The following is a 57,671-nucleotide window of genomic DNA, read 5'->3' as shown; positions in this document are numbered from 1 at the left end:
GGCCTGCTGCTGGACCGGCTGAGCGCCCGCATCGACCCGCAGGGGCCGGAGGGGGCCGAGGCGGGGGACACCGGGCCGGGGGAGGCCGCGGACCTGGTGCTGCGGTACCTGCGCTCGCACCCGCCCGTCGACGGCGCGGACCGGTACCGGATCGCCGCCCTGAAGCTGAGGCTGGCCGCGGACGAGGACCGGCTGCCCGAGTTCTGCGACCGGTTCCTGGACGGCGCCGGGTCCGATCCCCGCGTCCGGTCGCACGCGGGGCGCATGGTCCTGGACCTGGCCGGCCAGGCGGCCCGTCGCCGCGGCTGGCCGGCCCCCTGGCCCGCCCTGCTCGCCCGCGTCGCGGGACTGGGCGACCCGGCCCTGCGCGTGGCCGCCCACCGGATGGCCCTGGACTGACCGGGCGCCGGCCGGAACGGACGGGGTGGCGGTTCCGGGCGGTGGCGGCGGAGAAGGGATGTCGGGGGCCCTGAGCACCGCCGACGGCCGGGCCAGATCCCCCGAACCGGCGCTACCCCGCGCCGCCCCGCCCCCGCCAGGGCGCCGCCCGCGCCTGTGGACGGGGCCTCCGGGCAGGCGGGGAGCCCCCGGTCAGTTCTCCAGCTCGTCCAGGGGGACGGTCTCGCGCAGGAAACCGCGCAGCCCGAGAAAGTTCTCCAGGTAGGCGCGGTGCTCGTCGCACGCGGTCCACACCTTGCGCCGGTCGGGGGTGTGCAGCTTGGGGTTGTTCCACACCAGGGCCCACACCGCCGTCCCGCGGCAGTCGCGCCGCGAGCAGATCACGGCCTCGGTCCGCTCGGTACCACCCATGGTCGCCCCCTGTGAGATTCGCGTCCCGCCCGGTCCGAGGGCGGCAACGGCAGGGTAGGGGACCCGGCCCGGAAAAGAGAAAAGGCGACGCCGGGTGGCTACGGGGGCAAACCACCCGGCGTCGCATGCGATGTTCCGACGGGGGCTCGAAACATCGTCCCGCGCTCCGACGGGGGACCGGAGCGCCAAGACCCAATGTACACCGACACCCCCGGGGGTACGTCAAGAGTCAGTTACGACGTTGTCTCGGGAGAGTCCCGACGCCCGAAGGACTTAAGTCCCAGGTCAGGTCTTATATCCCCTTTTCTGAGGGGGTCAGGGAACGTGACGGAGGAGACGTCCGTACCGTCCTGGTAACGGAAATCCCGACAAGGCCCAAAGTCCTTATCCGTACCGGGTCAAGCGGCGCCTCCGATCCCTTCTCCGGGGGCGCGGTCACGGAAGGGTGCGGTGTGGCGGCCGGGGAATATGGGGAGGCAGGTGAGCGGGGACGGCCCCGCGGGGCCGCGCGCAACCGATCACTCAGGGGGTCCACATGTCCGGCCACACCTACCGGGTCACCGAGATCGTCGGCACCTCGCCCGACAGCGTCGCCAACGCGATCAACAACGGCATCGAACGGGCGTCCACCACGCTGCGCGAACTGGACTGGTTCGAGGTCACCGAGATCCGCGGCCACATCGAGGACGGCCGCGTCGCGCACTTCCAGGTGGGCCTCAAGGTCGGCTTCCGGCTGGAGGAGCCGCAGGGGTAGCCCGGGCGGCGGCGCCGCGGCCGGGCGGGCTCCGCCCGGCCGCGCGCGTCCGCCGGCGGTCAGCCCTCCCCGGCGGGCTCCTCGCCGGCCTGCACGTCCACGTGCACGTGGTCCAGGTGCCGCAGGATCTCGTTGTCGGGGTCGGCCTCGTAGTCGCGCCACCCCAGCGACGGGAAGTAGGTGCTCCAGATGCGGTCGTCGAAGATGATCACGTCGATGTCGTGCTCGGGCGCGTGCGCGATCAGCCAGTGCGCCATGATCCAGCCCGCGCGCCGGTTGTCCTCGTTCACCGGGCGGTAGAAGATGTCCAGCGCCCGCCCCTCGTAGTGCGCCGACCCCTCGCCGTGGCCGGTGTCGTAGCCGCCGGGCACGAACCCGCCCAGGCTCGGCTCCGCGAAGTGCTCCTCCACCGACTCCTTGAGCCGCTCGGCCCGGGGGGTCAGCCCCGAGGGCTCCTCGTCCTCCGGGCGCAGGTCGGGGTTCTTGGTGGAGCGGCAGGTCAGGGAGGGGCCGGCGTCGTCCTCGGGTCCGTCCACCAGGACGTCCATCACCTCCTGCGGGATGTCGCCGGTGTCGGGCGCCTCGACGGGCGCGTCGTCGCCCTGGGCGATGACGGCCGCCGCCGTGGTGGCGCGGCGGGCCTGCTCGCGTTCGAGGGGGACGGTCTCCTCGCCGACCCACGCGGAGCACTCGGGGCCCCAGGGCGTGGAGATCGGCAGGGGGGCGTCGCGCTGGACGAGCCAGCGCGCGCCCAGGGCGGCGAGGACGCCGAGGACGATGAGGATGCCCACGGACAGGACGACCCCGTTCCAGCGGCGTCCAGGTCGTACGGGTCTGTGTGCCATGGCCCTTGTGCCCTTCGCTCGTGCCGGACGGTGGCCGTCCGGCGCGGGTTCCTGAGTGGTCAACTCCCCAGGGGTCGCTCAGATTTCCGGCACAATGGACATTTTCCCCACATCGGCGTGCATCCACTCCCGTGAACGCGGGGCCGGGGACGCGCTCAGCGCACCGACCAGAGCACGAACAGGCCGCCCACCAGCAGGGTCGCGGCCCAGATCCGGTCCATGGTGACGCCCTTCCACCCCAGCGCGCGGACCCCGAGGAAATCGTGCGCGATCAGCGCGGCGGCGGCGCAGGCGGCCAGCATCGCCGCCGTGTGCACGCCCGCGGCGAACAGCCCGGTGACCGTGGCGTCCCACAGGTCCCACACCTGCCCCGGCGCGACGTCCGGGGCGGACGTGCCCGGTGCGTCTGCGCCCGTTCCCGGGGCATCCGCGTCCCCGCCGGCGGCGGCGCCGTGGCCCGCGTGGCCGCCGCCGTGGCCCATGCCCTCGTGGGACGTTCGCCCCGCCAGCACCGGCATGAGCATCAGCCCCGCGCCGTGCGCCGACGCCATCACGAACGACCAGGCCGCCAGCTGCCAGGGCGGCAGCCGGATCTCCGTCCGGTGCGCGTGGCGCCGCCACAGCAGCATCACCAGCCCCACCACCACGATCACCCCGCCCCCGACCACGGGGAAGAGCACGGACGCGGTCAGCGAGCCGGTGACGGTGATCGCCACCGCGGCCGCCGCGACGCTCACCGCGTGGCCGGCGGCGATCGGGGGCAGCGCGCGCAGCACCGCTCCGCGACCGCCCTCCTGGAGGCCCCGCGCGGTCGCCAGCATCCACCCCATGCCCGGATGCAGGCCGTGGAAGGCGCCCAGCGCGACGAGGGTCAGAACCTGAGCGGAGGTCACGGCGCCAGGGTCACACGGGCCGGGGGAGCGGGCAACGGATCGGCGCGGGCTGACCGACACCGGTCACCCGCGGTGTCCGCGGTTTCACACCGGGTCCCGGCGGGCAGCGGCCTTTCCCGTGCGCCCCGCCCGGTGTCCGTAACGCCGGAGGGCGCCGACCGCAACCGCCGGTCGGCGCCCTCCGAGAACCTCACACGGTCAGGGGCACAGCGCGCTCAGGTCGCTGGCGTCCTCGCCCACCTGGCGGCCCGGGTCGGCCGGGGCCTCCTCGTCCAGGCCGGTGTACTCCTGCCACTCGGTGCGCTCCTCGCCCGTCTCCTCCGCGGCCTCCTCCTCGCCCGGCACGGCCGGGTCGGAGGGGCTCGGGTCGGTGGTGGGCAGCTCGTCGCCGTCCACCTCCACCGCGATCGCCTCGGCGACCAGGGCGCGGATCGCGTCCCAGTCCGGGCTGGCAGTGTTGACCTGCGGCGGCGACAGCTGGAGCGTGCTCATCTCGCCGGTGTCGGTCACCAGGTCCGCCAGCTCCACGAACGCGGGCACCTTGGACTGCGGGATGTCCGTGGTCAGCGTCCGCTGGGTGGCCCCGGCCAGCTCCCGGTAGCTGGTCAGGACGGTGGTGGGCGCGACCTGCTCGGCCACGTACTTGATGAGGCAGCCCTGGCGCCCCATCCGCCCGTAGTCGTCGCTGTTCACCCGGGAGCGCCCGTACCAGAGCGCCTCGTGGCCGTCGAGCACCCGCACCCCCGGCTCCAGCACGCCGCCGTGCACGCCGTAGGGGATGGGCTCCTCGATCGTCACCCGGATGCCGCCGATGGCGTCGATGAGGTCCCGGAAGCCCATCATGTCGACCATCGCGTAGTAGGAGATGTCCAGGCCCAGGTTGTGTCCGATGACCGACTTGAGGGTGTCGGCCGAGGGGTCGGGCACGTGCGGGTTGACCGCCAGCTCGTCGGGCTCCTCGGCGACGGTCTGGTAGACGTCGTTGAGCAGCAGGTCGAACCCGTAGGGCTCGGGGTAGCGCTCCGCCAGCGCGCTGCCCTCGGGGAACCGCACGTTCTCCAGGTTGCGGGGCAGGCCGACCAGCACGGCCGCGCCGGTGTGCGGGTCCATGCTGACCACGATCATCGTGTCGGTGCGCACGCCGTACCGGTTGTCGGCGGAGTCCGAGCCGATCATCAGCACGTTCACCCGGTCCGCCCCGTCCCAGGGGTCGGCGGCGTCGTGCGGCGGCAGGTCGTCGCGCTCGGGGCCGCCGAAGATGCTGTTCAGCGCACCGTAGGCCGTGTACCCGCCGTGCAGGGCCAGCGCCGAGGGCGCGGCCACCGTCAGGCAGAGCAGCACCACCACGGCGCCGCTGAGCAGCCGCGCGCCCGTCGTCGCCTGCCGCGGGCGGGTGATCACCCACGAGTGCACGATGACGGTCAGCCACAGCACCGCGACGACGAACACGACGCCCATCGCGGTCATCAGCCAGCTGCTGCGCAGGGCCATGCCCGCCATGGAGGTCAGGGTCCCCGCGTCGGAGCCGCCCAGCCTCACCGCCCACACCACCAGGGCCGCCAGTCCCACCAGGTACAGGCCGAGGATGGCCCCGCCCGCCCATCTGCGGCGCATCCGCAGGTGGGCGATGCCCGGAAGGGGGACCGCCGCGGCGGTCCACAACAGGGCCCCGGCCGTGCTCGGGCGCGCGGGCGCCCCGTCCTGTTGCTCGTCCTCCGCTGCCACCGACGCTTCCTCTCCAGGGGACGGCCTTCCGGCCCCGTAATGTCCATTGTTCCCCGTCGGAGCGCCGTTCGCGGTCATGGAGCACCGCGGTCGAGCAGGTCCGTACCTCCCGACGGGGGTGTCCGGGAGGGAACACGGTGGGCCACACGGGGGCCTGTGGCGAACCGGATCCCATCGTCAGGGCCGGCCGCCTCCGCCGCGGGGTGCGGAACGCCCCCGGGTGTGTCGCGCCGACACGTGAGATCAGTGTGGCGCTTTGCCGGAGTTGTGTGCACGGCTACTCCCCCATTAGGGATGTTCTATACAAGTCTGTTATGTGCTGTTCACGCATTCGATGGGGCATTGATGAGCCCTCTCGGCCGCTCAAAGGGGTGAATCAGCCGATTTCTTTCTCGATCGGTAGTGACGGCGGCGTCGCAGCTGCGATGATCTGGCCGCAGGAGGGGGCGCCGCCCGGGGGAGGGCGGCGACATGGGAACGAAAGGCACCATTGTGCTCGATGCGGTTGACGCGGCGCTGATGCGCGCGTTGCAGGGGGACGGCAGAGCGACGTTCCAGGCACTGGCCGACGGGGTCGGCCTCTCACGTACGGCGGTGCGCGCCCGGGTGCGCCAACTGGTCCAGTCGGGGGCGATCAGGATCGTCGGCGTCCTGCACGCCGGCGTGGTGGGCATGGAGGTCCTCGGCCACGTGTCGTTCCGTGTCACCGGCCCGGTGGGGCCGCTGCTGGACGCCCTGGGGGAGCGCGAGGCGGTGACCTTCGCCGCGCAGTCGGCGGGCAGGTTCCCGGCCGTCGCCCAGGTGCGGGTGGCCGACGACGCCGCCCTGACCAAGGAGCTGGCCGAGCTGCGCTCGCTGCCGGGGGTGGACGGCGCGGAGGTCTTCCGGGCCGGGTCGGTGTTCAAGGACGCCCACAGCAGCGTGCGCGAACTGCGCGACGTGGAGCTGGACGCCCTGGACTGGCGGCTGGTCCGCCGCCTGCTGCGCGACGGCCGCGCCTCGTACGCGGACCTCGCGCGCCAGGTGGGGCTGTCCCAGGCGGCGGCCCGGTCCCGGGTGGTGCGCCTGCTGGACTCGGGGGTCATCCACGTGACCGCGATCGTGGAGCCCACGGCTCTGGGCGCCAACGAGCAGCTGGGGTTCGGGCTGCGCTGCCGCGGGGACGCCGAGGCGCTGGGGACGGTGCTGGCCAACATGGCCCGGGTGTCGTTCCTGGCCAGCGGGTTCGGCCGCTACGACGTCGTCGGGACGCTCACCGCGCCCGACCGCTGCCGCCTGGTGGAGGGGCTGGAGGCCGTCCGCTCCACCCAGGGCGTGGCGCACGTGGAGACATGGGAGCACCTGTCGGTGCGCAAGGAGCGCAGGGAGGGGGACCGGGCGCTGGAGTGGATACCCGGCTAGGGACGGCGGCGGCCGTCGGCCGGGAGCCGGGCGCGCCCCGGACCGCCCGCGTCGCCCCGTCGGCGCCGACCCGAGTCCGGCCGAAATGTAACCACCGGTAGCATTTTTACGTGTTTCCCTCCCGTACGCCTTGCGTCACGCTTAAGTTACCGGTGAGTATGGAAGGGGCCGGTCCGAGCCGGCCTCACCGGGCGCGGGTGGAGTGGGAGGTCGACGTGGCGCTTGCGGACACACTGACTGCTGTGGGAACGGTGGCACTGGCCAGGTGCGGGGGCCGCCCCTTCGGAACGCACCTCTTCTCCGTCTGGCCCGGAGCGTCCTTCGCCGCGACCGCCTTCCCGGTGCGCTGCGCCCCCGGCGACAACCTCGCCCTCCACGTCGCGGTCGCCCAGGCGCCCCCCGGCTCGGCGCTGGTCGTCGACGTCTCCGGGGAGTCCGAGTACGGCTACGTCGACGAGATCCTCGCGGTGGCGGCCCGGGCCCGCGGGCTGGGTGGCATCGTGCTGGACGGGTGCGTGCGCGACGTCGCCGCCATCGCCCGCTGCGGGCTGCCGGTGTTCGGCACGGGGGTCGCGGTGCGCGAGGCGCGCCCCGAGGCGGGCGGCTCCGTCGGGGACCAGGTCACCATGACCGCCGTCGGCCCGGTGCCGCTCGCGGTGCGCCGCGGCGACTGGATCGCGGCCGACGACGACGGCGTCGTGTGCCTGCCCCGGGGCCAGGTGAGCGCCATCATCACCGAGACGATGGACAGCATCACCCGCGAGCAGGAGATCATCGACGCGGTGTGCGCGGGGGAGAGCACGCTGGACCTGCTCGGCCTGGACCCGTCCCGGGTCAGCGGCTGGGAGGGCGGCCCGGACGGCCGGACCCGGCGGGCCGGGGCGCGCCCCCGCAGCCTGGGCTCCCTCCGGGAGGCACCGGGCCGCGGCGGCGCGGGCGACCAGGGACGGTCGCGGCTGTCGCCCCGCCCCGCGGTCGGCGACTCCTACCGCGACTGAGGCGTACACGCACCGGGTGCCCCACCGGCCCCGGAAAAAACTTGTGCCCCATCGGACGCACGAACCCTGCGCCCCACCCGCCCCGGAAGGAACAGGGGCCCCGCCTGTGGCACCCGTCCCCGCGCACCCGTTCCGCGGTGCCGCGCCGGTGGGGTGCCCGGTGCGCGGTGGGGCCTGCGGGGGCAGGCGGCGCCCCGTGGCCGGGGTCTTCCCGGCCGGGTGCCGATCGGTGGTCCGCGGGCCCTCTGCGTCGCGTGCGGGGGGCGCCTGGTCTGGTGGACCCGTGCGGGTGGGGCCGCGGTCTCCTCCGGGGGCCTTCCCGGTCGTGCGGCGTCCCGTGGTCGGGTCGTGCGGTCGCGGCGCGCACGGTGCCCGGTCGGGCCTGCGTGGACGTCGGGCCCCCGGGCGCGGCGGACGGGGGCGCGTGCGACCCGCGGCGTGCCCCGCTCCAGGGCGCGCGGCGACCCCGGGAAGGGGACGCTCCCGGGCCGGGGCCGCCGCGCCCGGCACCGGGCCCGTCTCAGTCCTCGGTCAGCGAGAGCAGCTCGTCGATGTAGCAGGTGGCCTCGCGGACCGCCGCCACCTGGTCGGACTCCCGCAGCGCCTCGGTGAGCTTGGAGTGGTCGATGCCGTCGCCCGAGGGCCCGTGCTCGGCCTCCTCGCCCTCGTTCTGCTCGTAGGCCGTGTGCGCGATGCTCGCGTACACCACCTGCGCGATGTCGTCGTACAGGTCGATGAGCAGCGTGTTGTGGGTGGCGTTGACCACCGCGCGGTGGAACGCGAAGTCGGCCTCCACGAACGCGCTCATGTCCCGCTCGCGCCAGGTCGACTCGCGCAGGGCCATGGCCCGGTCGATCTCGGCCATGTCCTCCTCGGTGTGGCGCAGCGCCGCCAGGCGGGCCGCCTCCACCTCCAGGGCGCGGCGCACCTCCAGGTTCTCGCGCAGGCGCGAGCGCTCCAGGCGGCGGCGCAGGGCGCCGCCGAGCTCGCTGGAGGCGCGCACGAACGTGCCCGCCCCCTGGCGGATCTCCAGCAGGCCCGCGTGGGCGAGGGCGCGCACGGCCTCGCGCACCGTGTTGCGGCCCACCTCCAGCTGTTCGGAGAGCTCCGACTCGGTGGGGATGCGGTCGCCGACGCCCCACTCACCGGAGTCGATCTGGGCTCGTAACTGACTGATGACCTGGTCTACGAGACCGGTCCGGCGTGTCGAGGCGAGGGGCACGCTTTTACCTCCTAGGGGCGGGTCGCCGGATGACAGGGCCAGCGTACGGGTGCGGCTCGGTTAAAGCCGGAGCTTAGACCAGACCCGCGCGGGAATCGGTCCCGGACGTCAATGCGTTATCCTCATGCAGTACATCGGGTCATCCTATGAATATGTGAGCCGCCCTACATGAGTACCCGAGTCGTTCCCCGAAGCAGCGCCATGAACCCTTCCTCCCAGGACCGGAACGCCCCCGCCCGCCCCGGCGCCGGGGCCCTCCTCCTCATCGCCGCGGGCATCGCCCTGGCGGCGCTCAACCTGCGCACCGCCATCACGAGCGTGGGCCCCCTGCTCGGCGAGGTCACCTCCGGGCTGGGCATGACCGCCGTGGGCGCCGGAGTCCTCACCACCCTGCCCGTGCTCAGCTTCGCCCTCTTCGGCGGGCTCACCCCCGGCCTGGCCCGCCGGCTCGGGTCGCACCGGCTCCTGCTGCTGGCCCTGGCCGCGGTCACCGCCGGGCTGGCCGGACGCGCCCTGGTCGGCTCCCCGGCCGCGTTCCTGGGCCTGAGCGTGCTGGCGCTGTCCGGCGGCGCGGTCGGCAACGTCATCCTCCCCGCCCTGGTCAAGCAGCACTTCCCGCACCGGGTCGGGCTGATGACCACCGTGTACACCACGGCCCTGGCCCTGGGCACCACCATCGCCGCCGCGGCCACCGTGCCCCTGTACGAGTCGACCGGGCAGTGGCGGATCGCCCTGGGCGTCTACGCCCTGTTCGGCCTGGCCGCCGCCCTGCCGTGGCTGCTCACCCTGCGCCACCAGCCCGCCGCGGGCGACGGCTCCCTGGCGCTGGGCTTTCGCCGGGTGCTCTCCACCGGCGTCGGCCTCCAGGCGATGCTGTACTTCGGCACCCAGTCCTCGATCGCCTACATCATGTTCGGCTGGTACGCGCAGATGCTGCGCGACGAGGGGATGACCGCCCAGGGCGCCGGGCTCGCCCTGTCCTACCTGACCCTGCTGGGCATCCCCATGTCCCTGGTCATGCCCACCCTGCTGACCCGGGTGCGCGACCAGCGGCCGTTCGTGCTGCTGTTCGGGCTCGCCTACATCGCCGGCCTGGCCGGCCTGTGGTTCTCGCCGCTGGGCGGCGTGTGGGTGTGGACCACCCTGATCGGCGTCGGCATGGGCAGCTTCGTGTACGCCCTCACCTCGTTCGCGCTGCGCACCCGCACCGGCGAGGGGACGGCGGCGCTGTCGGCCACCAGCCAGAGCCTGGGCTACCTCATGGGCGGGGCGGGGCCCTTCCTGTTCGGTCTGCTCCACGAGCTTTCCGGCGGGTGGCACGCGCCGCTGCTGCTGGTCCTGGTGCTGGTCCTGGGCAACCTCGCGGCCGGCTGGCTGCTGGGGCGCCCCCGCTACCTGGAGGACGCCCTCGCCGCCCGCGACGCCCGCCGCGCGCCCGCCGACGGGTCCTGAGGCCGGGCCCCGGCCCCGTGACGCCGCGGGGTCACGTGCAGGTGCCGTCGAGCTCGCAGATGTCGGCGCGCGAGGTGGACACCTTCAGGTCGTCGTACCAGATGTAGCCGTCGTGGGCCGGCGCGAACCCCTCGGTGGAGCCGCCGAAGAAGGTGGACAGGGGCGCGCCGTCCACCAGGTCGTCGTTGCTCACCAGGCGCAGGCCGGTGACCAGCGCGGCGGGGCGCCCGTTGTAGAACGCCTCGATCTCCCCGTCGGGGTTGGCCGTGCCGCCGGTCACCGTGTTGACCCGCAGGCGCTGGGCGATGTGCACCCACGCGCCCCGGGGGTGGTGGATCACCTCGCCATCGGCGCGCAGGGGCACCCTGTCCCCGGCCTCGCCCTTCTTGTCCATGTGGTAGTAGTACAGCGCCGCCTCGCCGTCGCGGCCCCAGACCACCCGCGAGCTGTAGCCGTTGTGGCCGTCGCACGTCTGCTTGCCCGAGCACCCCGGGCCCCCGCTCAGCCCGAACCCCACCTTGCCGCCGAACGAGGTGGTCCCCCAGCTGAAGTCCTCGCTGAAGCGGGCCCAGAAGGACAGGTGGTACTCGCGCCCGGGGGCGAGCTGGAACCGCGCCAACGCACCGGACTCCCCCGCCCCGATCCTGCCCGCGGGGTAGTGGACGCGCAGCGACTTCTCACCTCCGTGGGCGATCGAGTCGTCGATGAGGGTGCGCTCCTCCAGGCCCGAGTCGCGGTTGGCCACCCATCCGTCCCGCGCCCAGTCCTCCAGGGTGTAGGCGCCGCCCGCGGCGGGGCGCTCGAAGGTGTTGTGCCGGTAGGAGGGCGGGGGCGCGTCCCCGCCGGCGGCCGGGGCCGGGACGGCGGCCGGTGCGGTGGCCAATGCGGTGGCCAATGCGGTGGTCAGGGCGGCGGCGAGCAGGACTCCGGCGGCCGTCATGGGCGCTCCGTTCCAGGGTGACGGGTCGGGTGCGGACGCCGCCGCGCAGGCCCCCGAGGGGAGCCGGCGCCCGGGCCGCGCGCCCATCATCCGCCGCGGACCGCGTCCGGACCGCCCGCGACACGGGCGGCGGGCCGCCCCGCCTCCGCGCGCGGGGCGCAATGCCCGAGACCCTCCGGAAAAGGGCGATGGCTCCACGTCCGGGGCATCCAGGGGAGAACGGTCCGCTGGTGCCCCGGTCCCGGGTGGAGGGGTACCGCCCGCCCGGAGCCCGTCCCCGCGTGCCACGGAGAGCCCGCCGGGCGGGTCCCGCGGCGGGGGCGCGCACCTCGTTTCAGGCCGCGGGGAGGGCGTCCGCTCCCGGACCGGGACGCGGTCGGGGACCCCGGCCGTGCGCGCGGCGCGGGACGGCCGGGGAGGTCCCCCCGCGTCCCCGCTCCGTACCGCCGACGCAGCCGGGGCCCGGGATGCTAGGAGGGCAGCCAGTCCAGGCGGCCGATCAGGTACACCGAGCCCACGAACGCCACGATGTCGATGACGGTGTGCGCCACCACCAGCGGCATCACCCGGCCGTAGCGGTGGTAGAACCAGCCGAACACCAGCCCCATGACCAGGTTGCCGAAGAACATGCCCACGCCCTGGTACAGGTGGTAGAAGGCGCGCAGCACCGAGCTGGCCACCACCGCCTTCCACGGCGTCCAGCCCAGCTGCCCCAGCCGGTGCAGCAGGTAGCCGACGACGATGACCTCTTCCAGGATCCCGTTCTTGGCGGCCTGGAGGACGAGCACGGGGACGTCCCACCAGTTGCCCTCCAGGGCGCTGGGGGCGATGGTGACGGTCATGCCCAGCTGCCACGACACCACGTAGACGGCCAGGCCGCCCGTGCCGATCAGGGCCGCCAGCACGGCCCCCGACCCCAGGTCGAACCCGGGGCGGCGCAGGTCGAACCCGATGGTGCGCACCGACTCGGCGGAGCGGTGCAGCAGGTACCCGGCCAGCAGCACCGGGGCCAGCCCCACCGCCACCCGGTACAGCTGCCAGGACAGGTCCAGCCACGGGCGCTGGTCGGCCTGGGGGCGCACCAGGCTGGCGGTGTGCTCGGCCAGGGCCTCGGGCGCGGTGAGCACGCCCAGGAACGAGATGAGCGCCGACACCGCCGAGGCGCCCAGGGACAGCACGAGCAGGCACGCGATCTCCCAGCGCAGGGTGGTCGCGCCGGGCAGGGCGAGACCGGGGCCGGCGGCCGGTGTCGCGGGCTCCGGGGCGGTCTCGGGCGCCGGGGCGTCCCCGGCGGCGGGGGTGTCCTCGGGCGGGTGCCGGTCGGCGTGCATCTCGTCTCTCACGCAACGCAATCTACGCGCCCCGCGCACCCCCGGCGTCCGCAGGTCGGGGCGTGTGCGGCCGGGGCGGAAGCGACGCCGATCCGCCGCGCGCGGGCCCGTCGGCGGCCACCGGTCCGGTGGCGCACGCCGACCGGTGCACCGCGTGCCCGGCCCCGGACGCGCCGCCCGGTCCGGAACCGGGTCGGCCGCCGCGCGGGCCCGCGCCGGTGCCGGCCGGTGCGGGGCGCACCGGTCGGCACCGGGCATGTGCCGCTGCGGTGTGCGCTCAGCGCGCGGGGGACCGCGGGTCAGTCGTCGTCATCGTCCCCGCCGTCACCGTCACCGTCATCGCCGTCGTCATCGCCCTCGTCGTCGCCGTTGCCGCCGTCCTCCTGGCCCTGCTCGGCGTCATCGTCGTCTCCGTCGCCGAAGTCGCAGGCCGTGGCGCCCAGCGTGACGGCGCCCGCCAGCGTCAGGGCGGCCAGCAGCGCGCGCAGCGACGCCCACCACGGGCGCCGCGGGGTGTCGGGAAGTGTCACGGGTCCCTCCGCATCTCCTCCGCCGGGCCGGGTCCGGCCCGTACGGCGTTCACCCTAGGCCCGACCGCCGGGCCGCGGGGCGAACGCGGCCGTGTCCGGCCACCCGCCGGGGAACGGCGGTGGCCGCCCCCCGTGGGGGGAGCGGCCGCGGGCAGGCCGCCGGCCGTGCGCGTGTGACACGGTCGCGCACGGCCGACGGCCGGGGGCGGCGGTCGGCCCGCCCCGCCCCAGCCACGAAAGCGGGGAGGGCCGACCGCCTGGGAAGAGAAGACCAGGGTCAGTGAGCCGCTGAGAACTGGTCTTCTTCTGTGGAGCCGGTGAGAGCCGTGGTGCTGGCCTCGGGTGCGATGGTCGTGCTGATCGTGTCGAAGTAGCCGGTGCCGACCTCGCGCTGGTGGCGGGTCGCGGTGTAGCCGTCGGCCTCCGACGCGAACTCGGCCTCCTGCAGCTCGACGTACGAGGTCATCCCGTTCTGGGCGTAGCCCTTGGCCAGGTTGAACATCGAGTGGTTGAGCGAGTGGAAGCCCGCCAGGGTGATGAACTGGAACTTGTAGCCCATGTGGCCCAGCTCGCGCTGGAACTTCGCGATGGTCGCGTCGTCCAGGTGCCGCTTCCAGTTGAAGGACGGCGAGCAGTTGTAGGCCAGCATCTGGTCCGGGTACTCCGCCTTGATGCGCTCGGCGAAGTCGCGGGCGACCTCCAGGTCCGGCGTCGCGGTCTCCATCCAGAGCAGGTCGGAGTGCGGGGCGTAGGCCAGGCCGCGGGCGACGCAGGCGTCGACGCCGTTGCGGAAGCGGTAGAAGCCCTCGGCGGTGCGCTCGCCGGTGACGAAGGGCAGGTCGCGCTCGTCGACGTCGCTGGTGATCAGCGTGGCTGCCTGCGCGTCGGTGCGGGCGATGACCAGCGAGGGGACGCCGGCCACGTCGGCGGCCAGGCGCGCCGCGTTCAGCGTCTTGACGTGCTGGCCGGTGGGGATGAGGACCTTGCCGCCCAGGTGGCCGCACTTCTTCTCGGAGGCCAGCTGGTCCTCCCAGTGCACGCCCGCGGCGCCGGAGGCGATCATGCCGCGCATCAGCTCGTAGGCGTTGAGGACGCCGCCGAACCCGGCCTCGGCGTCGGCGACGATCGGGGCCAGCCAGTGCGGGGCGCTGTCGTCGCCCTCGGCCCAGGTGATCTGGTCGGCGCGCATCAGGGCGTTGTTGATGCGGCGGACGACGGCCGGGACGGAGTTGGCCGGGTAGAGGCTCTGGTCCGGGTAGGTGTTGCCCGACAGGTTGGCGTCGGCCGCGACCTGCCACCCGGAGAGGTAGATGGCCTTGAGGCCCGCGCGGACCTGCTGGACGGCCTGGTTGCCGGTGAGGGCGCCCAGGCTGTTGACGTAGTCCTCGGTGTGCAGCAGCTTCCAGAGCCGCTCGGCGCCCAGGCGGGCCAGCGTGTGCTCCTCGGCGACCGAGCCGCGCAGCTTGACCACCTGGTCGGCGGAGTAGGTGCGCTCGATCCCGGCCCACCGGGGGTCGGTCTCCCACTCCCGCTGGAGTGCCGCGCTGGCTTCCTGTCGTCGAGCACTGGTGCCCATGTGAGTTCCCGCCTTACGTGTAGTCCCCAAGGTGTTCGCACCGGTCGAGGGGAGGCCCTGCCCGGGGCCAGGGGGTGAGCCCTGGGCGGTAAGTTCCCCGCCGGTAACCATGATTCTTGGCGAAGATCCCAGTCTTTTCCACACGAAATCGGGTGAAGATCATCGTTTCTTTCCGTACCATGAACGCATGGCGTACTTTGGTGCTGAAGAAATACCGTCTTTGACAGGTGACCTAGATCTCGTCACCTTTGGCCAGCGGCTCCGTCATCTGCGCCGGGCCCGCGGCATGACCCTCTCCGACCTGGGAGAACGCGTGGGCAGGGCCCCCTCTCAGCTCTCCCTGCTGGAGAACGGCAAACGCGAGCCCAAGCTCTCCCTCCTCACGTCCCTCGCCTCCGCCCTGGGCGTCTCCGTTGAGGAGCTCCTCTCCAAGCAGCCCCCCAGCCGGCGCGCGCAGCTGGAGATCGCGGTCGAGGAGGCGCAGCGCGACCCCGTCTACCAGACCCTCAACCTGCCGCACCTCAAGGTCGGCAAGCGGGTCCCCAACGACGTGCTCGAACACATCGTGGGCCTGTACGACGAGCTCAAGCGCCGCAGCGCCAAGCCCACCGCCACCCCCGAGGAGGCCCGCCGGGCCAACGCCGACCTGCGCCGCCAGATGCGCGAGCGCGGCAACTACTTCGAGCAGATCGAGAAGGCCGCCGCCGAGACCCTCGACGCCGTCAACTACGGCGCCGGCGCGCTCTCCCAGGGCCAGATCCTCGCCATCGCCACCCACCACGGCTTCAGCCTGCGCTACGTCCAGGACCTGCCCCGCTCGGTGCGCTCCCTCACCGACCACGTCAACCGGCGCATCTACCTCAAGCGCGAGACCACCCTGGGCATGCACAGCCCGCGCACGATCCTCCTCCAGACGCTGGGCCACGTCGTGCTGGGCCACCAGCGCCCCCGGGACTTCGGCGACTTCCTGCGCCAGCGGGTGGAGGCCAACTACTTCGCGGCGGCCGTCCTCATCCCCGAGTCCACCGCGGTCACCTACCTCCAGGAGGCCAAGCACGCCCGCGACCTGTCGGTCGAGGACCTGCGCGACGTCTACTCGGTGTCCTACGAGATGGCGGCCCACCGGTTCACCAACCTGGCCTACCGCCACCTGGACCTGGTCTGCCACTTCATCCGCAACGACGAGACCGGCATCATCTACAAGGCCTACGAGAACGACGGTCTGGTCTTCCCCACCGACGAGACCGGTGCCATCGAGGGACAGCGCATGTGCCGCCAGTGGTCGGGCCGCCAGGTGTTCGCCTCGCCGGACCGGTACTCGATCTACTACCAGTACACGGACAAGCCCAACGGCACCCACTGGTGCGTGGCGCACGTCGACCCCAGCCGGGAGCGCAACTTCGCCATCACCCTGGGCGTGCCCTACAAGGAGTCGCGCTGGTTCCGCGGGCGGGAGACCACCAACCGCACCAAGTCCAACTGCCCCGGCGGCGAGTGCTGCGTGCGCCCGCCCGCGGAGATGGCCGCCCGCTGGGAGGGCAACGTGTGGCCGTCGGCCCGCGCCCACTCCCACGTGCTGTCGGCGCTGCCCTCGGGGACCTTCCCCGGCGTGGACGAGCACGACGTCTACACGTTCCTGGAGAACTACGCGCACGACGACTGACCCGGGGTCGGGACGCGGAGGGGGCGCGCCCCTCCGCGTCCCGCCGGGTTGCCCTCCGCCGGACCGCGGCCGGTGCGCCGTCGTCCCGCCGGGGCCCCGCCCCCGGCTTCGCGTGTCCTTCCCGCGCCCTCCCCCTCCGGTCCCCCCGTGGCCGGGGTCGGCGATTGTGTCCGCCCTCTCGTGGTGTTACCGTTGGTAACACGATCTGATCTCCCCCTCCTCCCCCGGAGGGTCCGACAAAGGATGTAAGCGCATGAGTGAGGCCACCGCGCCCGCCTTCAGCCTGGAACCGAGCGAGGACATCCGCGAGGTCCGGGACTGGGTCCACGGGTTCGCCGCCGACGTCATCCGCCCCGCCGCCGCCGAGTGGGACGAGCGGGAGGAGACCCCCTGGCCGATCATCCAGGAGGCCGCCAAGATCGGCCTGTACTCGCTCGACTTCTTCGCCAACCAGTGGCTGGAGCCCAGCGGACTGGGCATCCCGGTCGCCTTCGAGGAGCTCTTCTGGGGCGACCCCGGCATCGCGCTGGCCATCACCGGCACCGGCCTGGCCGCCGTCTCCGTCGCCGCCAACGGAACCCAGGAGCAGGTCTTCGAGTGGACGCCGCAGATGTTCGGCACCGCCGACGACATCCGGCTCGCCGCGTTCTGCTCCTCCGAGCCCGACGCGGGCAGCGACGTGTCCGCCATCCGGACCCGCGCCGTGTACGACGCGGCCAAGGACGAGTGGGTGCTCAACGGCACCAAGACCTGGGCCACCAACGGCGGCATCGCCGACGTCCACGTCGTCGTCGCCTCCGTGGACCCCGAACTCGGCTCGCGCGGCCAGGCCACCTTCATCGTCCCCCCGCACACCCCGGGCCTCTCCCAGGGCCAGAAGTTCGCCAAGCACGGCATCCGCGCCTCCCACACCGCCGAGGTCGTCCTGGACGACGTGCGCGTCCCCGGCGCGTGCCTGCTGGGCGGCAAGGAGAAGCTCGACGAGCGCCTCGCCCGCGCCCGCGAGGGGCGGCGCTCCAAGGGGCAGGCCGCCATGAAGACCTTCGAGGCCTCCCGGCCCACCGTCGGCGCCATGGCCGTGGGCTGCGCCCGCGCCGCCTACGAGTACGCCCTGGAGTACTCCACCCAGAGGGAGCAGTTCGGCAGGCCCATCGGCGAGAACCAGGGTGTGGCCTTCCTCCTCGCCGAGATGGCCACCCGCATCGACGCCGCCCGCCTGCTGGTGTGGCGCGCCGCGTGGATGGCCCGCAACGGCAAGGACTTCGACAGCGCGCAGGGCTCCATGAGCAAGCTCTACGCCAGCGAGACCGCGACCTTCGTGACCCAGAACGCCGTGCGCATCCTCGGCGGGAACGGCTACACGAGGGACTACCCCGTGGAGCGCTGGCACCGCGACGCCACCATCTTCACCATCTTCGAGGGCGCCAGCGAGATCCAGAAGCTCATCATCGGCCGCACCATCACCGGGCTCCCCGTGCGCTGACGCTCCTCCGGGGGCGGCGCCGCCCCCGGGCGCGTGCGGCGCGCCGCGGACGGCCCGCCGGCCGTCCGCGGCCCGGTAGCGGTAGCGGGGGAAGGGGCCGCACGGCTCCGGACCGCGCCGCACGCGCACCCCCATGAACCGGCCCGGCGGGGCGCTCCGACGGGGACCCGTGGTCCCCGGCCCCGCCGGGTCCGCCGGACCGCGGGGCGGATGCGGCGGGTTTCCCCGTCGCCGCACCCGCCCCGCGACCGGTCCTCCCGTCCCGAGACCCGGTGTTCCCGCCGGGCCCTGCGACCGCGGTGCTCCTGCCGGGCCCTGGGCCCCGGCCCGCCGGGAACGCGCGGCCCGGAGGCTGTACGGCACGGCGAACGCCCGGCGCGGCGGGGCCCGCCACCGAAGCCCGGCCCCCGGAGCCGTCCACGGCCCCCGCCCGCCCGGGGGCCCGCGGACGGCGCGCCGCCGCCCCGGCGCGGGGGCGGCCGGCCCTCCCCGGCCCACTGTTACCGCGGTCTCCCCGCGCGGGCCGTCCTCCGCTTCGTGCCGACGCCCCGGATGTGCCAGGATTCCGGGTATGCCCGGCACCGCACCCCCCGCCGACCCGCGCCCGCCGTCCGCTCTGGCCGTTCTGAGCGCACTCCTGGACCGCTCCCTCGTCCAGATGGAGGACGCCACCGCCGACGCCCGGTTCTACGACCGGGAGGCCGTCCGCGGCACCGCCGACGTCTGGGACAACAACACGCGTGCCCTCTTCGTCTCCGCGCTGGGCCGCACCCGCCGAGCCAGGGACAGACGCGCCCGCCGGGCCCTGCGGTGGATGGCCGACCTCGGTCCGGCGCGCCGCTCCTGGATGGCGGCGAGCGCGGCCGAGGCCGGGTACGACGTGGAGCCGCTGCTCCGGCCCGCACGGGAGGCCGCCGGCGGCCCCCGCCCGACGGTCGTCCCGGTGACCGGCGGCGTCGCCGACGACCTGGCCGCCGGCCACCGCCTGGACGCGGCCACGGTCAGCACCCTGTCGGTGGAGCGGCGCGGCACCCGGCTGACCGCCCGGGTCTCGCTCACGGCCGAGCGCACCCGCACCGGGCCCGCGGGGGACCCGGCCGGCCCGGATGAGGGGGACCGGGCGGTCGAACTCGTGGTGCACCTGCCCGAGGTGGAGGAGGTCCGCTTCGACACGCGCACCGCCCCCGGCGCCCGCTTCGCCTGCGACCACTCCGGTGTCGCGGTGTCCTTCGGCGACGGCCTGCTGCGCGGTCCCGCCGCCACCCTCCAGGTGTGCACCGCCGAGGGACTGCCGCTGTTCCTGACGTCCGCGGAGCCGCCGCGGGCCGCCCGCCGGCGGGGGCGCGGCGCCGTCCCCGTCGGCGGGGAGGTCGGCGGGCCCGCGGCCCGGGCCGTCTGCCACCTGCTGATCTGGACCATGGTCAGGATCCGCTCGTCCGGCTGGAGCCCGGCCCCGATCGGGGTCTCGGTCTCCGCCCTGTGCCGCTCCCTGTCCGGAGCGGGGACGGAGATCGCCGCCGCCGCGGCGCACGCCACCCGGGGCCGGCGCGAACGCGCCTTCCGGGAGCTGGCGCTGGCCTGGGTCCGCCGCGGCGGCGCCGAGACGGCCGAGCACTTCGACCGGGTCCTGGACCGCGTGTCCCGCGCCTCCGGGGCCGAGGAGCTGGTGGAGGCGCGGCGGCTCGCCCGCGAACTGCGCGGGGACGAGGGGGGTCCGGCGCAACGGGCCGCCCCGGACGGGGAGATCGCCCACGCGCCCTCCGCCGCCGCGCTGCGCCTGTTCTCCTACACCGCCGACCGCCCCTCGCACGGGGGCGCACCGCCCGCCGGCGTCACCCTCCACCTGGCCGCCCCCGCGGACCTGGCCGACCCCGGCGCCCCCTGGGGGCTGCGCATCCTCCGCGCCCGCACGCCCGACCGCGTCCGGGTGTCCACCCCGGCGTTCCACGGCACCCTGCGCCCCCGCACCATCGACGACCACGACGGCAACGCGACCCTGATCGCGGCGGACGGCGCCCTGGAGGTCCGCGGCGACTGGTCCTGAGGGACCCCGCCCGGCGCCGCCCCCCGCGCCCCGTGCCCCGCGCTCAGGGCCGGGGCGCCAGCAGCCGGTACGCCGCGTCCGCGGCGGCCTCCTCCGCCCGGGCCGGGACGGTGCCGCCGTCGGCCAGGTACCGGCGCACCAGCGCCAGGGGCAGGTCGGCCACCGCCGTCCTCACCCGCTCCAGCGCGGGCCCGGCGCCCTCCCCCGGGGCGCGCAGCCGCTCGGCCGCCCCCGCCAGCGCCGCTCCCAGCCGGGCGTTGCCCCGGTCCCGCCGCACGCGCTCGGCGGCCGGCCACCGCGGCGCCTCGAAATCCGCGTCGGAGTACAGCAGGACCCGCGCCCGGTCCGGGGACCCCCGGCTCCACGACAGCACGTGCCGGGCCGCGCCGACCGCCGCCTCCAGCGGATCCTCCGCGGCCAGGGCCTCGTGCACCCCCTCCTGGAAGTCGGCCAGCGCGTCCAGCCGGACCGCCGCCAGCAGCGCCGGGCGCCCCGGGAACCGGTGGTACACCGAGCCGCTCGGCGCCCCCGCCTCCCTGGCCACGGCCGCCATGGTGACCGCCCCGGGCCCCGCGCGGGCCGCCAGTGCGGTGGCGGCGGCCACGAGGACGCCGGAGTCGAAGCGTGCGGGTCTTCCCATGGGGGCGACTGTATGCTCCACTGGGTTTTAGAGAGAACCCTCCAATACGATCGGAGCGTCGACCGAATGCGCGTCCGCAACCTGCACCTGCGCCACCTGCCGGTGCCGCCCGACCGGGCCGGGGCCCTGATCGACGGGCTCGCCTCGCCCGACGACGCCCTCTGGCCCGCCGACCGCTGGCCCGCCATGCGGCTGGACCGGCCCCTGGCGGTCGGCGCCGCGGGCGGGCACGGACCCGTCCGCTACACGGTCGCCGCGTACACCCCCGGGCACGGCGTGCGCTTCCGCTTCCGGGCCCCGCGGGGGTTCGACGGGTTCCACGAGTTCACCGCCGGCCCCGCCGACGGCGGCGGAGCCGTGCTGCGCCACCTGCTGGCCATCCGGGCGCACGGCCCGGCCCTGCTCACCTGGCCGCTGGTGTTCCGGCCCCTGCACGACGCCCTCCTGGAGGACTGCCTGGACCGCGCCGAGCACGCCCTCACCGGCACCGTCCGCGCCCCCGCGCGCTGGAGCCCGTACGTCCGCCTGCTGCGCGCCGCCGCCGTCCGCGGACGGCGGCGGCGGGACGAAGCCCTGGGAACGGGGCCGGTCCGTCCCTAGGATGGGCGGCGGTGCGCCATCCACCCCCTACAGGAGACCCGTGTCCCCACCCCTGCTCTTCCTCGACGTCGACGGCCCCCTCAACCCGTTCCGTGCCCCGAACGGGAACCGCCCCGACGGGTACACCACCCACCGCCTCCGCCCCGACGGCTGGGGCGACGCGCCCAAGCCGCTGCGGGTGTGGCTCCGGCCCGACCACGGCGAGAGCCTGCTCGCCCTGCCCTACACCCTGGTGTGGGCCACCACCTGGGAGCACGACGCCAACACGATGATCGGCCCCGTCGTGGGCCTGCCCGAGCTCCCGGTGGTGGAGCTGCCGCACTGGTCCAGCACCGAGGACGGGCTCTGCTTCAAGACCGCAGCCCTGGTCGAGTACGCCGCGGGACGGCCCTTCGCCTGGGTGGACGACATGATCACCGACCGGGACGTCGACTGGGTGCGCCGCCGCCACCCCGCCCCGTCGCTGCTCTACCGGATCGACCCCCGCGTCGGGCTGCTCGACACCGACTTCCGCAGCCTGGGGGACTGGCCCGCCACCCTGCCGGCCGACGCCCTGCGCGAAGGCGACTGACCGGGGCCGCCGGTGCCCGGCCCCGGCCTCCACGCGGGAGCGGGACACCCGCGGCGCGCCGACCTGCCCCCGGCCCCGGCGGCCCGGGGCGGGCCGGCGCAGGCCCGGCCCCTACCCTGGGGCCATGCACGCCACCCCGGGCAACGACGCCCCCTCCCTGACCGTCCCCGCCACCCGCAACGGCCCCGACGGCTCCGGCAACGGCGGTTACACCGCCGGCCTCCTGGCCTCCCGCCTCACCGCCGTCGGAGGCCCGGCCGTGCAGGTCACCCTGCGCGTCCCGCCGCCCCTGGGCCGTCCGCTCACCGTGGAAGGGGGAGCCGGGGAGCCCCTGCGGCTCGTGGACCCCTCGGCCGCCGACGCCGCGGCCCGCCTCGTCGCCGAGGCCGAGGAGGTCGCCGTCCCCGCCGCGCCCGCGGTCCCCGGAGCCCCGGTCGGCCCCGAGCAGGCCCGGGACGCCGAGCGCCGCTTCGCCGGCCTGGAGGCGCACCCCTTCCCGCGCTGCTACAGCTGCGGGCCCGAGCGCGCGCAGGGCGAGGGCCTGCGCCTGTTCGCCGGGCGGGTCCGCGCGGGCGGCGGCCCCGACGGGGCCGGCAACACCGTCGCCTGCACCTGGACCCCGCACCCCGGCCTGGACGAGGGCGCGGGCACCGTCGGCGCCCCCGACCTGTGGGCCGCGCTGGACTGCCCCGGCGGCTGGTCCAGCGACGTCGTCGGCCGCCCCGCCGTCCTGGGCCGCATCACCGTCCAGGCCCTGCGCGCGCCCCGGATCGGCGAGACACACGTCGTCGCCGGGTACCTGGAGTCCGTCGAGGGTCGCAAGATCCGCACCGGCAGCGCCCTGTACGACGCCGACGGCGACGTCCTCGCCCGGGCGTGGGCCACCTGGATCGCCCTGCGCACCTGACCCGTCCGCACCTGACCCGGGCGGAGCGGGCCCGGGCGGTCCAGGGCGGCGGGGACCGCCCGCCCCCCGGCGGGCCCCGCCGCCCCGGCCGCCCCGCCGCCCCGGCCGCCCCGCCTCCGGGACCGGGGCCCGACCGCCCCGGACCGGTCCCGTCCCCGGGCGGGGCGCCCGACCGCCCCGCAACCCCTAAAGTGGGACGTTGTGGCCAACGAAGACCTGCGGCGGACCCCCGTGACCGACCGCGACGACGCCCCCGCCGCGGCGGGTACCCCGCCCGCGCCCCGCGGACGCGGCGGCCGGGGGAGCGGCCGGGGACGCGACCCCGAGCGCCGCCGCGCCATCCTCGACGCCGCGGACCGGGTCATTCAGCGCGACGGCCCCGACGCCTCCATGCTCGCCATCGCCGCCGAGGCCGGGATCAGCAAGCCCATCCTCTACCGGCACTTCGGCGACAAGGGCGGCCTGTACCGCGCCCTGGCCGCCCGCCACGTCGACCCGCTCATCGAGCGCATCCGCGACGAGCTGCACCGGGGCACCGCGTTCGAGGTGCGCGCCCGCGCCACGGTCGGCGCCTACCTGTCGATGATCTCCCAGAACCTCAACCTCTACCGCTTCCTCATGGACCGGGCCACCTCCGAGGACCAGCGCACCCGAAGCGACCTCGGCATGATGGTGCGCCGCATGGGCGAGGAGCTGGCCGAGCTGATGGTCGGCGAGGGACGCATCGGCGACCGCCTGCTCGCCCAGATCACCGCGCACGCCGTCGTCGGCATGGTCCAGGCGGCGGGGGAGTGGTGGCTGGAGCACCCCGAGGTCGGCGAGGAGGAGATCATCGACAACCTCACCGCCGCGGTGGTCGGCGCCGTCCAGGGCAGCAGCGGCCTGCGCTGACACCGCCGCCGGGGCGCCCGCGCGGACGGTCCCGCCCCGGGCCCCCTTGACCTGGAGCGCACTCCAGGTCCCATGCTCTTCCCATGGAGGACTACTACACCCCCGGTGAGATCGCCGAGCGCTTCGACCTCACCCTCGACACGCTGCGCTACTACGAGAAGGCGGGCCTGCTGCGCCGGGTGGACCGCGCGCCCAGCGGCCACCGCCGCTACCGCACCGACGACGTCGAGCTCCTTCACCTCATCCGCTGCCTGCGCGACACCGACATGCCCATTGCGCGCCTGCGCGCCTTCGCCGAGCTCGTCCGCTCCGGTGACCACACCATCCCCGAGCGCCTGGACGTGCTCCAGGAGCACAAGAACCGCCTCGACGCCCGCATCGCCGAACTCGTCGAGCGCCAGGGCGCCATCGAGCACAAGATCGACTACTACCTCGGCGTCCTCTCCGAGCGCGCCGCCGGGACCGCCCACACCCTCAAGGACGGAAGCTGATGCGCCACACCGAGATCGGCGGCCGCAAGGTCAGCGCCCTGTGCCTGGGCGCCATGAAGTTCGGCAGCCAGACCGACGACGCCGCCTCCACCGCCCTGCTGGACCGCTTCCTGCGGGCGGGCGGGACCTTCGTCGACACCGCCGACTGCTACCAGTACTGGGTCGACGGCTTCGAGGGCCACGAGAGCGAGGCCTTCCTGGGCCGCTGGCGGCGCGGGCAGGGCATCACCGACGAGGTCGTCATCGCCACCAAGATCGGTGCCCAGCCCACCGTCCCCGGCGGCGGCCCCGAGGCCTGGGAGGGGCTGTCCGCGCAGGTCGTCGCCTCGGCCGCCGAACGCAGCCGCCGACGCCTGGGCGTGGACCGGATCGACCTGCTCTACACGCACAAGGAGGACCGCGCCACCCCGGTCGAGGAGACCATGGCGGCCCTGGCCCGGCTGGTCGACGCGGGCGAGGTCTCCCAGCTGGGCATGAGCAACCACCGCACCTGGCGCCTGGAGCGCGCCCGGGCCGCCCTCCAGGGCCACGGCCACCGCGCCACCGTGCTCCAGTACCGCTACAGCTACCTCCAGCCCCGCCACGAGACGCGGCTGGAGTCCGACGGGTTCACGCACGTCACCCCCGAACTCCTCGACTACGTCGGCGCGGAGAACGCCGCCGGGCGCGACCTCGCCCTGGTCGCGTACACCTCGCTGCTCGGCGGCGCCTACGCCCGGCCCGAGCGCGCCGCCGCGCTCGGCCCCGCCTACGACCACCCCGGCAACCGCAACCGGCTGGCCGCGCTCGACGAGGTCGCCCGGACGGCGGGCGCCACCCGCAACCAGGTGGTGCTGTCCTGGCTCATCGGCGGCGGGATCATCCCCGTGGTCGGGGTGGGCGACGCGGCGCAGCTCGACGAGGCGGTGGAGGCGACCGACCTGGAGCTGGACGCGGAGCAGCGGAGGATCCTCGACGAGGCCCACTGAGCGGCCCCGGCGCCCGGCGGGCCGTGCGCCCCCGCCGGGCCCGGAGCCCGGCGCGCCGGAGCGGCCGGAAGCGGACACCTGCGGGCCCCGCCCGCCGCCGCCGGACCGCGTCGCACACGGGTCCGGCCAGGTGAAAGGCGCCGTCCGGGGGCGGGCGGGGTCCCCCGAGACGGGTGTGGTCCATGGGAAACCCAGGACACACGTCGTGCACATGTTCGTGAACACGGTTTTTACCGAGCTTTGACCGGATACCTTCCCTAGAGGCGGCGGCCGGATCCCGCCGCCCAGGCGACCGCGGGGGAGGGGCACTTGCCCGAGAGCACGTACCACCAGATCCACTTCGCCTGGGCGGACCCCACCCTGCTGGGGCGGACCGGCCCCGGGCCCGCGTCGGCCTCCTTCGGCGAGGACGAGCGCCTTACCCTGCGCGCCTGGCGCAACCGGCTCCAGCCCGCCCTCACCGTCGACTACCGGGTCTGCCTTCCCGACCCGGCCGACCACCCCGAGACCCTGTGGGTGCGCTCCTACGACGACGGGCAGGCCGCCCTCGTCTACCGCTGGCCGGGCGAACTGGAGACCGCCCACGCCTGGGCCATCGTCGGCCCCGCCGACGGGCTCACCCTGCCGCGCGTGCTGAGCCTGCACGAGAACCCCAACACCCGGCCGCACCGCACCCGCCCGCCCCGCGCGGGGTGGGGGGCGATGCCGGCCCTGGACGCCCCCGAACCCTGGGAGCGGTCGGCGGCCCCGGGCGCGGTGCGCGCCCGCGACCGCCGCGCGGCCGACCTCACCGCCCCGGGCGGCGAGGAACTCCTGGCACTGGGCGTCGCGGCGGCGCTGGAGCGCCCCGACCTGCCGGTGCGGGTGTTCCTGGCACCGGACCGGGCGGACCTGTGGAACGCGGTGCAGCTGCGGTTCCTGTGGGGGATGCACCGGAGCCTGTACGAGGTGCTGAGCCCGCGCGGGACGACACCCGCGCCGGGCTGGGACTGGTCGCTGTCCACCTACGACCCGGTGCTGGGGGAGAGCGGCCAGCACATCGTCTTCGGGCCGCCCGCGCAGACGCCGGGGCCGCTGCTGCGGATGCCCGGAACGGAGTTCCGGACGGTGGCCGAGCGCCTGGTGGGCGTGCTGCGCGACGAGGGCGGCGACGCGCTCGTCGCGCACCTGGCGGAACGGGGAGTCCCCGACGCACCGACGTTCGGTGAGCGCCGCGACCTCCTCGCCGACTGGCTGGACCCGTCCCCGGCGGGACCGCGCGCGCGGTCGGTGCCGGGCGCGGGCGCCGAGGACGCGTGGCCGCCCGCGGACGGGGGAGGGGACGGGGTCGCGGAGGCCGGGCCCGGAGCCGACGCGGGGACCGACCCGGGGACCGCGGAGGCGGTACCGGAGCGTTCACCGGGGCCGGAGCCGGAGTCCGACGGCCCCCGGTGGCCGGGCGGCTCCGGGCCCCGCGCCCGCACCGGCACCGCCGAGGGGGCGTCGCGCACACGTCCGTTCCTCACCGGAGGCGGGAGCCTCCCCGCCGGGGAGCACGGGGGCGGCGAGGGCGTCCCGGCCGGGGCGGGGGAGCCGGCCGCCTCGGCGGCCTCCGCGGCGGGCCCCGAGAGCGCCGACGCCACCGGGGGGCCCGCCGGTGGCGGGCTGGAGGGCGCGGCCGATCCCGAGCCCGTCGCGGGCGGCGCGGACGCGTCCGGCGGCTCCGCCGGAGGCGTCGATGCCACCGCTCGGCCGGCTGATCCCGAGGCCTCGCCCGATCCCCTCCGCCCCGAAGAGGTGGCACACCCCGTGGACGCCCAGAACGCCCAGGACACCGGAGACGACCTGCCCGAAGCCGAGCCCCTGCCCGGGATCGGCGCCGGTGGCCCCGTCGGCCGCTTCCGTCCCGGTGGTGCGGGGGCCGGTGCCCACGCCGAGGGCGGGGCGCCCTCCTTCGGGATGGTCGTCCCCGGTGAACCCACCGGTACCGAGGACGACGACCTGCCGGAGACCGAGCCGCTCCCGGGGGCCGGGTTCCGTTCCGGTGGTGGGGATGCCGAGGAGACGTCGGAGGGTGGGTCGTCCCCCGCGGGGAGGACCGTCCCCGGTGGTCCCGGTGGTCCCGGTGGTGCCGTGGGCGACGACCTGCCCGGCGCCGGGCCGCTTCCCCGGGGCGGGTCCCGTGCCGACGGGCGTACGGACGGCTTCCGTTCCGACGCTGCGGGAGGCGATGCTCTCGCTGAGGCCGGGCCACCTTCTCCCGGAAGGCCCGTCCCCGGTGGTGCCGGGGGCGACGACCGGCCCGGCGCAGAGCCGCTTCCCGCGGACGTGTCCGGGACGGGCGGCCGTACCGGGAGCCTTCACCGTGGCGCTGGTGCGGGGACCGGCGGCCTGTCGGAGGGTGAACCCCCTTCCGGGAGGGCGACCGGTCCCGTAAATCCCACCGGTCACCCCCGTCCCACCGGTGCCGAGGACGACGACCTGCCGGAGGCCGAGCCGCTCCCGGGGGCCGAGGCCGACGGCGCCCGCCGATCCGGGCCCGCCGGTCTCGGCGACGCCCGGAACACCGGCTTGCCCGAAGCGGAGCCGCCTTCCGCGGTCGCGACCCACCCCGCGCACCCCGCCGGTGCCGCGCACGACGGTCGGCCGGAGGACCAGCCGGAGGTGCGCTCCCTCCCCGGGGGCATCGGAGACCCCGCACGCTCCACCGATCCCGCCGGTCACACGCGCTCCGCGGACTCCGGTGGCGGCGCGTCCGCCTCCGGCCGCACCGATGTCCTGTCCCCCGGCGGGACCCGACCCGCCGAGGACGACCTCCCCGACGCCGAGCCCCTTCCGGGGACCGGTGCCGACACCGGCCACCACCCCGGTTCCACCGGCCGCCCCCGCCCCGGGAGCACCGAGGATCCCACCGGCCCCTCTCAGCCCATGTCATCCGGGGGGACGGGGCTACCGCTGCCGCCCGTTCACCACCCCGGTTCCGGGAGCGGCGTCCGCCCCTCTGCCACCGCAGAGGACGGTCCGCCCGAGCCCCCGCCGTTCCGCGGCGGCTCCACCGATCCCGCGCAGCGCGCGGACCACCCCCGCCCCGCGGGCATCCCCCTGCCGCCCGCCCCCGCGCCGCCGCCCCCCGGTACCGAAGGGACGACCGGGCCCGTCCGCCCGCCCTTCCCCGTGGAAGCCGACGACTCCGGCGACGACCTGCCCGAGGCCGAAGCCCTCCCCGGCGACACCGGCGGCTCCTCCGCCCCGCCGCCCTCCCCGTTCCGGAGCGCCACCCGCGCCAGGGACCTCTCCGACGACCTCCCTGCCCGGGCCTGGGCGTCCCGGGAGGCCGCCGCCGAAGCCGCCGCGGCCTTGCCCGAGATCGATCCCCCGGGCACCGACGAGACCGGACCCCAGGCCCCTCCCGGCCCCGCGGTCCCCATCGGCCGGACGTCCGTGGAACCCGCGGACACCGACTCCGCGCCCGCCCCGGCGGACACCGGCGAACCCCTGTGGCCGCGCTCCCCCTCCGCGCCCACCCCCGCCCCCACCCCCGCCTCCGCGGACCCGGACGAGGCGCTGTGGCCGTCCGCCGCGTCCGCCGTCGGCCCCGGACCCGCGCCCGAGGGGGACGACGCGTCCGACCCGCACCGCCCCCGCCTCGCCCCGCCGCGCACCGAAACGGATCCCGGCCCCGGTCCCGATTCCCCCCTCCCCGCCTCGCCCCGGCCCCGGGACGACCGGCCCCCGCGCATCTTCGACGCCCCCGAGCCCCACGAATCCCGCCGACCCCGGATCGCCCCCGCCACCGCGGACCCCGAACCCCCGGAGGAGGCGGTGTCCGCCGACACACCCCGGCGTTCGCCCTCGCCCATCCGCACCGGCCTCTTCCGCAAGCGGGGCGGCCGGCGCGACACCCCGGCCGCCGGCACCGCGGCGGCCGACGCCCCGCGCGAGCCCGAACCGGAGGCGTCGCGCGCCGACGGCCGGGTCCGCGCGCTCGCCGAGGGGGCCTTCGGAGGCCGCCCGATGCGCTCGACGCCGGAACCGCCCGGCCCGGACGAGTACCAGTCCGCTCCGGAGCGCACCCCGGACGAGGCCCCGCCCCTCTTCCCGCACCCCGAACCCGCGGAGCCCGGGGCCGGCGACCGGTCCCCGGCCGACGCCTTCGGAGACGGGACCCGCACGGAGGCGATCCCCGCCCCCGACTACGCCACCGAGACCGTTCCCGAGCGCGCCGACCACGTCGCCCCCGGCGACAACTGGCCCACCCAGTACGCCGACCTCCCCCTCGCCCGCCTGGAGCGGTGGCTCACCAAGTACGGCCCCGAGGAGGCGCGCGTCGACCTCGTCGACGCCCGCGCCGCGGTCCGGGCCGAACGCTCCGAGCTCCAGCGCGTGCGCGACGAGCGCGACCACTACCACGGCGAACTCCAGGACTCCCGACGCGAGGTCGCCCGCCTGGACCGCTCCTGGCTCGACCGCGAGGACGACGACGAACCGCTCTCCGTCGAGGCGCCGCGGCGCCGGTGGCCCTCCCGCGTGCTGGTGGTGCTGCTCCTCTTCGCGTTCCTCGTCACGGGCCTGGAGGCCGGCGCCCGCTTCGGGACCGGCGCTCTCGACCTCCTCGGCACACTCACCGGCGCCCCCTGGTGGCCGCTGTGACCGGCTCTCCCGGCTCCGCGACCCCTGCGCCCGCACGGAGCCGGCGGCGTGTGACCTTCCACGGCTTTCCCCGGTCGCGTCCGGCGGCGGCGCGCCGGGGTGGCACCCGCTCCTAACCTGGAGGGATGACAGGAACACCGCCGGTCCCCGCCGCCCTCCCGCGCCCCCTGCTGGAGGCGGTCCACGCCCTGCCCCTGCCCGAGCACCGGCGCACCGCCCTCGCCGCCTCCGCGGACGCGCACCTCCTCCTCGACGCCGCCGTGGACCTGGGCGAGACCGACCCGGACGGCGCCCGCGCCCTCCTGGACGCCCTGCGCGCCCACGCCCCGCAGGAGGCGCTCCGCCAGTACGCCACCCACGCCCTGGCCGCCCTGCTGCGCCGCCGCGGCGAGGCGGACACGGCCGACCGGCTCATCGCCGACCTCCTCGACTCCGGCCGCCTCGACCGGGTCCCGGCCCTGCTCCTCGCCGAGGAGTTCGCCGCCGAGGGCTCCCTCGAACGCGCGCTGAAGTGCTACAACATCGCGTGCCGCAGCATCCTGTCCGGACCGGCCGAGACCGTCGCCGACCTCAACCGCATCGGCCTCCTGCCCCTGCTGGGCCGGGCCGCCGTTCGCGAACGCCTCGGCCTCACCCCGGACGGCCACGACCTCGCCGCCCGCGAGGCCGACCGCCACCTGCCCGACGCCGCCGCCGAACTCCGCCGCATGTCCGGCGGCACGGACGAGCCGGCCGCGCCGTTGTTCGAGGGGGACCTGTCCGAGGCCTTCTCCGGGCCCCTCCCCGGGCAGGCGGACGCGCCCCGGCCGGTCCCGGAGACCGTCCGCGAGAACCACGCCTTCTACCCGCACGCCGCCCTGGAGCAGGCGCGCGAGCACGGCCTGCTGCCCGCCGGCGCCGACGGGTCCGCCCACCACCAGCGCATCGAACTCACCCTGCGCGCCCAGGCCCGCGGCTTCCCGGACGTGCACCTGGGCACCATCCCCGTCACCCCGGACGGCCTGGCGGCCTTCGCCGCCGAGCACGGCCTCGACCCCGCCGACCCGGGCACCCTCCGCGCCTGGGTCGCGGCGGTCCCGGCCCCGGACTCCCCGGACGTCGCCCCCTGGCCGCCCGAGCGCAACCAGGCCTGCTGGTGCGGTTCGGGCCGCAAGTACAAGAAGTGCTGCGGCTCCGCCTCCCTGCGCTGACCCCCGTGGCGCGACGCGGGACGGCGCGCGCCGCTCCGTCCCGGACCGCCGCCCCAAAGGCCTCTCCCGGGTGGTGGCCCGGACGCCGTTCCCGGAAATGCGCGGAACGGAATTCCTCTTTTTCCGGGACCCCCGGAGAGGGGACACGGACGCGGCGCCGACCGGTGCCGAATTCACCGGGAGCGGGCTTCCGCGCACCGCCGGGCTCCCGCCCCCGCGGCCCCGGCCGGGCTCCGGCGCGCACCGGCGTGTGCGCGGGTGATACGGGGGTATCCAGGATGCACCGGCCCGGGCCCCGGCTCCGCGCCCCGCGTTCGACCGGCGGTTACCGGCCAGGGCCTCTTTTCCCGCCCCTGCGGTACTCACGGGGGCCAGGGGGAAGCAGGGGCGCTATGGTCGTTTCGCCGACTCGCTGCGAGGGATATCCGGGACGGCGGCGATCGGAGAAGGAAATATGGTTATTCCCGATATCCATTCGCCTCAAACGTCTCCAGTGAGGCCGATTCGCGCCTTTGATATTTCCCGAAAAAAACCTTGGAAAGCCAAGAAATGGGCGCTACCTTGGGTGTGGATCCAGAGGGCCGGGCTGGAAAGGCGACCTCGGGAAGGGGAGCATGGACAACGGAGAGTGCTGACGTTCGCCAGGCTGTGCCCAGTGGGATCTCACGAGAACACTGGGCCAGTCGAAGCCGAGCGTTATCCGTCGTTTTCCATGGTCTTCTTTCCATTGTGCTCCTCGGGGTGGGCCGCTGAAGCGGATCACGGCCAGACCCAGGAGATCCCGTAACGCAGGTCAGGGGATATGTCCGAATTTTCGAATATCCGGTACACGTACCTTCCCCCATCGTAGTGTGTCAGGTGCCGTCCTTCGGACGCATCGGGTTCCAATTCGCCCTCGATCTCCCTCGGGCTCTGGAACCACCAGGAGCGCACGGGTGAGCGCGACTCAGGGAATTGCAAATGGAACTCGATGCGCTTTGTGAACGCTGTTCGCGGGCGCCACATGACCACTGGCCTGCATCGTACATCACTCTTCGTGTTCAAGCGAACACCAAAGGAGAACGGCCCGTCCTCGGGCTCAAGGTGTCGGTGCGTCCGAATGCGGGCTATCAGCCCACCGCTGACCGTTTCCTTGCGTTCCACCACCCGGCATCCGTAAAGCTCCTCCAGGTCGAGAATGCCGGACCGGTCCTCGTTGAAATACCGGTGCGTAACGGATAGTTCCGGGTTCGTGTCCGGGGAGGGGGCCCGCACCCAGCGAATGGTGTCCTGCGACGTCAGGACCCCCTCTTCCGAAAAACGGCACAGATAGGAGATCGCCTCGATGGCGAGTTCCCGCTGGGGCGCGATCGGGCGCAGTGGGGAGTCGATCAGGTGCGCGGGGACCGAGGCCTCCCGATCGGCGCTGAGGAAGTACGCCACCTGTTCGATGCCCCGGTTCTCCCGCCTTTCCATGCTCCGGGGGCTGTCGACGTACAGGCGGTGCAGTTCGGGGTCGGGGGAGCGCTGGAGGTCGCGGTTGTAGTGCTTGCGCCGGTCCGTCAGCGAGTACTGCGGATAGCGCGGGTCCAGGCGGAGCGCGACGAGCAGGGAGCCGCGGGACCGCGGGTCCTCCACCGACTCGATCAACCGGGTCAGCGCCATGATGAGCCGGTCGGGTGCGGGGGCCTCGCCCCGCGCCCTGAGGCGGCGGGCCAGGGCCCGGTGCAGCGGCCGGTTCCGCAGGAGCCTTTCGGGGGTGCACCCCAGCCCCCGGCGGAGTTCCCGGAGGGCCTCCGCGTACTCCCGCCGGGTGCGGGGGGCGTCGTCGTCCATGAGGCGTACCCTTTCCGTACCTTGCATGTGCGCACGTACACATTTCGGCCAGAAGTGAGCGCTTCCCCCAGTGGAAAAACCCAATTTAGCCTGAAACCAGGCCTGCGGCACAGAGGCTCAGTGAGTTTCTTCGACCCGGCGGTCCGATATCCGGTCTCGCCACGCACCGCACATCACTCTGGTTTCGTACAGATCCCCGGTACGGGGGATCGGAGGTGCGTCATGAACGCCACCCTCATCCTCATCGCGGCCACAGCCGTCACGTTCTTCCTGATGGGATCCGTCTGGGTCGCCGTCCTCGCCATGACCGTCCTGTCCCACCACCGGGACCGCATGAACCGCCGGCTTCGCGACCAGCAGGCCGAGGTGGTCCGCCTCCAGCGCCTCGCCGACCGCGGCCGGTAGCCCCGACCGCGGCCGACACCGGGGGGCGGCGCCGCCGCCCCCCACCTGGAACCGGACCGAACCCGGAGGCCGCACCGCGCATCGAACCGTCGTCCATCGCACCACGACGATTCGGAAACAGAGGTGGCGCCCGGTGTTCGGAATCCTGCGTCCCTGTCGGCACACCCTCCCCGACGGGCTGGCGGACGAGTGGATGGCCCACATGTGCGGACTCTGTCTGGCCCTGCGGGACGACCACGGCCAGGTCTCCCGGATGGCCACCAACTACGACGGCCTCGTCATCTCCGTCCTCACCGCCGCCCAGGCCCCGGAACAGGCCGGGACCCGCGAGGCCGGACGCTGCCCCCTGCGCGGCATGCGCGGGGGCCGGGTCGCCGACGGCGCGGGCGCCCACCTGGCCGCGGCGGTCTCGCTGATGCTGGCCTCAGCCAAGATCACCGACCACATCGAGGACGGCGACGGCGTCTACGCCCGCCGCGGGGTGCGCACCCTCGCGGGCCGGATGGCCGAGCGCTGGCGCCGCGGCGCCACCGCCTCCGGCGACGGGCTCGGCCTCGACGGCTCCGCCCTCCTCGCCGTCGTCGACCGCCAGCGCGACCTCGAACTCGCGGCCGGGCCCGGCACCGACGTCCTCACCGTCACCGCCCCCACCGAGGAGGCCACCGCGGAGGCGTTCGCCCACACCGCCGTCCTGGCCGGCCGCCCGGACAACGCCGGACCGCTGCGCGAGGCGGGCCGCCTGTTCGGCCGCATCGCCCACCTCCTCGACGCCGTCGAGGACCTGGAGGAGGACCGGGCCCGCGGTGCCTGGAACCCGCTCACCGCCACCGGAACCGGGCCCGACCGGGCCCGCGGGCTGTGCGACGGAGCGGCGCTCGGGGTGCGCCTCGCCCTGGAGGAGGCCGCGTTCACCGACGACCGCCTGGTCCGCGCCCTGCTGGTGCACGAACTCGGCCGCGCCGTCGGCCGCACCTTCTCCCAGGCGGGCCACCACCCGCCCGGCCACGGCCACCCCCACCACCGGGGGAACCCACCCGGCCACCCCCACCACCGGGGGAACCCACCCGGCCACCCCCACCACCCCGGGCAGTACCCGCCGGGCGGGCCGCAGCACCCCCACGGGCACCCCCGGGACCCGGCCCACGGCTACGGCCACGTCCCCCCGGGCCAGTACGGCGGACGGCCCCACGGGGGCGGCGACCCCTCCGGAGGCGGAGGGCACGGCTCCCACGGGGGCGGCGGCCGCGACTCCGGCGGCTGCTGCACCTCGTGCGGTTGCGGCACGCCGGGGCTGCACCACCCGCCCAAGCGCCGGGGACCCCTCACCGGCTGCGCGGTCGCGCTGTTCATGTGCTGCACCTGCCAGCTCTGCTGCCGCGACCCCCATCCGGGACCCTGGTCGGGCAAGCGGCGCGACGCCTGGTGCGGATACTGCGACTGCCCGTGCAACGGCGCCTGCGACTGCGACTGCTGCTGCGACTTCTGACCGCCCGCCTCCCTGGCCCGGGGCCCTGGTCCCCGATAGGCCACCGGGGCGGGGAGCCCCGGTCCGAGGGCCCGGGAGGCGGGCGGCGCCCCGGACGGGCGGGGAGGACGGCCCGCCCGGGAAGGCCGTGTCCGTCAGCCCCGGCGGGCGCGGACCTCGTCCGCCGCCCGGCGCGCGGCCGAGGCGACCTCCTCGTCCGGGTGCAGACGGCCCAGGGCCTCCAGCACCGGCAGGGCCGCGGGGTGGTCGACGCGCCCCGCGCGGCCCTCCCCGGAGAGGAGGAGTTCGCCGAGGGGGTCGGGGCGCCCCCCGTTCCCGGGGCCGAACAGCTCGTCGAGGTGCTCCTCGCCCAGGGCCAGCAGGCCGGAGACCGTGTCGATCGTCCACCACGGGCCGTACTCGGCGAGCAGCCTCCGGTGTTCTTCGGCGGAGGTCCCGGGCAGGGCCATCAGGGCCCCGGCGGCCAGCCCGGTCGCCTCCGGACGCCCGGACGCGAGCAGCAGGCGCAGCTCCGGCGCGGCCTCGTCGCCCACCACCGACAGCACCGACACCCCGATCGTGCGGCGCAGCGCGCCCAGCGGCGTGGGATCCGCCGCGGCGGCCGCGATCTCCCGCACGGCCTGGGCCGCGGTCCGCACCGACAGCCACGGCTGCACCTCGGCCGCGTGCCACCGCAGGGGGAGCGCGCTCAGCGAGTCCAGGAACCCGGCGGTGTCCCCGGTCCCGGACCCGCCGCCGTCCCCGGCGCGCGGAGCGGGCACCTCCGCCCACGCCGGGTCGCCCTCGGGAAGCAGCAGCTGGGCCCCGTAGCGCCCCAGCGCGGTGAGCGCCACCGCCCCGTCGACCTGCTCGGTGGACGTCGTCTCCTGGGCCCCGGGCCAGAGCGGCCGGGGCGCCCGCCCGCGGCCCAGCCGGTGCGGGACCAGCAGCCCTGCGGGGGAGCGCCCGACCAGCCGCACGGCGCCGGCGCGGGCCAGCCGCACCACCCCGGCGTACATCGCCTCGATGACCGCGGGATAGGCCAGGTGCTCCGGCTCCGACGGGTGCCGGTCGCGCCGCAGGTCCCGCGCCAGGTCCACCAGGTCCATCAGCGGGACCTCGGCGCCGCGCGGCATCTCCTGGAGCATGCACAGGGCCGCCGCCAGCACCTCGTCCCCGCCGACCTCCCGGCCGGGCACCTCGTCCCCCTCGACGGCCGACAGGAACAGGGCCTCCCACACGTCCAGGAGCTCCTCCGGGTCCCCGTCCGCGATCCCGGCGCAGGGCCGGGCCACCCCCGAGGCCACCTCGATGACCTCCAGTTCCACGGCCGCGCGCCACAGCGCAGCGAACTCGGGCAGCTCACGGCCGTTGCGCAGCCGCCGCAGCCGCTCGGAGCGCTCCGCCGCGGCCTCCTCCGACACCGCGGGCCACAGCCCCAGCTCCTCCACCGCCGCGCGCACGTCGCCGGCGTCCAGCGTCCCCGCCGAGGTCACCGGCCGCTCCGGGGTGATCCACCGGGCCAGCTCCAGCAGGTCGCGCAGGGGCACGGTCTGCGCCGCGTCCCCGGCCAGCGCCGTCTCGCTCGGCGGGGCGAACGAGGCGCGGCCGCCCATGCCCCACCCCGACATCGGCAGCGACTCCTCGAAGCGCCCGTACTCCCGCTCCAGCGCGAACGCCCGGGCGGGGCAACCGCGGGGGAGCCCGCTCCCGCCGCCGGGATCCGCCTCCGACTCGGCCGCCGAGGGGTCCCCGTCCTCCGGGACGACCCGCGGCCGGCCCGGCCGTCCACCGTCCGAACCCGCGCACACCATTCCCGTTCCCCGCTCTCATCGCACCGTCCGCGACGAACTCATCACCGCGCGCAACGCCCACCGTTCTATCGTCCGCCGGTCCGTACCGGGGGCGGTTTCGTTCAAACAGCACACACTTTCCGCAACGGCCCGGATCTATCCCGCCCCCACCCCCGAAACAACCCGCCCCCCACCGCCCCGACCGCCCGAAACCCCCGTTCAGCGCGCCGGGCCCCCTCACAAGTGACCGTCGAGATCTCCCGCGCCGGACATCCGAATCCCCGCTCAGGGGCGGTGCGGGTGCCCCGTGTCCGCCGTGGTCCGCCGTCCGTCCCGGCCGATACGGGACGCGATCGTCGGTCGAGACCCCCGCGGAGCGCTGGGCGCCGGACCCGGCGGTGGGCCGGCCCGTGGATGCGGCGACGTCGCGGAGGCGGGGCGAAGGGGCCGAGTGGCGGTGCCGTTCACGGGAGGGCGGTCGGCTCCTCCGCCGCCTCCCGGCGGGCCCCCACGGAGCGCGGACCACGGGGGCGGCCCCACCCCTGTCGGCGGACCCGCTCGTGCAGGGCCCACTCGGCCTGTGGCCGGAGCGGGAGCCTCCGTTCCCGCCTTCGGGCGATGCATGGACGAGGCGCTGATCCGCGGTGCCACCGGAGTCCGGGAGCCACGCGTCCCGGTCGCGTGAACGGCTGAGCCGGTGGCGCGGAGGGGGCGGCCCACGACCGGACTTTCCGCCGCCTGGGCCCGCCGACCGGTCCTGCGTATCGGTGTCCGTCTGCCGCGGCACACCGGGAACAGTGGAAAAGGGCCGGGCGGGCCGCACGGTCGATGTGCGGGTCTCGGTGTGCCGGGTCTTGAGGAAGCCGGCCGCCGGGCGAACGGAGCGATGGCAGGGGCCGTGGGGCGGGAGGGTGCCGCCCACGGATCCCGCAGAGCCCGGGGAAGGGGCCGCCTGGTCGCCCGGTACCCGGCAGGACGCCGTCCGGCCGGGGGCGGGCACTGCTCCCGTGGGGGCGCCCGCATCTACGGACGCGCCGTGCGCGTTTCCGCTAGGCGGACCGCTGCTCCGCCTTCCACGCCCGGTGGAGTTCGCGCCGGCGCTCGTACTCCTTCTTCGCGCGCTGCGCCGGGTCGGCCTCAGGAGACAGCGCCGCCGGACCCATGACGTGCAGCAGGGCGTAGTTGATGCGGAACCCCACCCTGTACAGCAACGAGAACGAGTCGTCTCCGCGCGGTTTGTCCATGACCGTCCACCTCACTGCTCGTCCGGGCCGCGGGCACGCGCCGCGAGAATACCGACCGAGTAGAGAATCTATCGCCTGGAAATCCGGGGCCCTCCCCGCCTGCGGCTTACCCGTTCCGGCGCCCGCCGCCACGTCACCCCCGAAGAGCCGTCCGCCCGCGACCTGGGGTGACCCCGGTGGTCCGCCGCGCCTTCGCGGGCACCTCTCTGCCCCCGGCCGTCGCCGCTTCCGGCCCGCCGAACCCCCCGCGGGACGCAGTGGCGGCCCGGTGGGCCTGGGATCGCCGGGCCCTGTACAGGCCCGTTCCGCCCGCCGAGGATCGCCGACAGGGCCCGGGCGGTACCCGGGCGGCGGTCAGAGGCCCCGCCGCCCCGCCCGGAGCGGGGCCCGGGACGGCCCGGTCGGCACGCCCGCGGCCACACGACATGAAGGAGCAGGACCATGCCACGACGACCCATCGACATCACCGTGCCGGACCTCACCGGAGGACGCGCCGTCGTCACCGGCGCGAACGACGGCATGGGACCGGGGATCGCCGAGAGCCGGCGTGCGGCACCCGGCGCCGACGTCTCGCTGCACAGCCTCGCCCCGTCCTCGCTCGAATCGGTCACGGCCCTCGGCGACACCCTGCGCGAGGAGGGCCGACCGATCCACCTCCTCTTCAACAACGCCGGCGTAGTGCGGCCCCGGGCCGCCGGACCACGGCCGACGGGTACGAGCTGTAGTTCGGCACCCACCACCTCGGCCACGTCGCCCGGGTCGGCCTCCTCCCGCTGCTGCGCGCCGGCCGGGCACGGGTGACCTCGCAGATCAGCGTCTCCACCCGCCGCGGCGCCCTCCACCGGGAGGACCTGAACCGGCAGCGCTCCCACCACGAGATGCGCGTGTACAACCGGTCCAAGATCGCCTTCGGGCTGTTCGGCCTCGAACCGGACCGCCGCAGCAGGGCCCACGGCCGGGGCGTCACCAGCAACCTCGCCCATCCCGGAGCGGCCCTGGCCAGCCTCCTCGCCGCCCCCCGAACTCGGCCGCGGGGAGGACACCCCGCACATCGGCCGGATCCGGGCCCTGTCGGCCCGCGGCATCCTGCTGGGCGCCCTCCGGACGGCGGCTCTGCCCGCGCTGACGGCCGCGACCTTCCCCGACGCCCGACCCGGCGTGTTCTACAGCCCCAGCGGCCTCGGCAGGCTCGGAGGGCCGCCCGCCGAGCAGCGTCTGTAACCGACCCTGCGCAGCGCCCCGGAGGCCGCCCGCGTCTGGCGCGCCTCGGAGGAACCGACCGGGACTCCTTCCCCACCACCTGACGACGTGCACTGCCTCCGCAATCCCGCCTACGCGGGTCCCCCGCTCGACAGACCACAAGGGCTGCGTCTCCGGATCCGAGAGTTCGTCGAACCCGGCAGGGCAAGGGCGCCGTGCCCCTGCGGACACAGGAGAGTGGCTCCCGGCGGGGTACCCGGTACCGGTGTTCGCGGGGCACCGTGGGGACGGCTCATTCGAGCCGGCACCGTCTCCAACCCCCGGAGGTTCTGTGCAGCCCACCCCCGAGCACAGCAAGCGATGCGAGCAGGCCGTCAGGCCCACCTGTGTCTGTTCCACCTGCGGAGGCAGTCTGCACGGATGGTCCGGACACCTGGAACGGGCCCGCAGGGGCGGCGAAGGGGTGCGGGAGCTGAGTGAGCCCGCCGAGCGTCAGTGGTGGGAGCAGCGGCGCCGTTTCCAGGAGAACCGCCGCAAGGCTCCCACCCGGTACCTGCGGCGGGCCGGCGGAGCGGTCGCCGTCGCCGCCGTGGTCTCCTGGCTCGCAGAACACGAAGATACCGTCGAGCGCTTGGAGAAACTCGGCAACGCCATCCACCGGGACGTCTTCGGCGACGGGTTGGCTGCTTTCGCAGCACAGTGCTCGGACACCGAACCGGCCTTCGCCGACTACGGCCGGGCCGTTGCGGGCCACTTCTGGTGCGACCTGCTGGCCGAGATCGCGAATGTCCTGGACCGGGGTGCCGATCTCCTGGGCAGGGTGCCCGACGAGGTCGGAGCGGCGGTCCTGGAGCACGGTGATGCCGCCGAGTGGGGGCGGGTGCGCACCATGCTCGCGGAGGTGGCGCTGCGCCTGCTGTGGAGGAGCGCGCACGTGCTGCTGGGCACGGACCTGCCCTCCGCCGTTCTCCACTTGCGGGTCTTCGCCGTCCTGATCTGCCCGGATCCGGGTGGTCACTCCCGTGTCGCCGACAGCTGCCTCAGGCCGTTGGCGAGGGACACCGTGCGCGACCACCTCACAGCGGGCATGGACCCCGAATGGCTCTGGGGTGACAAGCCCTGATCCGCTCTCGCGGACAAGGTGCGGTCATGGGAGATCGACGTGCCGCGAAGCTGAAGGCGCGGACGCCGCCGTTCGGCTCTCCATGGCCTGCACCCGGCCTATGCGGTCCCGTGCGCTTTATCCCGTCGTGTATCCCCGGAACACGGCGGCCCCAGGAACATCCGTCACGGAACCTGATCCACCGCGGTCAGGCGCGCTCTCCAGGCCCTTGAGGTTTCTCCGCCGACGCCGAGCGCGCCTGTGCGCGTACGTGCTCGCGAGCCGAGACCGTTGGGTGCAACCTTGCCTCCGGAGACCATCGTGGCTGCGGAGGGAGTACAAAGACGCCCCCTCCGCAGCCCGGCCTTGTCAGCCCCGAGTTCCGATCAGCGACTCCAGGTACTCCTGGGTCTCCGGGTCCGTGGAGAACAGCACGGTCTCCCGCATGCCGCGTGTGAGCAGGACCTTGTAGGTGTTGCGGATGAGCGACTCCGCCTCCTGGTCCGTGGCCTTGCTGGTCAGCGCCGGGTCTCGGTTGGCCTTGCGGTCGACGACCAGGTGGCCGTCGCGGAACACCAGGTCCGGCCCCAGGATCACCCCGGACCTGTCGTACTCGAACCCCTGTGCGGTGTAGACGCAGCCGACCTGGTCGAACCCGCCCTCCTCCGTCGCCCAGAGCGCGCTGGGCGGGGCGCCGGGCAGCCAGGTCTCCAGTCGGCTGTTCCAGGGGCGTCCCCATCCGCCGATCCGCACGTCGTCGGCCAGGGGCCGGTCCTTCTCGGCCTTGCTCCACGGCCAGCAGTATCCGGCGCTGATTCGTGCGGACTCTCCGGACTCGACGAAAGAACGCAGATGGGCCTCCAACTCCTCGGGGGAGGGAGCGGTGCGAAGGCCGAAGTCCTCGTCCCCCTCCCAGGAAACCGGCCCACCGGGCGCGAGGCCGAGCAGGCGCAGCACCCAGTGCTCGTAGCGGGCACTGCCGCCGCAGCGGAACTGTCCCGACAAGTCGACCTGGGCCACCTGCAGTCCCAAAGCCTCCGCGTGCTCGCGGATGGTCGCCACAGTGCCCATTTCCCCGGGGCGCACCACCTGGTGTTCGTCCAGGAGGAACACCGGTACCCGGGCCGCCGCCAACAGTTCCTCGACCTGCGGGCGGCCGGTGCGGAACTCCTTGCGGGTGTAGCGGTTCGCGGAGGTCTCCCGGATGCGGTGGGCCTCGTCGCAGATCAGGACCTCGAACTGGTTCTTCGAGGCGTCCATGAAGCTGTTGAAGTACTTGAACATGCTCTGGACCCGGGTACTGCCCTTGCCCGCCACCCTGCGCATGGTCTTGGTGAACGCCTGTGAACCGGTGGCGTGCAGGGTGCTCACACCCTTGCGGGAGAGTTCCCCGAGCAGAGAGAGCGCCACGACGCTCTTACCGCTGCCCGGACCACCACTGATGATGACGGCGGTCTTGCGGTCCTCCTCGTGGGCGCGCTCCACCGCGTGCAGGACGGTCTGGAAGGCGAGTCTCTGCTCGTCGAGCAGGATGAACTGCGAGCGGTTCTTGACCTCCTCGGCCGCCACGCCCATGAGTTGCTTGCTGGGCCGGATCTTCCCGTTCAGCAACCGGTCGCCCGCCTCGACGCCGGACTTGGGAGCCAGCCTGCCCTTGAGGAAGTCGAGGAACTCACCGCGGTGCTGGGCGGTGAACAGCCGTCCGCGGTCATCTTGGGGCAGGTCGAAGAGGTCACGGACGGCCGGGTCGTAGGCGTTGTGCAGGTAGGCTGCGCCGCGCAGCTGCTCGGCAGGGGCGTCCAGGGAGGCGACGAAGTCGCCGATGTAGTCGCAGTACTGCTGCACCTGCAGGACCGGATGGAGCTTGGGGCCGCCCGGTTGAGCGGGGACCAGGACCATCGTCGGGTCGTCCTCCACGGACTCGGCCTCGCTCCACTGCTTGAGCTCGACCACCACATAGCTGGGTTCGTCGGTCACCGGGTGCAGGCCGGCCAGTATGACGTCCACCCGCTTGTCACTCAACGGCACCTTGTACTCGACGAGCATCTCGACTCCGCCCAGGCCCGCGTCGACCAGGTCGCTCGCGAGGGCGGGAAGGCTCCGCTCCCAGGATCGGATCTCCGCGGGTGAGGGGGAGTGCTTGAACGTGTAGCGCACGTGTTCGGCGATCAGTTCCCCCAGTTCCGCCTCCATGGGTGACTCGTGGGAGGACAGGGAGGACGCGGAGCGGCGGTAGGCCGTCAAGTCACACTCCAGGGGGCTGGCTGCGGGGGACCGGGCGGAGCCGGTGTGTCTCAGGGACTTCGTACCATAAGGATCCCTTACGACAGAGCCGTTCCCGAACGGGGAGCAGCGGTCGGAACACGGACGGAAAGAGAATTGTGGGCGAGAGAGATATCACCGAGGTCTACGTCTACGTGGGTGAGAAGGGCACCGCCAACCTGCGCCGGGGCATCGAGCGGTCCGTCTGGGGGTGGAAACTCGATACCGTCGAGGACAAGAAGGCGCACCACGAGGTGCTCACCTCGCTTAAGAAGGACGACCGCCTCTACCTCGGTCATGAGGGCCTGGGGCGAATCTCCAGGCCCGAGGCGCAGACCAGGACCGTGCCCGAGGTGGTGGTCGCCCGGCTGACCGGTGGCCTCTATCAGCACGGCACCCCGGTCTGGGACGACGACGTCTACCCCTACCGGGTTCCGTTGGTGATCGAGGAGACCCTCCACGACGTCACCAAGGAGCACCCCCGCGTCGGCCCCGAGGGTATCGAGGCCCTGCGCCGGTCGGCCTGTGCCCAAGGCGGGCCCTACCTCCCGGAGAGCCGGGAGTCCGTCATGGAGCAGGCCCTGAAGGAAGCCCTCCAGGAGCACGGTGGTGAGAAGGCGCTCCTCGACCCGGAGGACCCGGCCGACCAGATCATGCGCGACCTGCCCCCGGTGCTCGACATCTCCGCGTACGTGCACGTCCGGGCCGAGCAGAAGAAGCTGCGTGCGAAGAAGCTCAAGGGTCGGACCGAGGTCCCCTGCGACCTGTGCGGACAGGTTCTGCCCAAGCGGCTCGTCCACACCGCGCACATCAAGCGCCGGAGCAAGAGCGACCATCAGGAACGAAGTGACCTCAGCAACGTCATGTTCGCCTGCACGCTCGGCTGTGACTCCCTCTTCGAACACGGCTTCGTGTACGTGGACGCCGGCGGTCGTATCCGCCCCTCCTCCAAGGCCCAGGGCGGGGCACTGAGCACCGCGGCGCAGCGCCTCGGCGAGCACTGCCTCGCCTTCTCCACCAAGAACGCCGACTACTTCGCCTGGCACCGTCGGACCATCGCCGCAGTAGAAGAGAGCTGATGTCGCAGACCCCCTCCACCCCCCTCCGCTTCGTCCACGCCGCCAGCGTCGGTGACACCGCTCGGGCACTCCAGCAGCCCGGGTTCATCGAACGCTGCGTCGATGCCTACGAGGCCATCGGCTTCGGTACTCCTAGTGAGTCCGAAGTCCGCAGCTGGCGTAACAGCTGGCCACCTCTGGTGGACGCCCTGGTCCGGGCCGGTCTCGAGGACCTGTGGATCCACCTCGAGTTCGCGACCCTGGACACGAACAGCCGCATGGACGCTCTGCTTCTCGGAAGGGGCGAGAACGGACTGGCCGGTGTGGTCGTCGAGTTGAAGCAGTGGAGCCGGGCCGCTCCCGTGGCCAATAACCTGCTGCGCGTACCGGGTGACGAGAAGCCCGCGACCCACCCGGTCGCCCAGACCGCCGGCTACATGGCCTTCCTCGAGAACTGGTTCGAGTCCGACACGGTCGAACTGAACGTGCGTGGTGTCGCTTACCTGCACAACGCTGACCGGGAGCAGACGGCGGAGATGCGCAATGCGGCTCCCCCCGCGCTCCGGGTCCCTGTCATCGGCCGCGACGACGTCCGAACCGCGTCCGGATCGGCGGAACTGCGCGACCACTTCCTGTGCGGAGACCTCCGAGGAGTCGGAGAGCAGGACCTCAAGCAGTTCGCCGAGGCCCGGTGGCGCGCCGGGGCCAGGTTGTTGGACGGTGTCGTGGCGGCTCTCCGGAAGGAGCCCTCGTTCACGCTCGTCGGTGACCAGCAGACCGCATTCCTGGATATCCGTGCCACGGTCGATCAGCGATTGCGGAACGACGGTCGCCGCACCTTCGTCATCGTGCGCGGCGGACCGGGCAGCGGCAAGACGGTACTGGCCATGCGGCTGCTCGGGGACTTCCTGAACGAACCGGCGGTACTGGCCCGGTACGGGACACCGTCCGGAGCCCTCACCAGGACCCTGCGCGAAACGGTAGGCGTCCCAGGGTCCGCCCCCCTGTTCCAGATGCCGAGGAACAGGGTGAAGGACTGCGGGTTGATGATCATCGACGAGGTCCATCGCTACCGCCGGTTCAGTGGGGGGTTCGGCAGCTATGTCCTCAACAATCTCGCGGACGTCCCGGTCGTCGTGGTCTTCCTCGACGAGCGCCAGCGGGTCCGCCCTAGCGAAGGGGTGACGGAGAAGGAGATCCGTGACATCGCGGCTGGCGCCGACTCCGAGATCGACGTCGTCGTCCACGACCTGAACGGAAACTTCCGCTGCAATGGCTCCCGGGAGTTCGTCGCCTGGATCGACGACCTGCTCTATGGAACCCCTCGGGCGTGGGACGCACACGACTACGACCTTGACGTCACCGAGAACCCGTCGTCGATGGAGCGATGGCTTGCGGAACGCGTGGAAGAGCACCGTGCCGCCCGTATCAGCGCGGGCTTCTGCTGGGGCTGGGAGGAGGTGCGACTGGGCGAGGAACTCCCCGGGGTCGTCATCGAATGGGAGAACGCCCACGGTGATACCCAGCAGTGGCACCGCCCCTGGAACCTGCACAAGCAGCACACCGTGGACCTAGCCGGCGGTTCCGTCGGCCCGGAGAGCTGGCTGTGGGCCACTCAGGAGGGCGGGGAGCGGCAGGTGGGCTGCATCTACACCGCCCAGGGTCTGGAGTACGACGACGCCGGTGTCATCATCGGCCCGGACTTGGTCCGGCGCGGCGATCGCTGGGAGGCGCACCCTGAGACGAGCCATGACAAGGCGATGCGGGGGGTCGACACCGACCAGTACCTTGACTTCGCCCTGAACACCTACCGGGTGTTGATGACCCGGGGGATGAAGTCATGCCGCCTGTACTCCACCGATGAGGAGACCCGGGAGTTCCTGAGATCGCTCATGCCGACCGGCCGGAGATGACGCACTGAGTCATGGCGGGTCCGGGCGCTATCGGGGCCCGCTGTGAGCACTGGGCGAAGGGAACCCCGGCCTCCCCCTCTCCAAGCACTCGCCGGTGCTGCGAATAGGGATGAGAAGAAGCACCATCGCCCGGTCTCGACCGTTGAGTCTGCGTGGTCTGCACCCTAAAGGCAGACCGCAGACATCGGTCTGCCCCGAATAGCGGCTGGCCGGACGCCCTAGCCATCTGTCAATAGGCGACTGTGCCTATGATCCCATCGTTCATAAATCATCCCGGCCAGAAGGCATTTTCGAGGATCGAGATACCGCCCCTCCAGCGGGTGAGCTGATACTAGACGCGCAGGTCGATTTTTGGTTTACCTTCCTTTCTCGGGAAAGTTCGAGAAGTAGCGCACTCAGGACTTCCCTGAGGAATTTTTCGGATAAAGTCAAGTTGCTGAACGGTATGGGCTACTCTCTTGTGCACCGGTCTGAATTCCCAGCCTCTTTTTCGGTGTGTGACTACTCTGGTGCGGAAGGCATCGGTGGTCGTCCTTTCTCTTCCCTCTGGGCGAGTGTGTGCATCTCTTCCGTTCGCGTACAAAATTTTCGAAGGCTGCGTTCGGTCAAGGTGGACCTTGACAAGGATGCAACGGTGTTCGTGGGGGCGAATAATAGCGGAAAGGCTTCGATGATCCACGTTTTCTGCTTCTTCTTTGGGAGGTGAAAGAGTGATCTCATCTTCTACGACTTCAACTCGGACTGCTGGGACTTCTTCCAGAATGTGAAGAAAATCGATGACGAAACTGTAGGAGAACTGCTACGGATCCGGCTTGATCTGCTTCTGGAGGTGGAGAAAGAGGAGTGGTGTCGCGTCGTCGAACTGATGAGTTTGCACGACCTAGGGCAGAATGTCGGGCGCGTGGCGCTGCGGCTTGAGTTCGCTCCGTGTGAGGACCTCGCCGTCAGGTTCATGGAAAGCCGAAAAAAGGCAGAGCATGCACGATCATAACTGACCGAGGGCGAACGCGATGTTTTCAAACCCTGGCCTGAAGATCTGCCCGAATACCTGGACTGCGAGATGGGATCTTTCTATACGTTCCGCTGTCACGTGCTCGATCCATCGTCATTCGACAGGGAGGGTGAGTCGTGAGAGGACGATGACGTCGCCGTCCGGGTCAGTGATTCTCCGGCTGCTGCCCAAGAATTTATCGACAGCCTTATCCATGTGAACATGGTTGACGCCCAACGTTTCCTGTCTGATGATCTGAGCTCCAAAGGGCGAGATCTTTCCCGGCATGTCCGAAGATTTCTCGACTACTCGGCGTCAGATGATGTCGACTACGCAGCGCATCAAGCGGTGAAGGCATCAGAATTGCAGGTAGGAAGTTATACCGGCACCTACTGGGTCGCCTCCTTCACCGGCCTCGCCGAAGTCCCCGACCTCCGGACCCTTGCCCGAGTCCTGGAGCCCCCGTGATGGCTCACCGCTGACGGTTCACCTCTGGCGAGATCGGTACTGGTGACCGGGTCCGGGCGCGAGAAGGCGGTCTCTCCTCGCCCCCGGCCCCGCTCCTATTCACCGGACGGACTCGTACGAATGATGCGGACACGAGTGCCGCCTTCGCAGGGCACTGCTCGTGCTTGACCACGACGGGTTTCACCAGGCCCTGCGTTTGAGATACCTCTCCGGGATCGCATGGAGATGATCGGGCTCCCGGTCCCCGAGATAACCCAGGTCGAGCGATGACCGTGCCCGTGTGGTGAGCATGTAGTACAGGCAGCGCTGGTCGGGGTCCTCCGGGTGCGCACGGTCCTCATGGGTGTCGGGTACGAACACCGAGTCGAATTCCAGGCCCTTGGCGCTCGTCCGCGTCAGCAGGGTCACCCCGGCTCTCGCCGGATCCAGCCGACGGTGGTTCGGATGCCCCGACCCCAGGTACGCCTGGACCGCGACACCCCGGCGGGCGAAGAGCTCCATGAGCTTCTTCTGGGTGAGGGTGCGTTGTACCACCACCGCTGTGGTCTGCTTCGGCTGGGTGCGCAGGTGATCACGGACCTGATCGACGAACCCCTCCCAGGAGCGGTGGGCGGTCAGGGTGGGCATGGGTCCGTCCGCGAGTCTCGGACCGGATGTCTTCGCCGCCTTGTGGAAGTGGTCGGCCAGCACGGCGATCTGGCGGGTGTTCCGGTGGTTTCCCGCCAGGGGGATCGCCGATACCTTCAACTTTTTCTCGATCTCTGCCAGCGTGCTGTTGGTGTCGGTGATGGTCTGGTTCTCGTCCGCGAACACGGTCACCTGCACTCGGAGGAGAGTGCACAGGCTGTAGAAGGCGGGTGGGAGGTCCTGTCCCTCGTCGACCACCAGGGCGCCGGGGCAGGAGTGCCCGGCCAAGCCCGTCAGTACACCGGTCCAGTCGATCTCCCACTCGGAGGACGCCCCTGCGGGAACGGGAACGGCGGTACCTTCGGCCGATCGGAACAACCCGTTCAGCCAGGCGTGGAACGTCATCACCTCCACTTCGGGAGCGATTTCCGACCCCCACCGCATCGCCTGCTGCCGCAACGTATTAGACCTGCTAAGGAGGGTCACCGGTGTGCCGGTGAGGGATAGCATTGCTGCCCGGTGGACGGCCAGGACGCTCTTGCCGCTGCCGGCGGGCCCGTGGACTAGGTGGGAACCCTCGAAAGGGAGCCTTTCGAGCAGCCGTCGCTGGTCGGAGGTGAGTTCCAGGTAACCGGTGACGGTCAGGGGGCGGTGTGTCGTCATGCCTGCCCCCGAGCGGTCCGGGCGGCTCGGTCCAGCGCCGCTTCGATCACCGGCTGGAAGAACCCCGGAACCCCGTTGCCGCCGATCAGCAGGACCCGATCCAACAGGGTGTTACCGGTCTCGCAGCTCGTCTCGGGCAGCAGGGTGCAGGCGTGGCAGGCCGCTCGGTTCAGGGCTGCCGGACCCCGGGCCCCGTGTTCGGAGCACAGTGGGTCGTTGGAGCACCACGATCCGCTCTCCAACAGACGCAGGACCGTTTCGGCCAGAGGCTCGGGCGCCCCCTGGGCTGCGAGCCCGCCCAGGGTTCCTTGAGTGTCTCCGGCAGAAGTGTAGACGAGCACACCCGCCTGGTGCCGTCTGCCGCCGGGGCGGGCGTAGATCCTCTCCTGGAGTGAGGCGATCCCGTATCCGCTTTCAAAAGCCAATTGCCGGATGAACAGGTGAGAGAAAGTGTGCAGCATCGGCATCCGCGGAAGCAGTTTCGGTCCGGTCACCCCGAGCAGGCGTTCCTGTTGAAAGGCCTGTCCCAGTTCCCAGGAGATTCCTGCGACCCGTTCACGGATGGAGGGCTCGGCCTCCCACGCGGCCAGGAGGTCCTCGTCGAAGGACAAGAAGATGCCCTCCCCGAATACTTCCACCGCCGGTAGCCAGGATGCCCGGGGACCGCCCGTGACCGGTACCAGGCTATTGAGAGACGGTGTCACCCGGGAGAACCCCAGAAGCGTCCGCACCTCGCGGAGCCGGTCCGCCACGGTGACCTCGAACCTCTCCCGCAGCAATTCCTGGACCGCGGTCCGCCCCTCGGGCCAGGAGAGGGGGCGGGTGACCAGGTTCTTTTCGGTGATGGGGACACGGGTGTTCAGCGCTTCCCACTCCTCGCGGCTCAGTTCTTCGGCGTGGGAGGAGGCCTCCGCGAACCCTTCACGCCCAACGGGGAGCTCCTGCCCGGTCTCGTACGTGGCCAGGATGAAGAGCTCTTCCTCGGTCACTTTCGCATCGTCCGCGAGCATGGATGCGAGCGTTCGGCGTTTTGCTCCTTCAGCGGAGAGGAACGCTTGCCAGAGGTGATGCTCCTCCCTGATCCTGTCCACGACGGCGGGGTCCAGGGGAGGCCCGCCGGAATCCTCCGGTGCCGGGATGTCCAGGGCAGAGCAGGTGACGGGGTAGTAGAGATTGCCCGCGTTCCTGGGGACCACAAGGGCCTTCTCCTCGCACACGTTCTCCGCGCTACCGCGTTTCCAGGGGTGCTTGCCGGAGCAGTGGGTGGACTTGTGGTCCAGCAGGTTGAGCAGGTCCCGTCCGGAATCGCACCGGCGGCAGTGCACCCGCAGGGCCTCAAGGCCCATGGAGGTGTCGTCGACCAGGAACGACAGGTGTTCGTTTTTGCCTCCGCAGGGCTGGGCGGCGACCTTGGGGCGGCTGTGCGCCCACCAGGGCCAGTTCACGTCGTCCATGTGGCCACGTGGGCAGATCTGTACGAAGCGCATGGGGACGAGTGCCGGATTGCGGGGGCAGGACGGGCAGAGGGGCGGGTGGCCGGGCTTTTCCAGCAGGTTGTTCCAGCGCACCATGCGTCGACAGGCCCCGCAGAACAGCCACTCCGGGAAGCGGACACAGGGCACGCCGGCGGCCTTGTCATTGTCGAAGAAGTCGTTCTTGGCGGCGGGGGCTGAGCGGAATCCGCTCACCTTCAGCCGCGCGGCCAGCCGAGGGGACTCCACGACCTCGGACTTGGCGAGATACCAGCGACCGGTGTCCGCGGCCACGAACGACTCGCCTTGAGTCTCCAGGATGGCCCCGACCCCGAACGGCACGATGGTCTGCGCCTGGCGCACACGGAGTTTGCGGTTGGTCATCGGGGTCCCTCCACCTTGAGCTGGCATTCGAAATCGACGGAGCGGACCGAGTTCAGCGTCGGCCATAGCCCTTTATCCGTTCCGAACCCGGTCAGGAGGTGGTGCCGGTTGCGGCCGCTCCCGTTCCAGTACAGGAGTCCCCCCGAAGCCGCCGCCGTAGCCGCTTCGGTCCGCCAGTCCGTGATCAGGTCGTGTAGGTCGCTCTCCGTTGCGAGGTAGGCCGAAGGATCGGACCGCCGCACCCAGGAGAGGACGCGGCGAGCGGCGTCCTCCACCGCTTCGGGGCGCTCCGACACCAGACCTGCACCCGTGGGGGCGGCGGCGTCGTGACCGTGCCGAACCAGGATGGCGAGCACGGCGTGCAGAGCACGCCGCCGTGAGGGAAGGGACCAGGGGGTCACCGTCGCGGGTTCCACGTGCCGGTACAGGGACCGGTGGAACACTCCGAAACCCTCATAGTGCGATCGGTCTCGCGGCTTGTTCGAGTTGAAGAAGGCGACCACGAGCCCGGGAACCCGGGAACGCCCCACTCGACTGGTGGCCTGGATGTACTCAGCCGCCGCCTTGGGCTGTCCGAGCATGAGCATCAGGGCCAGGCGGCTCACGTCGACGCCGACCGAGAGCATGTTGGTGCACGCCAGGAAGGAGATGGCCGAGGCCGAGGGCCAGGACTGCTCCAGCCTGGCCAGGACCCGGGGCTGGTCACGACGGTCCAGGTTGCTGGTCAGCTCCTGGATCGATGCCTCCGGCAGCTCCCGGACACCCTCGTCGTCCGAGGACATCCCTTTGAGTAGGGCGGGGATGTCATCGCGGGCGGCGCTGAGAGTGCGTCCCAGCTCGCGAAGGCTGTGGTGGTACGCGACCAGGGTCCAGTAGTCGTCCCGGTGTGCTTCGGGGAGCTTGTTCACGGTGTGCAGCACCGCCGCCGCGGTCGAGACCGTGGCGCGGCCCGCCGGGTGCCCTTGAGCCATCACCCCCACGTACAGGCGTCCAGGGGAAACGGGGTCGACCTTCGCGAAGTGGGAGTGGCGCGCGTCCAGGCCGGAAGGGGGGAACAACTGTACGCTCCGCCCGTACAGCCTGCGTACCTGTTCCTGCGAGCGGCGGATCGTCGCGGTGGAGGCGATGATCTTGGGCGGCACCCCATCCCATGCGCACAGTTCGATCACAGCGGACTCGTACAGTCCGACGGTGGTGCCCAGTGGCCCGGTCAACAGGTGCAGTTCGTCCTGCAGGATCAGGGAGGGACGCAACCGCTCCTCGCCCCCGGGCGGATCGAAGCCGAACAGCCTTCCCGCGTAGGGTTCCCACGCCAATCGGGCGAACTTGTCCACTGTGCCCAGGAGCAGGGTGGGCGGCTGCTCGTAAAGGTGGTCGTCGATGACCCGCACAGGCAGTTCTTTGTGGAAGGAACAGTCCTGGCGCGGACAGCGGAAGGAGAAGGAGGAGGGTGTGGTCCGCAGCCCGTAATCGCCTGGGTCGAAGGATTTGCGTTCGGGGACGATGCGTGTTCCGCACCAGGGGCAGCGGTCCAGGATGAACACATCATCCGGCGCAGCGGAGGAGCGCAGGTCCTGGGCCTTCTCGTCCGCCGCCTGGTAGGTGTTGGGTGTGGTCGCCATCCCCGTCCACAACCCGAGGGAAAACGATTCCTCTCCCAGGTCCAGGCCCTGTTCGCACCTTTCTTGCGGATGGAGCCTGAGAAATTCCAGTGCGCACACACTGGTGGCGGCACGCTGGAACTGCTGGGTGGTGAGCAGGCTCAGGGTGTAGCGGCTCACGACGGCCGTACCCCCGCCGCGGGCCCCGTGCCGTAGTCGCCGGAGCACCATCTCGAAACAGGATAGGAGCAGGTACGCCTCGGTCTTGCCGCCGCCTGTCGGGAACCAGATCAGATCCACGGTCTCCCGGTCCGGCTTGTCGGTGTCGATCAGTCCGGAGACCGTCAACAGGAAGAAGCCGAGCTGGAACGGGCGCCACGAGCGGACCTTGCCCGGGTCGGCTTCGGGAGGAAGCGGCTCGTCCCGGTGCCGTTTCTCCCCGGCGCGTTCCTTCTCGCTGTGGCGCATTTGCAATTCCATGGCTTGGTTGGCCAACCGGAACGCCGACAGGGCGTGCGGGTCCGTGCACAGGTCGCGGACGCCTTCCTCCATGCGTTCCACAGCGCGGCGAACGCGGCCGAGGATCCGCGCTTTCGGCTGGTCGGCCCAGGCGGGGAGCAGGCCGGCTTGCCGGGTCTGCTCTTCGTACCACTCCTGATAGTGGCCGACGAAGCCGAGGAGTTCACGTTGGAGCTCTCTGGGATCGGTGTCGGTCGAGGATGCCCAGGACAGGTGGAGCGCCGGTGAGCCGTTGTCCCCGCCGTGCCCCACACGTGGGACCTCTTCGGTGGGCATGATCTCGGTCCGGATCCGTGGGGGCGGACCGTCGTGCGGGGGCGGATCGCCCCATTCCTCATGGACCGCGCACCCGTGTCCCACCGCGTAGGTGAGCACATGCCGGTACTGCAACCGCAGCTCTTCTTCCTCCGGGTCACTGCTGTTCAGGCGTACCCCGGGGTATTCGAGGAGGGTACCGTCCACGGGTTCGACGTGGAGCTCTACCTGGAAGAGCATGTGCTCCCAGTCACTGCGGACGGATTTGCCGATCCCGGAGCGGGAGGCGTCCTGGGTATGGCCGTTGACCAGAGTGATGGTGAGCAGCCGGGCCCCGGCGTGCGGTCGCCGCCGCACCCGGACGATCGCACGCCCTTCCCACAGGGGATGTTCGTTCTGGTCCGGTCCCATCTCCAACATGGTCTCCGGTAGCGGGATTCGCGCCCACCTGCGTCCCTTCTCCGTTCGGTCGGTTCGATAGCGGGCGGCCCGGCAGGTGATGCGCAGGGTCTGGGCATCGGTGAACAGGGACAGGCCCACGGAGGAGGGCAGCCACTGGTCGGAGTCCTCCACCCGGCTCTCCGCGAAGGCGGACTCCTCGCCTGCGGGGTCGTCCACGCCGTTTTCATGGTCGTCCGCCGAGGCTTCGAGCACGTGTTCGCACAGGTTCGATTCCTGTGGGTACAGCGTTCCCATCAAATACCGTCGGTCCGGTGGGTCGGCCAGGATCTCGTCGGGGCCGCTCAGGGGGCCGACCAACTGGAGTCTGAGCGCGTCGGTGAGGTCGTTTCGAACACTGCGGCGGTCCGGCTGATACACGGCGTTATCGATCAATGGTTCTTTTCTGTCACGCGTGGTCACGGTGTGCTGAACATTTTTCTGATGTGGTCTCCGGGTGCATTATGTCAGGGGTCGGTGTCATTCTTGGGGGCATGAGGTCACATGCTGAAGGAAAGGTCGGGAGTGGTCGCTCGACCCCCGACCGTTGGGAAGTCCTGGCGGAGCGTATCCAGAAGCTCATCGTCGGTGGATCCGTCGATGCGAGCTTGCTCGAACGCGAGTTCGAGAAGGCGGGCATCAAGGGTGAGAAGAAGAAAAGAATCGTTTCCTCTCTGCGTGGGAAGGGCGTTCTCATCGCCACCGGAAACAAGGCTTCCGTTACCAGTGTGGAACGGGATTCATCTGACCCCGACCTAGCGATGGTGATACCACTGGCGCGTCGGTACGTCCATTCTGGTGCGCTCTCCCGGACTGTCCTCGCCGGGATTGCACGGATGTGTGGTCTTGGTGGCACCCGGGAACTGGTCCGATTGCTGAAGGCCCGGGGCGTCGTCCTCGTCGGGCCGGAGCCGGACGTTATCGATGCCGTCCCCGCGCCCCGTGCTATCGAGAAGTCCCAGTCGGTTCAGGTGCCGACCGTGTCGGAGCCGCCGGACACCGTGCCGCAGTCGTCGTCTTCTGGAGTGGCAGCGGCCGTCAACGCCGCGCGGAGGCGGATGGAACGGGACCGGAAAATCGCTCGCGTGGACCGTGAGCTGCTCACGGCCCAGGAAGAACTCGGCCTGTTCTACCTGATCCGTGGCGTGAATTCTCCGGATGTCCAGCCCACGGAGCAGGACCTGGCCGCCCTCGCCCTCACCGACGAGCGCCGTAGGGCCTACGAGACCTTCTTCCTGCACAACACCAGGCTCGTGCACAGTGAGGCCAGGACGCGGACGATCGAGGGGTTTGACCATGATGACATCGCCCACTACGGCATGGAGGGGCTGATGCATGCCGTGGTGAAATTCGACGGGAGGCTGGGGAACAAGTTCTCCACCTATGCGATGTGGTGGATCCGCCAGAAGATCGACCGGCAGACCAAGGACGACGCCGGGCCGATCCGCTTCCCGATCCACGTGCACGAACAGCTGGCCAAGGTGGTGAAGGCCGAGCGCAAGCTCGAAGTCGAAGGGCGTCCTCTCCGTCCGGCCGATATCGCGATGGCGAGCGGACTCAGTGTGGACAAGGTCCTCGACCTGCGTCGGATCAGCACCCGGGTGGACTCGCTGGACCGTACGATCCGCGGTGACACGCCGCTCATGGACCTGGTCGCCGGGGATCCCCGGAACGCACACCCCTCTCCGGAGGAGGAGGTGGTCGACCGAGCGTGGCGCGCACAGATCCGTGGCCTGCTGGACCCGCTCACCGAGCGGGAGCGGAGGATCCTCGAACTGCGGATGGGCTTTGACGGAGAGGAACCCTGGACGCTGGACGCGATCGGACACGAGTTCGGAGTGACTCGTGAACGGATCCGCCAACTCGAAGCGAAGAGTCTGGGGGAGATCGCGGAGCGTTTCCAGAAGGAACCGCCCAAGAACAAGAAGGGGCGAGGTCGGAAGAAGAAGGGGTAGCAAGGGGTGGCAGGCCTTCCCCACGTGCTTCTGCCCGTGCGCGGGGCGGTCGGGTTCGGTCGCGGTCGTTCCTATAGACAGGCGTCCGGTTCGGGACTCTTGGCCTTTCTGGAACGACGTACTGCTCCGATAGCCTCCCCCTCTAGGATGTTCTGCGGGCGCGGTCCCTCCCGCGCCCCTGAGGTGACGAGACGGAGCGGCGCATGCGCGAAGGCCGGTGGACGACCGTCACCGAGTCGGACTTCGACCACGAGCACCGCGGACTGCAGGCCATCCGGGAGAGGCTCCCGGACACCGGTGTCTGGCGTGCGTGGTCGAACTTCACCTTCACTGCCAACAGCGGCCACGTGCGCGAGGTGGACCTGCTGGTGTTGTCTCCCAGCGGCCTGCACATGGTCGAGCTGAAGAACTGGCACGGTAGCGTCACCACTGAGTACGGCAGCTGGGTGCAAACCCGGCCGAACGGCAGCCGGGAGGTCCACGGCAATCCCCGCCACCTGGTGGAGAAGAAAGCCAGGGAACTCGCCGGACTCCTGAAGCACCAGGGAGTGCGGAACGTCTACGTGACCGGATCGGTGTGTTTCACCGACTCATCGGTTCGCCTGCGGCTGCCCTCCAACGACCAGAACGGCCTCTACTTCATCGACGGGCTGTTGGAGATGCTCCAACGCCCTCCCTACGATGCCAAACGCCGGATCACCGGCCCCCAGGCCACCCAGGTCGCCACCGGCCTGAAGCAGGTCGGCATCCACCGCAGTGACGCCCAGTACAAGGTGGGGCCCTACCTGCTGGACCGCAAGCCCTTCGACACCGGCCCCACCTGGGTCGACCACATCGCGCGCCACACGGATCTGGACGAGCAGGTGCGCGTGCGGGTCTATCTCGTCGAACGCGGCGCCAGTGCCGCGGTGCGGAAGTCGGTGGAGAACGCGGCCCGTCGCGAGTCCGCGGTGCTCAACCGCTTCCGGCACCCGGGAGTCGTCCGCTTCAAACAGTACGATCCCTCCGGTCACCGCTCCGGCCCCGCCCTGATCTTCGAGCACGACCCCCGGACCCTGAGCCTGGAGGAGTACCTCATCCGGTACGGCGACAGGCTCGACATCCTCACCCGGATGTCGCTGGTGCGCCAGCTCGCCGAGACCGTGCGCTCGGCGCACTCCCGGCGCATCCACCACCGCACGCTCTCCGCCCACGCGGTGCACGTACTCCCGGGGTCGGCCCGACATGGCGGGGAGGACGCGCGCTGGCTCGCCCCCGGTCTGCGGATCTCCGACTGGCAGGTCGCCGTCCGCCACAGCGAACGCGACGGCACCCGGCGCTTGGCACCGACTTCGCTGTCCTTGGGACACGTCTCCGACAGGGCCGACGCCTACCTCGCACCCGAATTGAGCGCCAGCCGTCCGGACCCGGTCTACCTGGACGTCTACGGCCTCGGAGTGCTGGTCTACCTGTTGGCCACAGGACGTCCCCCCGCCGAGAGCCAGGCCGAGCTGCTCGCTCGGCTGGAGGCGGGCGAGGGGCTGCGTCCGAGCGCCGTCGTGGACGGCCTCTCCCAGGACATCGACGAACTGGTACAGGCGGCTACCGCCTACCACCCCGAGCAGAGGCTCTCCAGCGTTGATGAGTTCCTGGAGATGCTGGAGTGCGTCGAGGACTCCCTGACCGCCCCCGCCTCCGAGGCCCCAGTGGACGACCCGGGCCAGGACCCGTTGGAAGCGTCTCCGGGCGATGTCCTCGCCGGTCGCTGGGAGGTCCAGCGCCAGTTGGGGACCGGCTCCACGAGCCGTGCCCTCCTGGTTCGCGACCTCACGGTGGATCCCGAGGTGAAGGGGGCCCGCCCCCTGGCCGTCCTCAAGGTGTCACTGTCCGACAGCCGCGGAGAGATCCTGGTCCGTGAGGCCGAGATCCTGAGCACCCTGCGCGTCCACCAGGGCATTATCCGCTTGGTCGAGCCGGAACCCCTGACCATCGGTGGACGCACCGTTCTGGCACTGGAGTACGTGGGCGATGAGCGCACGGACGAGGAACGCGGCTCTTCCCGGGGCACACCGCGCCGCCGTGAGGAGACCGTGGCCCGCCAGCTCCGCGAGAGCGGGCGGATGAAGGTAGACCAGCTGTACGCCTACGGCGACTACCTGTTCGGCGCGGTGGACTCCCTGGAGAGCGAGGGGATCTGGCACCGCGACATCAAGCCGGACAACATCGCCATCCGGGTGCGCACCAACCGCACCCGGGAACTGGTCCTGATCGACTTCTCCCTGGCCGGATACCCGGCCAAGACCGTCGAGGCGGGCACTGACGGCTACCTCGACCCGTTCATCGGCGGGCTCAAGCGCTCGGTCTACGACAACTACGCCGAGCGCTACGCCATCGCGGTCACCCTGCACGAGATGGCCTCGGGCGAGCTGCCCCGCTGGGGAGACGGCACGGTCGTTCCGGTACAGACCGATGCCGAGGAGTGGCCGTACCCGCAGATCGCCGCCGAAGCCTTCGACCCGGCGGTCCGCGAGGGTCTGGAGAAGTTCTTCCGCAAGGCCCTGCACCGCGATGCCGCGCAGCGGTTCGGCGACCTCAAGCCCATGCGGGACCGGTGGCGCAAGATCTTCCTGGACGCGCAGAACAGGCCGTCCTCGGGGCACCCGACCACCGCCCACCCCACAACGGCGGCCGCACCGACCACCGGCGGCACCGCACCGGCCGGGGACGGGGCTGAGCCGGTGTCGGTGGTCCCCGACGCCGAACCCCTGACAACCGAGCAGCAGCGGGATGAACTGGCGGGGGCGGCCACCCGGGAGACCCATCTCTCGACCGCCGGCCTGAGCCCGACGGCCGAGTCCGCCCTGTACGACCTGGGCATCACCACCGTCGGCGAACTCCTCGAGCACAGCCAGCGCAAGTTCCTCAACGCACCGGGCATGGGGGCCAAGACACGCGGTGAGATCCAGCGCCGCCAGCGCGAGTGGGGCGAACGCCTGCGTCCGGCCGCGGACTCCCCGCTCACCCCGGAGGGCCGCAGGCAGGCGGCCGAGGAGCTGGGAAGCGACCTGGAGTCGGCGCTCACCGACCGCCTGGTGGAGCACGACGGCTCCGGGGTGCTGCCGGGGGAGGCGCTGCGCTCGGTCAGCCTCGACGCGCTGGCCACCCTGTTCGTGCCCAAGCGCAACAACAACGGCTCCAACGCGAACACGGTGGAGGCCGTCCGCCTGTTGCTGCGGCTCCCCGATGAGCAGGGCGCACTGCCCCGGATCAGTGCCTGGCCCCGGCAGAAGGACGTCGCCGAGGCCGTCGATCTCAACCCGGCCAGCATCTCCCTGGCCGTCAAGGAACAGCGCAAGCGCTGGAAGGCGCTGCCGGCCGTCCAGGTCCTGCGCGAGGAGATCCTCGAACTTCTCCGGGAGCGGGGCCGGGCCGCCTCCGTGGCCGAGATCGCCGACGCGCTGATCGTCCGCCGCGGTACCCGTTTGCGGGGACGCGAGCGGCGCAGGGC

43 protein-coding genes (2 of these 43 cut by a window edge) are annotated in these 57,671 nt (G+C 72.4%); 26 read left to right on the top strand and 17 right to left on the bottom strand.

Annotated elements, in window-relative coordinates; all coding sequences use genetic code 11:
- On the top strand, positions 1–399 hold the final stretch of the coding sequence (locus BUE45_RS33790; RefSeq protein WP_073377773.1) for a HEAT repeat domain-containing protein. It extends 2,988 nt beyond the left edge of the window; 399 of the gene's 3,387 nt are visible here — the last part of the coding sequence; its start codon lies off the left edge, out of view; it ends in the stop codon at positions 397–399.
- Positions 400–591: 192 nt separating this feature from the next.
- Here BUE45_RS33790 and BUE45_RS09395 read toward each other — a convergent pair whose 3' ends face one another.
- On the bottom strand, positions 592–810 hold the full coding sequence (locus BUE45_RS09395) for a hypothetical protein (protein WP_073377771.1): 219 nt from the start codon (positions 808–810) through the stop codon (positions 592–594).
- Between the two features lie 535 nt (positions 811–1,345).
- On the opposite strand from BUE45_RS09395, the gene BUE45_RS09390 reads away from it, so the two are divergent.
- Positions 1,346–1,564: a dodecin gene (locus tag BUE45_RS09390; RefSeq protein ID WP_073377769.1), complete on the top strand. Its 219-nt coding sequence runs from the start codon at positions 1,346–1,348 to the stop codon at positions 1,562–1,564.
- Positions 1,565–1,623: 59 nt separating this feature from the next.
- On the opposite strand, the gene BUE45_RS09385 is transcribed toward BUE45_RS09390, so the two are convergent.
- From BUE45_RS09385 to BUE45_RS09375, 3 genes are all read right to left on the bottom strand, one after another.
- The gene (locus BUE45_RS09385; protein WP_073377767.1) at positions 1,624–2,409 is read right to left on the bottom strand and encodes a VldE C-terminal domain-containing protein; all 786 of its coding nucleotides are present in this window, start codon (positions 2,407–2,409) and stop codon (positions 1,624–1,626) included.
- A 155-nt stretch (positions 2,410–2,564) separates the two neighbouring features.
- Positions 2,565–3,302, bottom strand: a complete 738-nt coding sequence (locus BUE45_RS09380; RefSeq protein WP_073377765.1) for a cell wall anchor protein — start codon at positions 3,300–3,302, stop codon at positions 2,565–2,567.
- 198 nt (positions 3,303–3,500) lie between these two features.
- Positions 3,501–5,027: an LCP family protein gene (locus BUE45_RS09375; protein ID WP_073377763.1), complete on the bottom strand. Its 1,527-nt coding sequence runs from the start codon at positions 5,025–5,027 to the stop codon at positions 3,501–3,503.
- A 492-nt stretch (positions 5,028–5,519) separates the two neighbouring features.
- Here BUE45_RS09375 and BUE45_RS09370 point away from each other — a divergent pair, with 492 nt between their 5' ends.
- Together BUE45_RS09370 and BUE45_RS09365 are read left to right on the top strand one after the other, a co-directional pair.
- Positions 5,520–6,428 (top strand): Lrp/AsnC family transcriptional regulator, encoded by a 909-nt coding sequence (locus BUE45_RS09370; RefSeq protein ID WP_073377761.1) that lies wholly within the window; start codon positions 5,520–5,522, stop codon positions 6,426–6,428.
- Positions 6,429–6,670: 242 nt separating this feature from the next.
- Positions 6,671–7,426, top strand: a complete 756-nt coding sequence (locus BUE45_RS09365) for an RraA family protein (RefSeq protein WP_073377759.1) — start codon at positions 6,671–6,673, stop codon at positions 7,424–7,426.
- Positions 7,427–7,946: 520 nt separating this feature from the next.
- Here the strand turns inward: BUE45_RS09365 and BUE45_RS09360 are convergent.
- A complete protein-coding gene (locus tag BUE45_RS09360; protein ID WP_073377757.1) occupies positions 7,947–8,648 on the bottom strand; it encodes a FadR/GntR family transcriptional regulator in 702 nt (233 codons plus the stop codon).
- Between the two features lie 168 nt (positions 8,649–8,816).
- Here BUE45_RS09360 and BUE45_RS09355 point away from each other — a divergent pair, with 168 nt between their 5' ends.
- The gene (locus BUE45_RS09355; RefSeq protein ID WP_084737087.1) at positions 8,817–10,100 is read left to right on the top strand and encodes a CynX/NimT family MFS transporter; all 1,284 of its coding nucleotides are present in this window, start codon (positions 8,817–8,819) and stop codon (positions 10,098–10,100) included.
- 31 nt (positions 10,101–10,131) lie between these two features.
- On the opposite strand, the gene BUE45_RS09350 is transcribed toward BUE45_RS09355, so the two are convergent.
- The 4 genes from BUE45_RS09350 to aceA all read right to left on the bottom strand — a co-directional run bounded on the left by BUE45_RS09350 (position 10,132) and on the right by aceA (position 14,477).
- Positions 10,132–11,040, bottom strand: a complete 909-nt coding sequence (locus tag BUE45_RS09350; protein WP_073377752.1) for a polysaccharide lyase — start codon at positions 11,038–11,040, stop codon at positions 10,132–10,134.
- A 470-nt stretch (positions 11,041–11,510) separates the two neighbouring features.
- Complete coding sequence (locus BUE45_RS09345) at positions 11,511–12,371, bottom strand: CPBP family intramembrane glutamic endopeptidase (RefSeq protein ID WP_084737085.1); 861 nt, start codon at positions 12,369–12,371, stop codon at positions 11,511–11,513.
- 299 nt (positions 12,372–12,670) lie between these two features.
- The gene (locus BUE45_RS31765) at positions 12,671–12,901 is read right to left on the bottom strand and encodes a hypothetical protein (protein WP_073377750.1); all 231 of its coding nucleotides are present in this window, start codon (positions 12,899–12,901) and stop codon (positions 12,671–12,673) included.
- Between the two features lie 277 nt (positions 12,902–13,178).
- A complete protein-coding gene (gene aceA / locus BUE45_RS09335) occupies positions 13,179–14,477 on the bottom strand; it encodes an isocitrate lyase (RefSeq protein WP_073377748.1) in 1,299 nt (432 codons plus the stop codon).
- A 220-nt stretch (positions 14,478–14,697) separates the two neighbouring features.
- On the opposite strand from aceA, the gene BUE45_RS09330 reads away from it, so the two are divergent.
- The 3 genes from BUE45_RS09330 (at position 14,698) to BUE45_RS09320 (ending at position 19,667) form a co-directional block, all read left to right on the top strand.
- The gene (locus BUE45_RS09330) at positions 14,698–16,140 is read left to right on the top strand and encodes a helix-turn-helix domain-containing protein (RefSeq protein ID WP_073377746.1); all 1,443 of its coding nucleotides are present in this window, start codon (positions 14,698–14,700) and stop codon (positions 16,138–16,140) included.
- A gap of 253 nt (positions 16,141–16,393) precedes the next feature.
- Positions 16,394–17,623, top strand: a complete 1,230-nt coding sequence (locus BUE45_RS09325; protein WP_073377744.1) for an acyl-CoA dehydrogenase family protein — start codon at positions 16,394–16,396, stop codon at positions 17,621–17,623.
- Between the two features lie 571 nt (positions 17,624–18,194).
- Positions 18,195–19,667, top strand: coding sequence for a hypothetical protein (locus BUE45_RS09320; RefSeq protein ID WP_073377742.1), 1,473 nt, complete (start codon positions 18,195–18,197; stop codon positions 19,665–19,667).
- Positions 19,668–19,710: 43 nt separating this feature from the next.
- Here BUE45_RS09320 and BUE45_RS09315 read toward each other — a convergent pair whose 3' ends face one another.
- A complete protein-coding gene (locus tag BUE45_RS09315; RefSeq protein WP_073377740.1) occupies positions 19,711–20,307 on the bottom strand; it encodes a TetR/AcrR family transcriptional regulator in 597 nt (198 codons plus the stop codon).
- A gap of 66 nt (positions 20,308–20,373) precedes the next feature.
- Between BUE45_RS09315 and BUE45_RS09310 the strand changes: the two genes are divergently transcribed.
- The 8 genes from BUE45_RS09310 (at position 20,374) to BUE45_RS09275 (ending at position 30,554) form a co-directional block, all read left to right on the top strand.
- Positions 20,374–20,907 carry a hypothetical protein gene (locus BUE45_RS09310; RefSeq protein WP_073377738.1) on the top strand — a complete coding sequence of 178 codons (534 nt, stop codon included), beginning with the start codon at positions 20,374–20,376 and terminating at the stop codon, positions 20,905–20,907.
- 40 nt (positions 20,908–20,947) lie between these two features.
- A complete protein-coding gene (locus tag BUE45_RS09305; RefSeq protein WP_245832930.1) occupies positions 20,948–21,478 on the top strand; it encodes an HAD domain-containing protein in 531 nt (176 codons plus the stop codon).
- A gap of 124 nt (positions 21,479–21,602) precedes the next feature.
- Complete coding sequence (locus tag BUE45_RS09300) at positions 21,603–22,385, top strand: hypothetical protein (protein WP_073377733.1); 783 nt, start codon at positions 21,603–21,605, stop codon at positions 22,383–22,385.
- A gap of 201 nt (positions 22,386–22,586) precedes the next feature.
- Entirely contained in the window at positions 22,587–23,276 is a 690-nt protein-coding gene (locus tag BUE45_RS09295; RefSeq protein WP_073377731.1) for a TetR/AcrR family transcriptional regulator, read from the top strand.
- Positions 23,277–23,359: 83 nt separating this feature from the next.
- Positions 23,360–23,767 carry a MerR family transcriptional regulator gene (locus BUE45_RS09290; protein WP_073377722.1) on the top strand — a complete coding sequence of 136 codons (408 nt, stop codon included), beginning with the start codon at positions 23,360–23,362 and terminating at the stop codon, positions 23,765–23,767.
- Complete coding sequence (locus tag BUE45_RS09285) at positions 23,767–24,735, top strand: aldo/keto reductase (RefSeq protein WP_073377718.1); 969 nt, start codon at positions 23,767–23,769, stop codon at positions 24,733–24,735. The genes BUE45_RS09290 and BUE45_RS09285 overlap by 1 nt, the downstream gene beginning before the upstream one ends.
- A 309-nt stretch (positions 24,736–25,044) precedes the next feature.
- A complete protein-coding gene (locus BUE45_RS33785) occupies positions 25,045–29,364 on the top strand; it encodes a hypothetical protein (RefSeq protein WP_073377714.1) in 4,320 nt (1,439 codons plus the stop codon).
- A 125-nt stretch (positions 29,365–29,489) separates the two neighbouring features.
- Entirely contained in the window at positions 29,490–30,554 is a 1,065-nt protein-coding gene (locus BUE45_RS09275; protein WP_073377709.1) for an SEC-C domain-containing protein, read from the top strand.
- 759 nt (positions 30,555–31,313) lie between these two features.
- Here BUE45_RS09275 and BUE45_RS09270 read toward each other — a convergent pair.
- Positions 31,314–32,369, bottom strand: coding sequence for a hypothetical protein (locus tag BUE45_RS09270; protein ID WP_073377705.1), 1,056 nt, complete (start codon positions 32,367–32,369; stop codon positions 31,314–31,316).
- Between the two features lie 222 nt (positions 32,370–32,591).
- Between BUE45_RS09270 and BUE45_RS09265 the strand changes: the two genes are divergently transcribed.
- Complete coding sequence (locus tag BUE45_RS09265; RefSeq protein WP_073377701.1) at positions 32,592–32,774, top strand: hypothetical protein; 183 nt, start codon at positions 32,592–32,594, stop codon at positions 32,772–32,774.
- A 133-nt stretch (positions 32,775–32,907) separates the two neighbouring features.
- Positions 32,908–34,260 carry a DUF5685 family protein gene (locus BUE45_RS32465; RefSeq protein WP_073377698.1) on the top strand — a complete coding sequence of 451 codons (1,353 nt, stop codon included), beginning with the start codon at positions 32,908–32,910 and terminating at the stop codon, positions 34,258–34,260.
- Positions 34,261–34,394: 134 nt separating this feature from the next.
- On the opposite strand, the gene BUE45_RS32460 is transcribed toward BUE45_RS32465, so the two are convergent.
- Complete coding sequence (locus tag BUE45_RS32460; RefSeq protein ID WP_073377695.1) at positions 34,395–36,053, bottom strand: hypothetical protein; 1,659 nt, start codon at positions 36,051–36,053, stop codon at positions 34,395–34,397.
- 1,028 nt (positions 36,054–37,081) lie between these two features.
- Entirely contained in the window at positions 37,082–37,276 is a 195-nt protein-coding gene (locus BUE45_RS09250; RefSeq protein ID WP_073377692.1) for a hypothetical protein, read from the bottom strand.
- A gap of 441 nt (positions 37,277–37,717) precedes the next feature.
- Between BUE45_RS09250 and BUE45_RS33265 the strand changes: the two genes are divergently transcribed.
- Both BUE45_RS33265 and BUE45_RS09240 read left to right on the top strand, forming a co-directional pair.
- Positions 37,718–38,077, top strand: a complete 360-nt coding sequence (locus BUE45_RS33265; RefSeq protein WP_073377688.1) for a Rossmann-fold NAD(P)-binding domain-containing protein — start codon at positions 37,718–37,720, stop codon at positions 38,075–38,077.
- 862 nt (positions 38,078–38,939) lie between these two features.
- Positions 38,940–39,599 carry a hypothetical protein gene (locus BUE45_RS09240; RefSeq protein ID WP_245832928.1) on the top strand — a complete coding sequence of 220 codons (660 nt, stop codon included), beginning with the start codon at positions 38,940–38,942 and terminating at the stop codon, positions 39,597–39,599.
- 348 nt (positions 39,600–39,947) lie between these two features.
- Here the strand turns inward: BUE45_RS09240 and BUE45_RS09235 are convergent, their stop codons facing one another.
- The gene (locus BUE45_RS09235; protein ID WP_073377681.1) at positions 39,948–41,822 is read right to left on the bottom strand and encodes a DUF2075 domain-containing protein; all 1,875 of its coding nucleotides are present in this window, start codon (positions 41,820–41,822) and stop codon (positions 39,948–39,950) included.
- A 137-nt stretch (positions 41,823–41,959) separates the two neighbouring features.
- Here BUE45_RS09235 and BUE45_RS09230 point away from each other — a divergent pair, with 137 nt between their 5' ends.
- The 4 genes from BUE45_RS09230 to BUE45_RS31750 all read left to right on the top strand — a co-directional run bounded on the left by BUE45_RS09230 (position 41,960) and on the right by BUE45_RS31750 (position 46,270).
- Entirely contained in the window at positions 41,960–42,919 is a 960-nt protein-coding gene (locus tag BUE45_RS09230) for a hypothetical protein (protein WP_245832926.1), read from the top strand.
- Complete coding sequence (locus BUE45_RS09225; RefSeq protein WP_073377678.1) at positions 42,919–44,811, top strand: DNA/RNA helicase domain-containing protein; 1,893 nt, start codon at positions 42,919–42,921, stop codon at positions 44,809–44,811. The genes BUE45_RS09230 and BUE45_RS09225 overlap by 1 nt, the downstream gene beginning before the upstream one ends.
- 445 nt (positions 44,812–45,256) lie before the next feature.
- On the top strand, positions 45,257–45,517 hold the full coding sequence (locus BUE45_RS34070) for an AAA family ATPase (RefSeq protein WP_084737083.1): 261 nt from the start codon (positions 45,257–45,259) through the stop codon (positions 45,515–45,517).
- Positions 45,518–46,024: 507 nt separating this feature from the next.
- Entirely contained in the window at positions 46,025–46,270 is a 246-nt protein-coding gene (locus tag BUE45_RS31750) for a hypothetical protein (RefSeq protein WP_245832967.1), read from the top strand.
- Positions 46,271–46,450: 180 nt separating this feature from the next.
- Here BUE45_RS31750 and BUE45_RS09215 read toward each other — a convergent pair whose 3' ends face one another.
- The 3 genes from BUE45_RS09215 to BUE45_RS09205 are packed head-to-tail and all read right to left on the bottom strand — an operon-like array spanning position 46,451 to position 52,625.
- Complete coding sequence (locus tag BUE45_RS09215; RefSeq protein ID WP_084737082.1) at positions 46,451–47,560, bottom strand: DEAD/DEAH box helicase; 1,110 nt, start codon at positions 47,558–47,560, stop codon at positions 46,451–46,453.
- Positions 47,557–49,416 carry a DrmB family protein gene (gene drmB / locus BUE45_RS09210; RefSeq protein ID WP_073377674.1) on the bottom strand — a complete coding sequence of 620 codons (1,860 nt, stop codon included), beginning with the start codon at positions 49,414–49,416 and terminating at the stop codon, positions 47,557–47,559. The genes BUE45_RS09215 and drmB overlap by 4 nt, the downstream gene beginning before the upstream one ends.
- Positions 49,413–52,625 (bottom strand): helicase-related protein, encoded by a 3,213-nt coding sequence (locus tag BUE45_RS09205; protein WP_073377670.1) that lies wholly within the window; start codon positions 52,623–52,625, stop codon positions 49,413–49,415. Before BUE45_RS09205 ends, drmB begins: the two co-directional genes overlap by 4 nt.
- A gap of 98 nt (positions 52,626–52,723) precedes the next feature.
- Here BUE45_RS09205 and BUE45_RS09200 point away from each other — a divergent pair, with 98 nt between their 5' ends.
- Entirely contained in the window at positions 52,724–54,184 is a 1,461-nt protein-coding gene (locus BUE45_RS09200; RefSeq protein WP_178378494.1) for a sigma-70 family RNA polymerase sigma factor, read from the top strand.
- Positions 54,185–54,387: 203 nt separating this feature from the next.
- A protein-coding gene (pglW, locus tag BUE45_RS09195; protein ID WP_073377662.1) for a BREX system serine/threonine kinase PglW crosses the window boundary here: on the top strand, positions 54,388–57,671 show its 5' portion. It continues 1,330 nt past the right edge of the window; only the first 3,284 of its 4,614 coding nucleotides appear in the window; the start codon lies at positions 54,388–54,390; its stop codon lies beyond the right edge, outside the window.

This window comes from Nocardiopsis flavescens, from assembly GCF_900141985.1.
Taxonomy (GTDB): Bacteria; Actinomycetota; Actinomycetes; order Streptosporangiales; family Streptosporangiaceae; genus Nocardiopsis; species Nocardiopsis flavescens.
This window is presented reverse-complemented; position numbering and strand designations above follow the sequence as displayed.

Coding starts and splice junctions, on each gene's coding strand:
- BUE45_RS09395 (WP_073377771.1), bottom strand. CDS start 810: ATGGGTGGTACCGAGCGGACCGAGGCCGTGATCTGCTCGCGGCGCGAC.
- BUE45_RS09390 (WP_073377769.1), top strand. CDS start 1,346: ATGTCCGGCCACACCTACCGGGTCACCGAGATCGTCGGCACCTCGCCC.
- BUE45_RS09385 (WP_073377767.1), bottom strand. CDS start 2,409: ATGGCACACAGACCCGTACGACCTGGACGCCGCTGGAACGGGGTCGTC.
- BUE45_RS09355 (WP_084737087.1), top strand. CDS start 8,817: ATGAGTACCCGAGTCGTTCCCCGAAGCAGCGCCATGAACCCTTCCTCC.
- BUE45_RS09350 (WP_073377752.1), bottom strand. CDS start 11,040: ATGACGGCCGCCGGAGTCCTGCTCGCCGCCGCCCTGACCACCGCATTG.
- BUE45_RS09345 (WP_084737085.1), bottom strand. CDS start 12,371: ATGCACGCCGACCGGCACCCGCCCGAGGACACCCCCGCCGCCGGGGAC.
- aceA (WP_073377748.1), bottom strand. CDS start 14,477: ATGGGCACCAGTGCTCGACGACAGGAAGCCAGCGCGGCACTCCAGCGG.
- BUE45_RS09325 (WP_073377744.1), top strand. CDS start 16,394: ATGAGTGAGGCCACCGCGCCCGCCTTCAGCCTGGAACCGAGCGAGGAC.
- BUE45_RS09320 (WP_073377742.1), top strand. CDS start 18,195: ATGCCCGGCACCGCACCCCCCGCCGACCCGCGCCCGCCGTCCGCTCTG.
- BUE45_RS09315 (WP_073377740.1), bottom strand. CDS start 20,307: ATGGGAAGACCCGCACGCTTCGACTCCGGCGTCCTCGTGGCCGCCGCC.
- BUE45_RS09310 (WP_073377738.1), top strand. CDS start 20,374: ATGCGCGTCCGCAACCTGCACCTGCGCCACCTGCCGGTGCCGCCCGAC.
- BUE45_RS09300 (WP_073377733.1), top strand. CDS start 21,603: ATGCACGCCACCCCGGGCAACGACGCCCCCTCCCTGACCGTCCCCGCC.
- BUE45_RS09290 (WP_073377722.1), top strand. CDS start 23,360: ATGGAGGACTACTACACCCCCGGTGAGATCGCCGAGCGCTTCGACCTC.
- BUE45_RS09285 (WP_073377718.1), top strand. CDS start 23,767: ATGCGCCACACCGAGATCGGCGGCCGCAAGGTCAGCGCCCTGTGCCTG.
- BUE45_RS09275 (WP_073377709.1), top strand. CDS start 29,490: ATGACAGGAACACCGCCGGTCCCCGCCGCCCTCCCGCGCCCCCTGCTG.
- BUE45_RS09270 (WP_073377705.1), bottom strand. CDS start 32,369: ATGGACGACGACGCCCCCCGCACCCGGCGGGAGTACGCGGAGGCCCTC.
- BUE45_RS09265 (WP_073377701.1), top strand. CDS start 32,592: ATGAACGCCACCCTCATCCTCATCGCGGCCACAGCCGTCACGTTCTTC.
- BUE45_RS32460 (WP_073377695.1), bottom strand. CDS start 36,053: ATGGTGTGCGCGGGTTCGGACGGTGGACGGCCGGGCCGGCCGCGGGTC.
- BUE45_RS09250 (WP_073377692.1), bottom strand. CDS start 37,276: ATGGACAAACCGCGCGGAGACGACTCGTTCTCGTTGCTGTACAGGGTG.
- BUE45_RS33265 (WP_073377688.1), top strand. CDS start 37,718: ATGCCACGACGACCCATCGACATCACCGTGCCGGACCTCACCGGAGGA.
- BUE45_RS09225 (WP_073377678.1), top strand. CDS start 42,919: ATGTCGCAGACCCCCTCCACCCCCCTCCGCTTCGTCCACGCCGCCAGC.
- BUE45_RS34070 (WP_084737083.1), top strand. CDS start 45,257: ATGGGCTACTCTCTTGTGCACCGGTCTGAATTCCCAGCCTCTTTTTCG.
- BUE45_RS31750 (WP_245832967.1), top strand. CDS start 46,025: ATGGTTGACGCCCAACGTTTCCTGTCTGATGATCTGAGCTCCAAAGGG.
- BUE45_RS09215 (WP_084737082.1), bottom strand. CDS start 47,560: ATGACGACACACCGCCCCCTGACCGTCACCGGTTACCTGGAACTCACC.
- drmB (WP_073377674.1), bottom strand. CDS start 49,416: ATGACCAACCGCAAACTCCGTGTGCGCCAGGCGCAGACCATCGTGCCG.
- BUE45_RS09200 (WP_178378494.1), top strand. CDS start 52,724: ATGAGGTCACATGCTGAAGGAAAGGTCGGGAGTGGTCGCTCGACCCCC.